Annotated in this window: 49 protein-coding genes and 8 pseudogenes (2 of these 57 cut by a window edge); 27 read left to right on the top strand and 30 right to left on the bottom strand. The window is 60.1% G+C overall.

Going from position 1 to position 57,671, the window contains the following annotated elements:
• From MU558_RS21025 to MU558_RS21010, 4 genes are all read right to left on the bottom strand, one after another.
• Positions 1 to 720, bottom strand: the 5' portion of a protein-coding gene (locus tag MU558_RS21025) for an ABC transporter ATP-binding protein (protein WP_246975256.1). 291 nt of this gene lie to the left of the window's left edge; the window shows 720 of its 1,011 coding nt (coding positions 1–720); its start codon is at positions 718 to 720; its stop codon lies off the left edge, out of view.
• 94 nt (positions 721 to 814) lie between these two features.
• Positions 815 to 1,771, bottom strand: coding sequence for an ABC transporter permease (locus MU558_RS21020; protein WP_246975254.1), 957 nt, complete (start codon positions 1,769 to 1,771; stop codon positions 815 to 817).
• Between the two features lies 1 nt (position 1,772).
• Entirely contained in the window at positions 1,773 to 2,696 is a 924-nt protein-coding gene (locus MU558_RS21015; RefSeq protein WP_246975252.1) for an ABC transporter permease, read from the bottom strand.
• 6 nt (positions 2,697 to 2,702) lie between these two features.
• Positions 2,703 to 3,878: an extracellular solute-binding protein gene (locus MU558_RS21010; RefSeq protein WP_246975251.1), complete on the bottom strand. Its 1,176-nt coding sequence runs from the start codon at positions 3,876 to 3,878 to the stop codon at positions 2,703 to 2,705.
• Between the two features lie 322 nt (positions 3,879 to 4,200).
• On the opposite strand from MU558_RS21010, the gene MU558_RS21005 reads away from it, so the two are divergent.
• The 3 genes from MU558_RS21005 to MU558_RS20995 are packed head-to-tail and all read left to right on the top strand — an operon-like array spanning position 4,201 to position 6,245.
• Positions 4,201 to 4,617, top strand: a complete 417-nt coding sequence (locus tag MU558_RS21005; RefSeq protein ID WP_246975249.1) for a DoxX family protein — start codon at positions 4,201 to 4,203, stop codon at positions 4,615 to 4,617.
• Positions 4,618 to 4,666: 49 nt separating this feature from the next.
• On the top strand, positions 4,667 to 5,605 hold the full coding sequence (locus MU558_RS21000) for a ring-cleaving dioxygenase (RefSeq protein WP_246975247.1): 939 nt from the start codon (positions 4,667 to 4,669) through the stop codon (positions 5,603 to 5,605).
• A 1-nt stretch (position 5,606) separates the two neighbouring features.
• Positions 5,607 to 6,245 (top strand): alpha/beta hydrolase, encoded by a 639-nt coding sequence (locus tag MU558_RS20995; RefSeq protein WP_246975245.1) that lies wholly within the window; start codon positions 5,607 to 5,609, stop codon positions 6,243 to 6,245.
• Between the two features lie 562 nt (positions 6,246 to 6,807).
• Here MU558_RS20995 and MU558_RS20990 read toward each other — a convergent pair.
• Positions 6,808 to 8,058: an RNA-guided endonuclease InsQ/TnpB family protein gene (locus MU558_RS20990; protein ID WP_246975243.1), complete on the bottom strand. Its 1,251-nt coding sequence runs from the start codon at positions 8,056 to 8,058 to the stop codon at positions 6,808 to 6,810.
• A gap of 216 nt (positions 8,059 to 8,274) precedes the next feature.
• Positions 8,275 to 9,144: a universal stress protein gene (locus MU558_RS20985; protein ID WP_246975240.1), complete on the bottom strand. Its 870-nt coding sequence runs from the start codon at positions 9,142 to 9,144 to the stop codon at positions 8,275 to 8,277.
• A 238-nt stretch (positions 9,145 to 9,382) separates the two neighbouring features.
• Here MU558_RS20985 and MU558_RS20980 point away from each other — a divergent pair, with 238 nt between their 5' ends.
• Positions 9,383 to 10,789, top strand: coding sequence for a hemolysin family protein (locus MU558_RS20980; RefSeq protein WP_246975238.1), 1,407 nt, complete (start codon positions 9,383 to 9,385; stop codon positions 10,787 to 10,789).
• A gap of 4 nt (positions 10,790 to 10,793) precedes the next feature.
• Positions 10,794 to 11,384, top strand: coding sequence for a YqaA family protein (locus MU558_RS20975; RefSeq protein ID WP_246975236.1), 591 nt, complete (start codon positions 10,794 to 10,796; stop codon positions 11,382 to 11,384).
• A gap of 801 nt (positions 11,385 to 12,185) precedes the next feature.
• Here the strand turns inward: MU558_RS20975 and MU558_RS20970 are convergent.
• The 3 genes and pseudogenes from MU558_RS20970 to MU558_RS20960 all read right to left on the bottom strand — a co-directional run bounded on the left by MU558_RS20970 (position 12,186) and on the right by MU558_RS20960 (position 15,744).
• A complete protein-coding gene (locus MU558_RS20970; RefSeq protein WP_246975234.1) occupies positions 12,186 to 13,460 on the bottom strand; it encodes an orc1/cdc6 family replication initiation protein in 1,275 nt (424 codons plus the stop codon).
• A 1,241-nt stretch (positions 13,461 to 14,701) separates the two neighbouring features.
• Positions 14,702 to 14,851: pseudogene (locus tag MU558_RS20965) on the bottom strand (IS4/Tn5 family transposase DNA-binding protein); the annotation flags it as partial.
• Between the two features lie 266 nt (positions 14,852 to 15,117).
• Positions 15,118 to 15,744: a VOC family protein gene (locus MU558_RS20960; protein ID WP_246975232.1), complete on the bottom strand. Its 627-nt coding sequence runs from the start codon at positions 15,742 to 15,744 to the stop codon at positions 15,118 to 15,120.
• A gap of 174 nt (positions 15,745 to 15,918) precedes the next feature.
• Between MU558_RS20960 and MU558_RS20955 the strand changes: the two genes are divergently transcribed.
• Positions 15,919 to 17,445 (top strand): stage II sporulation protein M, encoded by a 1,527-nt coding sequence (locus MU558_RS20955; RefSeq protein ID WP_246975230.1) that lies wholly within the window; start codon positions 15,919 to 15,921, stop codon positions 17,443 to 17,445.
• Positions 17,446 to 17,453: 8 nt separating this feature from the next.
• On the opposite strand, the gene MU558_RS20950 is transcribed toward MU558_RS20955, so the two are convergent.
• Both MU558_RS20950 and MU558_RS20945 read right to left on the bottom strand, forming a co-directional pair.
• The gene (locus MU558_RS20950; protein ID WP_246975228.1) at positions 17,454 to 17,927 is read right to left on the bottom strand and encodes a hypothetical protein; all 474 of its coding nucleotides are present in this window, start codon (positions 17,925 to 17,927) and stop codon (positions 17,454 to 17,456) included.
• 53 nt (positions 17,928 to 17,980) lie between these two features.
• On the bottom strand, positions 17,981 to 18,295 hold the full coding sequence (locus MU558_RS20945; RefSeq protein WP_246975226.1) for a YbjQ family protein: 315 nt from the start codon (positions 18,293 to 18,295) through the stop codon (positions 17,981 to 17,983).
• 92 nt (positions 18,296 to 18,387) lie between these two features.
• Between MU558_RS20945 and MU558_RS20940 the strand changes: the two are divergent.
• From MU558_RS20940 to MU558_RS20885, 12 genes and pseudogenes are all read left to right on the top strand, one after another.
• A pseudogene (locus MU558_RS20940) lies at positions 18,388 to 18,609 on the top strand (RNA-guided endonuclease TnpB family protein); the annotation flags it as partial.
• 52 nt (positions 18,610 to 18,661) lie between these two features.
• Positions 18,662 to 18,952, top strand: coding sequence for a UPF0175 family protein (locus tag MU558_RS20935; protein ID WP_246975224.1), 291 nt, complete (start codon positions 18,662 to 18,664; stop codon positions 18,950 to 18,952).
• 271 nt (positions 18,953 to 19,223) lie between these two features.
• Positions 19,224 to 19,850 (top strand): annotated as a pseudogene (locus MU558_RS20930) (nuclease/transposase family protein); the annotation flags it as partial.
• A gap of 165 nt (positions 19,851 to 20,015) precedes the next feature.
• Positions 20,016 to 21,449, top strand: a complete 1,434-nt coding sequence (gene tnpC, locus MU558_RS20925) for an IS66 family transposase (protein WP_246975222.1) — start codon at positions 20,016 to 20,018, stop codon at positions 21,447 to 21,449.
• A pseudogene (locus tag MU558_RS20920) lies at positions 21,415 to 22,218 on the top strand (IS5 family transposase); the annotation flags it as partial. The gene tnpC and the pseudogene MU558_RS20920, both read left to right, overlap by 35 nt.
• Positions 22,219 to 22,318: 100 nt before the next feature.
• Positions 22,319 to 23,140, top strand: a complete 822-nt coding sequence (locus MU558_RS20915) for a DUF6498-containing protein (protein ID WP_246975220.1) — start codon at positions 22,319 to 22,321, stop codon at positions 23,138 to 23,140.
• 176 nt (positions 23,141 to 23,316) lie between these two features.
• Positions 23,317 to 23,601, top strand: a pseudogene (locus MU558_RS20910) (PIN domain-containing protein); the annotation flags it as partial.
• A gap of 149 nt (positions 23,602 to 23,750) precedes the next feature.
• A complete protein-coding gene (locus MU558_RS20905; RefSeq protein ID WP_246975218.1) occupies positions 23,751 to 25,409 on the top strand; it encodes a hypothetical protein in 1,659 nt (552 codons plus the stop codon).
• A gap of 175 nt (positions 25,410 to 25,584) precedes the next feature.
• On the top strand, positions 25,585 to 26,118 hold the full coding sequence (locus MU558_RS20900; RefSeq protein WP_246975216.1) for a DUF7342 family protein: 534 nt from the start codon (positions 25,585 to 25,587) through the stop codon (positions 26,116 to 26,118).
• An 8-nt stretch (positions 26,119 to 26,126) separates the two neighbouring features.
• Positions 26,127 to 26,561 (top strand): toxin-antitoxin system TumE family protein, encoded by a 435-nt coding sequence (locus MU558_RS20895; protein ID WP_246975214.1) that lies wholly within the window; start codon positions 26,127 to 26,129, stop codon positions 26,559 to 26,561.
• A gap of 305 nt (positions 26,562 to 26,866) precedes the next feature.
• Positions 26,867 to 27,361: a universal stress protein gene (locus MU558_RS20890; protein ID WP_246975212.1), complete on the top strand. Its 495-nt coding sequence runs from the start codon at positions 26,867 to 26,869 to the stop codon at positions 27,359 to 27,361.
• A gap of 143 nt (positions 27,362 to 27,504) precedes the next feature.
• Entirely contained in the window at positions 27,505 to 27,645 is a 141-nt protein-coding gene (locus MU558_RS20885; protein ID WP_246975210.1) for a hypothetical protein, read from the top strand.
• A 79-nt stretch (positions 27,646 to 27,724) separates the two neighbouring features.
• Here the strand turns inward: MU558_RS20885 and MU558_RS20880 are convergent, their stop codons facing one another.
• The 5 genes and pseudogenes from MU558_RS20880 to MU558_RS20865 all read right to left on the bottom strand — a co-directional run bounded on the left by MU558_RS20880 (position 27,725) and on the right by MU558_RS20865 (position 32,534).
• Positions 27,725 to 28,729: a formate/nitrite transporter family protein gene (locus MU558_RS20880; RefSeq protein ID WP_246975209.1), complete on the bottom strand. Its 1,005-nt coding sequence runs from the start codon at positions 28,727 to 28,729 to the stop codon at positions 27,725 to 27,727.
• 172 nt (positions 28,730 to 28,901) lie between these two features.
• A complete protein-coding gene (locus tag MU558_RS20875; RefSeq protein WP_246975207.1) occupies positions 28,902 to 29,663 on the bottom strand; it encodes a LamB/YcsF family protein in 762 nt (253 codons plus the stop codon).
• Positions 29,664 to 30,528: 865 nt separating this feature from the next.
• A complete protein-coding gene (locus MU558_RS20870) occupies positions 30,529 to 31,533 on the bottom strand; it encodes a twin-arginine translocation signal domain-containing protein (RefSeq protein ID WP_246975205.1) in 1,005 nt (334 codons plus the stop codon).
• 89 nt (positions 31,534 to 31,622) lie between these two features.
• Positions 31,623 to 31,709: pseudogene (locus tag MU558_RS23465) on the bottom strand (IS6 family transposase); the annotation flags it as partial.
• 42 nt (positions 31,710 to 31,751) lie between these two features.
• Positions 31,752 to 32,534, bottom strand: a complete 783-nt coding sequence (locus MU558_RS20865; RefSeq protein WP_246975203.1) for a helix-turn-helix transcriptional regulator — start codon at positions 32,532 to 32,534, stop codon at positions 31,752 to 31,754.
• Positions 32,535 to 33,136: 602 nt separating this feature from the next.
• Here MU558_RS20865 and MU558_RS20860 point away from each other — a divergent pair.
• Positions 33,137 to 33,499 (top strand): hypothetical protein, encoded by a 363-nt coding sequence (locus MU558_RS20860; protein ID WP_246975201.1) that lies wholly within the window; start codon positions 33,137 to 33,139, stop codon positions 33,497 to 33,499.
• 206 nt (positions 33,500 to 33,705) lie between these two features.
• Here MU558_RS20860 and MU558_RS20855 read toward each other — a convergent pair whose 3' ends face one another.
• The 4 genes from MU558_RS20855 to MU558_RS20840 form a co-directional block, all read right to left on the bottom strand.
• Entirely contained in the window at positions 33,706 to 34,506 is an 801-nt protein-coding gene (locus MU558_RS20855; RefSeq protein WP_246975199.1) for a polyprenyl synthetase family protein, read from the bottom strand.
• A gap of 3 nt (positions 34,507 to 34,509) precedes the next feature.
• Complete coding sequence (locus MU558_RS20850) at positions 34,510 to 36,009, bottom strand: MATE family efflux transporter (protein ID WP_246975197.1); 1,500 nt, start codon at positions 36,007 to 36,009, stop codon at positions 34,510 to 34,512.
• Positions 36,009 to 36,608, bottom strand: a complete 600-nt coding sequence (locus MU558_RS20845) for a TetR/AcrR family transcriptional regulator (RefSeq protein WP_246975195.1) — start codon at positions 36,606 to 36,608, stop codon at positions 36,009 to 36,011. The genes MU558_RS20850 and MU558_RS20845 overlap by 1 nt, the downstream gene beginning before the upstream one ends.
• 229 nt (positions 36,609 to 36,837) lie before the next feature.
• Positions 36,838 to 37,995 (bottom strand): MFS transporter, encoded by a 1,158-nt coding sequence (locus tag MU558_RS20840; RefSeq protein WP_246975193.1) that lies wholly within the window; start codon positions 37,993 to 37,995, stop codon positions 36,838 to 36,840.
• Positions 37,996 to 38,223: 228 nt separating this feature from the next.
• Between MU558_RS20840 and MU558_RS20835 the strand changes: the two genes are divergently transcribed.
• Entirely contained in the window at positions 38,224 to 39,129 is a 906-nt protein-coding gene (locus tag MU558_RS20835; protein ID WP_246975191.1) for a ZIP family metal transporter, read from the top strand.
• A 75-nt stretch (positions 39,130 to 39,204) separates the two neighbouring features.
• Here MU558_RS20835 and MU558_RS20830 read toward each other — a convergent pair whose 3' ends face one another.
• From MU558_RS20830 to MU558_RS20805, 6 genes and pseudogenes are all read right to left on the bottom strand, one after another.
• Positions 39,205 to 40,188, bottom strand: a complete 984-nt coding sequence (locus tag MU558_RS20830; RefSeq protein ID WP_246975189.1) for an LLM class flavin-dependent oxidoreductase — start codon at positions 40,186 to 40,188, stop codon at positions 39,205 to 39,207.
• A gap of 225 nt (positions 40,189 to 40,413) precedes the next feature.
• Positions 40,414 to 43,194 carry a cation-translocating P-type ATPase gene (locus tag MU558_RS20825; RefSeq protein WP_246975187.1) on the bottom strand — a complete coding sequence of 927 codons (2,781 nt, stop codon included), beginning with the start codon at positions 43,192 to 43,194 and terminating at the stop codon, positions 40,414 to 40,416.
• 125 nt (positions 43,195 to 43,319) lie between these two features.
• Entirely contained in the window at positions 43,320 to 43,607 is a 288-nt protein-coding gene (locus MU558_RS20820; protein WP_246975185.1) for an amphi-Trp domain-containing protein, read from the bottom strand.
• A gap of 123 nt (positions 43,608 to 43,730) precedes the next feature.
• Positions 43,731 to 44,615 (bottom strand): universal stress protein, encoded by an 885-nt coding sequence (locus MU558_RS20815; protein WP_246975183.1) that lies wholly within the window; start codon positions 44,613 to 44,615, stop codon positions 43,731 to 43,733.
• A gap of 68 nt (positions 44,616 to 44,683) precedes the next feature.
• Positions 44,684 to 45,258: pseudogene (locus tag MU558_RS20810) on the bottom strand (CBS domain-containing protein); the annotation flags it as partial.
• A 348-nt stretch (positions 45,259 to 45,606) separates the two neighbouring features.
• The gene (locus tag MU558_RS20805; protein ID WP_246975181.1) at positions 45,607 to 46,629 is read right to left on the bottom strand and encodes a lysylphosphatidylglycerol synthase transmembrane domain-containing protein; all 1,023 of its coding nucleotides are present in this window, start codon (positions 46,627 to 46,629) and stop codon (positions 45,607 to 45,609) included.
• Positions 46,630 to 46,734: 105 nt separating this feature from the next.
• On the opposite strand from MU558_RS20805, the gene MU558_RS20800 reads away from it, so the two are divergent.
• Positions 46,735 to 47,079, top strand: a complete 345-nt coding sequence (locus MU558_RS20800; protein WP_246975179.1) for a carboxymuconolactone decarboxylase family protein — start codon at positions 46,735 to 46,737, stop codon at positions 47,077 to 47,079.
• A gap of 31 nt (positions 47,080 to 47,110) precedes the next feature.
• Positions 47,111 to 47,323, top strand: a complete 213-nt coding sequence (locus MU558_RS20795) for a hypothetical protein (RefSeq protein ID WP_246975177.1) — start codon at positions 47,111 to 47,113, stop codon at positions 47,321 to 47,323.
• A 24-nt stretch (positions 47,324 to 47,347) separates the two neighbouring features.
• Here the strand turns inward: MU558_RS20795 and MU558_RS20790 are convergent, their stop codons facing one another.
• Together MU558_RS20790 and MU558_RS20785 are read right to left on the bottom strand one after the other, a co-directional pair.
• Positions 47,348 to 47,821, bottom strand: coding sequence for a universal stress protein (locus tag MU558_RS20790; protein ID WP_246975175.1), 474 nt, complete (start codon positions 47,819 to 47,821; stop codon positions 47,348 to 47,350).
• A 168-nt stretch (positions 47,822 to 47,989) separates the two neighbouring features.
• A complete protein-coding gene (locus MU558_RS20785) occupies positions 47,990 to 48,145 on the bottom strand; it encodes a rubrerythrin-like domain-containing protein (RefSeq protein ID WP_246975173.1) in 156 nt (51 codons plus the stop codon).
• 1,635 nt (positions 48,146 to 49,780) lie between these two features.
• Between MU558_RS20785 and MU558_RS20780 the strand changes: the two genes are divergently transcribed.
• Together MU558_RS20780 and MU558_RS20775 are read left to right on the top strand one after the other, a co-directional pair.
• Complete coding sequence (locus MU558_RS20780) at positions 49,781 to 51,196, top strand: aspartate aminotransferase family protein (RefSeq protein WP_246975171.1); 1,416 nt, start codon at positions 49,781 to 49,783, stop codon at positions 51,194 to 51,196.
• A 28-nt stretch (positions 51,197 to 51,224) separates the two neighbouring features.
• Positions 51,225 to 51,305 (top strand): annotated as a pseudogene (locus MU558_RS20775) (IS6 family transposase); the annotation flags it as partial.
• Positions 51,306 to 51,488: 183 nt separating this feature from the next.
• Here the strand turns inward: MU558_RS20775 and MU558_RS20770 are convergent.
• Complete coding sequence (locus MU558_RS20770) at positions 51,489 to 52,694, bottom strand: MFS transporter (protein WP_246975169.1); 1,206 nt, start codon at positions 52,692 to 52,694, stop codon at positions 51,489 to 51,491.
• Between the two features lie 166 nt (positions 52,695 to 52,860).
• On the opposite strand from MU558_RS20770, the gene MU558_RS20765 reads away from it, so the two are divergent.
• Complete coding sequence (locus tag MU558_RS20765; RefSeq protein WP_246976668.1) at positions 52,861 to 53,010, top strand: DUF2080 family transposase-associated protein; 150 nt, start codon at positions 52,861 to 52,863, stop codon at positions 53,008 to 53,010.
• Positions 53,011 to 53,017: 7 nt separating this feature from the next.
• Entirely contained in the window at positions 53,018 to 54,295 is a 1,278-nt protein-coding gene (locus tag MU558_RS20760; RefSeq protein WP_246975167.1) for an RNA-guided endonuclease TnpB family protein, read from the top strand.
• Positions 54,296 to 54,795: 500 nt separating this feature from the next.
• On the opposite strand, the gene MU558_RS20755 is transcribed toward MU558_RS20760, so the two are convergent.
• Positions 54,796 to 55,932: an MSCRAMM family adhesin SdrC gene (locus MU558_RS20755; protein ID WP_246975164.1), complete on the bottom strand. Its 1,137-nt coding sequence runs from the start codon at positions 55,930 to 55,932 to the stop codon at positions 54,796 to 54,798.
• Positions 55,933 to 56,236: 304 nt separating this feature from the next.
• On the opposite strand from MU558_RS20755, the gene MU558_RS20750 reads away from it, so the two are divergent.
• Positions 56,237 to 57,671 carry the 5' portion of a CARDB domain-containing protein gene (locus tag MU558_RS20750; protein ID WP_246975162.1) on the top strand. It continues 482 nt past the right edge of the window, so the window shows 1,435 of its 1,917 coding nt (coding positions 1–1,435); it begins with the start codon at positions 56,237 to 56,239; the stop codon falls past the right edge of the window.

Raw genomic sequence — 57,671 nt, 5'->3', positions numbered from 1 at the left:
GAGAACGTTGGAGGTGCCGATGAAGTCGGCGACGAACGCGTTTTCGGGCCGTTCGTAGACCGCCGACGGCGTCCCGACTTGCTCGAGGCGGCCACCGTTGAGAACGGCGATGCGGTCGCACATCGCCATCGCCTCGGTCTGGTCGTGCGTGACGTACAGGGCAGTCACGCCGAGGTCCGCGAGCAGGTCGGCGATTTCGATCCGGAGTCTCTCTTTGAGCGCGGCGTCGAGTCCAGTCATCGGTTCGTCGAGCAAGAGGACGTGGGGTTCGATCGCCAGCGCTCGAGCGAGACCGACGCGCTGTTGCTGGCCGCCCGAGAGCGTCGCCGGCCGTCGATCGGCCAGGTCGGCAATGCCGAGCATCTCGAGCAGTTCGTCGGCGCGAGCACGACGTTGGTCGGCCGGCACGTCTCGCATCTTGAGGCCGAAGGCGACGTTCTCGCGGACGCTCATCGTGTCGAACAGGGCGTACGACTGAAAGACGAGCCCGACGTTCCGTTGCTCGGGCGGGACGTGCGTGACGACCTGATCGTCGAAACGGACGTCTCCCGCCGTCGGCGTCTCGAATCCGGCGATGGTACGCAGGGTCGTCGTCTTTCCACAGCCCGAGGGACCGACGATGCCGAGAATCTCGCCATCCCGGATCGTCAGATCGAGCCCGTCGACCGCGGTTTCCGAGCCGTATCGTTTCGTGATTGACTCGAGGGTGACGGTGCTCACCGACGATCACCCCCGAGAGATTCGGTGCTGCCGTCTCGAGTGTGGGTGTTCATTCGGTTTCGATACGCGACGTGTGCTGTGTGTCCGTCCATAGTCACTCTCGTACGGTCGTAAAGCCGCGGTTACCGATCGTTTGCAGGACCAGAATGGCCGCCACGACGATCAGAAAATAAATCGAGATGGCGGCCGCAGACTGGAGGTACGGGGCGTTCGAGATGTTCCGAAACAGAAACAGCGAGAACGGCTCCGGATCACCCGTATGAACCATGTAGGTGAAGTTGAACTCCGCCGCAGCGAGCGTCCACGTGATAATACAGCCGGCGAGGATTCCCCGCTTGGCGTGCGGAAAAATCACCGTCAGGAGCGCCCGCGGCCACGACGCCCCGAGCGATCGAGCGCTTTCCTCGAGGCGTCGTAAGTCCATCGACTGGAACGAACTCTGGACGGTGAGCACCATGTATGGCGATTTGAGCAGACAGTAACCGACGACGAGTCCGAGTGCCGACCCGCCGCGTTCGGGATAGGTCCGGAGAAACGCGATGCCGAGGATTACACCCGGGACGAGGGGCAGAATCGCCAGCGTATTCACCCAGTCGCGAGCGTAGAACTCGTATCGCGACAGCGCGTAGGCGACTGGCACGCCGATGAGGACGTTCAGGAGCATCCCAGCTGTCGCGATACCAACGCTGAAGGTGAGTCCGGGAATCGCGTTGGCACGTACGCCGTACTCGCCGAACCCAAGCACGTACCGCCAGTGCTCGAGCGTCACGAATCCGGTCGGTAGTGCGCCCGTCGCGGTGCGAGCGAACGACGAGACGAACGTCGTCACGATCGGCACGACCAGAACGAAAAGCGCCAGCAAGAGGACGCCGACGACGACGGGCCGACCGAGAAGCGTCGATAGTGGCCGCCGATTGGCCACCTGAAACGCCGTCTCCCGTTCGAGAGCGGCTCCTGTGTCGACATCGTCGTCTGCGGACGGCTCGACCTCCTGGCTCTCACCTCCCGTCGTCGAATCGTCCCTCGAGGGCGAGGTACGTGGTGTCGTCATGTTAGATCGCCACCTGCTCCGCCCGGACGAAGCGCAGGCCGATGAACGTGAACGCGATCAGGAACGCAACGTAGACGACCCCGATAGCACCCGCGATCTGACTGTTGAAGCCGACGGCGAGTTCGCGGTCGATTCGCAAGGTCACGACGACGAACCCGCCCTGGAGGATCAGCACAGTGCCGAAGATCGCCAGCGCGGACCGAAAGACCAGAATCGCGGCGGCAACGATTCCCGGACGTATCTCGGGGAGCGTCACGTGACGAAACGTCTCGAACGGGCTCGCGCCGAGTGACCGGGCGGCCTCCTCGGCGTCGGTGTTGACCTCGGCGTAGGTCCCGCGGAGGATCATCGTAGCACGCGGAATCAGGGAGTAGACGTACCCGAGAAAGAGGCCGCCGATCGTCGTGGCCGTCGCCAGGTCGATCGTGCTCTGCCCGCTGAAGAACGCGACCGTCTGGGTCAAAAGACCCTGTCTGCCCAGTAAGACGACGACCATAAACGCGACGACGATTCCCGGCAGCGCGATCGGGAACGACACTGCCGCGACGATCACGCGCTCGAACGGAAGCGAGTACTTCTCGAGGGCGTGAGCGACGGCGACGCCGATCGCCACGCTGACCAGCGTTGCGGCCGCCGCGAACCAGAGTGTGTTGAAGCCGATCCACCAGTAGGTCCGATCGGTCGCCAGCGTCTCCCAGGCGTCCACGGACCACCCCTCGTTGAACAGCCGTTCCTCCGAGAGACTCATCCGGAGCATCGTCGCCAGCGGCACGAATCCGGCGAAGATTGCCAGGGCGAAAAACGGAATCGTCATGATCGCGATCCGTCGCCGTTCGCGCTCTCGCTCGGTCGTCGGGAAGACGACGGTGTGAACGCTCGACAGCGCCTGACGGATCGAATCACCGATCGACAGTCGCACTGACATGAGCTTCTACTGGGCACCTGGTAGCGGCGTGCGATCCGTGAGTTCGTTCTGTATCGACGCCTGTTTGGAGACGAGTTCCTCCTGGTCGAGGGCAAACTCCGCGTCGTCGTAGGCCGACTGGTCGGGGAACTCGTCGGGTTGATCGAGCTCGCTCGCTCGAATCGGGCGAACGTACGCGTCGAAGAACTTTTTTTGCCCGTCGAGGCTGAGAACGTAATCCATGAACAGCTTTGCCGCCTCGGGGTTTGGCGCGCCCTCGAGCAGGGCGTAGCCGTAGGGGACGTTCATCGCACCCTCCTCGCCGTTCGGGCCAGTCAAGATAGCCACGTCGAGTTGATCCGCTCCGATTTCGTCGACGTTGTACTTCATGTTCAGCCCCGAGTAATCGTACTCGACGACGGTCGAAATCTCCCCGCTGGTCACGTCGCCCTCGATGTTTCGACGGAAGTCCGCCCCGTGCTCGGCGATTTCCTCGTGATACTCGATGACTGGGTCGAGGTTATCCAGATCGCCACCGTAGGCTCGGTTCACCGAGAGCGCCGAGGCCAGTCCGTTGGCTGTATGTGGTGGTGTGAACGCGAGATCCTGTGCGATGTCAGGATGCTTGAGATCGTCCCAGGTCTCCGGCGCGTCGAGTCCGCGTTCTTCGTACACGTCAGTTCGATACGTCACGGCCGTCGTCATCTGTCGGGTGGCGGTCACGTGCCCGTTATCGGTTTTGAGGGCATCCGGGACTGTATCCCAGTTTTTCGGCTTGTAATCAGTCGTGAGTCCGTCGTTCATCGCCTCGAGGTTGAACGAGTAGCCGCCGTTGAACGCCGAGTACGTTGGGTTTCGGGCGTTCGAGCGGGCGTCCTGTAGTGCCTCGCCGGAAGATCCCTGCGCATCGTACAGCGAGACGCCGTACTCCGATTCGAACTCCTCCATGACGGCGTCCCAGTTCGACCAACCAGTCTGGACGGCGTAGACGCGCAATTCCTCGGGAAAGTCAGCCGCGCTAACGGTCGTCTGATACTCACCGTAGCCGACCTCGTACTCGTCGCTGTCGCTAGTTCCACCGGTTCCATTCTCGCTGTTATTTTGATCGTCGCTCCCGAGGCATCCTGCCATCGCGCTGCCAAGCGCTGCACTACTTCCGAGAAGGACCTGTCGCCTGGTAGTCGACGAATTGTCGTTCGCCATCGGGTCAATAGTTTGAAAGAATTGGTAAAGATGTTGCTATGAAATCACTATCTAGATCTTAACTGAACATATCACTACATATTTCATCAAATATGTATGGCTGTTTACAGCCACGTTTTGAGACGGTATCCTTGTGACGGAAATCGCTAGTTGAATGAAAGGACTCGAACGCCTCCCGTAACATCGACATCACCTGGTAACACCAATGTCAGATAAATTATATACGGGTGTGGCCGCTACGTTCTATCGTGAAACGACCGACATCGAACGACCTCGAGCGTACCGCCGATCAGACGACCGTCGAAATCGAGGTGAGTGGGTGATGGCGATCGAGTCGACCGCCGGCATCGCGCTCCTCGTCGCCCGCATCGCCTTCGGCGGTGTGCTTGCGTTTACCGGTCTCAACCACTTCATGACGACCGAACAGATGGTCGGGTACGCGGATGCGAAAGGTGTACCGCTCCCGACCGTCTCCGTCCTCGGGTCGGGCGCGATGCTCGTCCTCGGCGGACTGGGAATCGCTCTCGGCGCCTTTGCCGCCGTTTCGGCCGCAGCGATCGCGGCGTTTCTCCTCGTCGCGACCCCGATGATGCACGACTTCTGGAACGTCCCCGAGGCGGAACAGCAGTCCGAGATGACGCAGTTCCTGAAGAACGCCGCCCTGTTCGGCGGGGCGATCGCCTTCGCCGTCCTGGCACTCGAGACGTGGCCCTACGCGATTGGCGTCGGACTCATCTGAGGCTGTCGGCCGACAGTATGAACATCTGCGTCTACATCCAGATCCAACGATGCACACACACGGACTCCACCACGTAACTGCCGTCGCAAGCGATCCTCAGCGGAACGTGGACTTCTACACGGAGGTCCTCGGACTTCGACTGGTGAAACAGACGGTGAACTTCGACGAGACGTCGACGTATCACCTCTACTACGGTAACGAAACCGGAACGCCAGGGACCGTCCTGACGTTCTTCCCCTTCGAGGGTGCACACCAGGGACGGCCGGGCAAGGGGCAAGCGACCGCCACGGGATTCGTCATTCCCGAATCTGCAGTCGACTACTGGGTCGACCGTCTAACGACACACGACGTCGCAGTCGACGAACCTATCGAACGGTTCGACGAGACGGTCGTCCGATTCGAAGATCCCGACGGCCAGCCACTCGAGCTCGTGACCGGCGAGACGGACGTCGAGCCGTGGGCCGACGGTCCCGTGCCCGTCGACGACGCGATCCGAGGGTTCCACGGCGTCACCCTCGAGCCGCTCGATTCCGAGGTAACGGGAACCGTTCTCGAGACCCTCGGATACGAACAGGTCAGAACGGAAGCGAACCGGGTACGGTACCGAGTGCCGGGTGAACGCGCGAGCGTGGTCGACCTGCGGACTGACGGCGGCGAACGTGGCCAGCCGGGCGCCGGGACGGTCCACCACGTCGCGTTCCGGACGCCCAACGACGAGACCCAGGACACGTGGCGCGAGCGACTCTCCGACGCAGGGCTGTTCGTCACACCCCAGAAGGACCGCCAGTACTTCCGCTCGATCTACTTCCGAGAGCCCGGCGGCGTCCTGTTCGAGATTGCGACCGACGGCCCCGGTTTCACTCGCGACGAGTCGGTTCCGGCCCTCGGGACGAACCTGAAGCTGCCGCCGTGGCTGGAAAGTGACCGAGAGCGACTCGAGGAACGCCTTCCCGAACTCGAACAGACGACCGTTTCGGAGGCGAACTGACGTGACTGGACCTCATCAGGATCAGCCTCTCGTGACGGCCGGAACGTCCATAGCAGACGCCGAGGCGGCGGTCGTCCTCGTCCATGGACGAGGCGCGACTGCACGAAGTATCGTCCAGATGGCCGACGAGTTCGACCAGTCCAGCGTCGCGTACCTCGCACCGCAGGCGGCTCGAAACACCTGGTATCCGAACGCGTTCACCGCGCCAGTCGAGGCGAACGAACCTGGCCGATCGTCGGGATTACAGGCGATCGACGACGCCGTAACCGAGGCGAACGATGCCGGTATCCCGACCGAGCAGATCCTGGTGCTGGGATTCTCCCAGGGTGCGTGTCTGGCCAGCGAATACGTCGCCTGCAATCCCACGCGTTACGGCGGTCTCGCCGTCCTGAGCGGCGGTCTCATCGGTGAAACGATCGATCCGGACGACTACGAAGGCGACCTCGAGGGAACGCCCGCGTTCCTCGGCTGTAGCGACGTCGATCCGCACATTCCAGAGAAGCGAGTCCACGACTCGGCAGCGATTCTCGCGCAGTTGAACGGCGACGTGACCAGACGTCTCTACGAGGGAATGGGCCACGGCATCAACCAAGACGAGATCGAGCACGTCTCGAGGATGGTCGCCAGCCTCGTCGAGTGAGACGGAAATCCACGCTGTCAACTGCCCCGCACACGGTGGGGGAATCCGCCTCGCTGTCTAGTTTTGAGCGCGTCGAAGTCGCCTGTACATCGCAGAGCGAGGGACGTTCTACGCCGTGCTCGGTATCGCCCTCGTCGTACTCGCCGTGGAACTCCTCTACTTCGAGCGCGAGGTCATCGAAGAGGAGATTTCCTACCTCGACTCGAGCCCGATTCAGAGAGCGCCGGCGACTGACGACGAGCGCAGCGGCGGTTCGAGCAGACCCGACGACTTTTCGAAGTCGATAACACCTAGTGAAGTACCACGGGGGAAGTGGCCCCTGGCTTCGCCGTGGTCTCTGGCACGGGGCCAGCGCAACGACAGATGGCGAACGTAATCCCGTCCGCGCTCGTCCCACCAGGTGGAACTCGCGTGGAACCAGTACATCGCTTGGCGAGGACACAGGTCTCCCGGTGACATCCTCCTCGCCGTAAACGGAGAGGGATCGAAGATCCCTCAGGCAGTCGGGCTACGCCCGACGACGGCGAGGCTTCCCGTACCGCAGGTTGGGATATTTGCTGGTCTACGATACGGCCTGTTCTCTCGTTTTGAACGTCCCGCTCTCGCGGTCGAACAGGTGTACCGATGGCTGTGCCACACAGCCGTTACTCCTATCCTCACCGTGAGGACTCGGAGTTATCTTCTGACGCATATTCTCCGCCCCGTTACAATCCGCGTTCCCGACCAACTCGCACGACGAGCAGACGTACAGCCCACGTTCGACCCGGTTTGATTTCGTGTCGTCTCCACACCGTGAGCAGGTCTTCGACGTCTCCCACTCGTTCTCTTTCAGCACCTCGACACCACGAATCTCGCCCTTGTATTCGAGGTACTGGTAGATACGGTCAAACGCCCACGAGTGCAACTTCTTGTTACCGGTCTTGCCCCAGTCGGACTCTCGCACGTCTTCGGGCCAACTCACCGCGAGCGTGCCAACACCGCGTTCGACACACTCCGTGATGATGGTGTCCGTGAGAACGTGGTAGAAGTGTGTCTCTCGGTCAGCGAGTTTCCGGCGTGCCCACCTCGACTTCTCCGAGGGGCCGTTCTCCCCTTCGGTGTCGTACTCGGCACGTTTGAAGTAGTGCTTGTCCTGTTTGAGCGAGTTGCCGGGGTACAGGACGTACTCGTCGGGGTACGCGACCGTGGCGATGTTCTTGATGCCGAGGTCGATCCCTGCCACGCCATCTCCTGATGAGTCGTTGGTTTCGAGTTCGACTTTGCAGACGAAGTGCAGTTCCCACTCGTCGCCGTTCCAGACGGCTCGAACGTTCTGCACGCTGTTGACTTCTGTGAGGTCAACGTCTGGGCGTGTCTGGTACTCGCAGAGGATGAAGTCCGACCAGTTCTCTTTCAGGTTCGAGCCTTTCGAGAGGCGGACGCGGTTGTTCTCTGGATCGTGTTTGAACCCGTCTGCCTTGAACGTGACCGTACTCCTGGGACGTGTGTCGCCATGTTTGCGGTAGCCGGGCGGATTCGCCTCGTCGTCCTTGTGTCGCAGGTCGAACCACGACTGAAAAGCGTCAGAAAGTTCTTCGATGACTTTCTGACTGGATTGTGCGTTCAGGTCTTTCCAGCAGGGTTGGTTCTTCATGTACGCTTTCAGCGTTCCGTCATCGGGGATTTCGCCGGTTACCTCCCAGATACGATCAGCTGTCCAGCGTGCGACGTTCCAGATCTTCGAGGCGGAGTCGCCGAGCGAATCGAGACCATCGCTGACCTGTTGGTGGTTCTGGATGGAACCAACGTAGGTGCGCGTGACCTCAATCGCCATATATAGCCCATGTAGGGAAATTTACTTAATGGTTTGGGTTAACGTGGAATATCCGGTCTGCTGTCGAGCGGTGGTTCGCGTAGTTGAGTGACGCGATTCACGCCCGGCGTAAACGCCGGGATTCTCTCGCTGTAAGAAGATAGTGGGCTGGCGCCGTTCTTCGAGCGCGTCTCACTGACGATCGTCGCCGCTGTTGTCGGGGATCGCGTCGACGTACTACTCTGCTCCGCCGATCGTGAGGACGGGCACTGGTGCAGATCGGACTGTCTTTTCGGCGATGCTTCCGAGGAGGATCCGATCCGTGTCGCGTCTTCCTGTCGTTCCCATCACGACAACGTCGATACTGTTGGCATCGATATAGTCGAGGATTGCATCGGCAGAATCACCATGCTCGATCTGTTGTACCGTATCGGTAACGCCGTGTGTCTCCGCTTCTGTGATGACTTCCTCTATGGCTTCGGTCGCTGCCTGTTCGTGATCCTGTTCGGAACCAGTCGACCGAACATCGAGGCCGGTCGATGCGTCGTCCACGACAGAGAGGACGTGAACGGTCGCTTCGAGCGACTCCGCGAACGCTACTCCATGTTGCGCGGCCTGGGTTGCGCCAGCACTGCCATCCGTTGGAACGAGAACGTTCTCGTAGGGGAACGCCAGCTGCTCGTCGGGCTGCATTCTCGCGGTGAGGACGGGCACCTTTGAGAGACGGACGACCTTCTCGCTGACGCTACCTTGGAGATACCGTGACAGCCCCTTTCGAGCGTGAGTGGACATCACGATCAAATCGTGCCCGTACCGATCGGCGTAGTCGACGATCGTGGGTGCTGGATTCCCCTGCACTACGTCAGTCTTGTGCTCGAGACCGAGGGTCTCCAGTGTCTTGCTCGCCTCCTCGACGACGTCCTCGCCTTCCTGGACGAGCGCGTCGACCACCCTGTTTTCGACGACAGTGACGCTATCGCGTGTCGTATCCGCAACGAACAAGAGGTCGATCGTTGCGTCTGCCCAGTGCGCGAGTTCCCCGACGTGGTGGAGAATATCGCTAGAGTCCTCGCTGTCGTCGACGGGAAACAGGATGTTCTGGTACATACTCCCAATACGACCCTATACGGGGGGTGTTTTCTAAGGTGTTTTCACGAGTGTGGTTTCTCCACCGCGTCTTCGAACATACGTGAGTTCCGAGACGTTGTGCGACGAGCAGCACCTCCTGTCGAACGACCGTTCGTACCAACACCGATCGATCGTTCACGCGAACGCTTCACCGGGAGCCAGCGTGATCCATCCAAAAGCCTATAGCAGCGTCTGAAACAGGAACGAATGTTAGGAAATGCACCTCACTACTCCGCTCGAGGCCGATTCAGTGAGCGCGATCCTCGCAATCAGCGTCGACGGGCTTTACTCGGAGACGTCGATTACCCTTATCGGGACTGCGGTTCTCCTCGTGCTCCTCGGTCTTTCCGCGTTCTTCTCATCGTCCGAAATTGCGTTGTTCTCACTCGCCAAACATCGTATCGACGCCCTCGTCGAGCAGGGAACAGCCAGTGCTGAAACGGTCGCCGACCTCAAGTCGAACCCACACCGGCTGCTCGTGACGATCCTCGTCGGGAACAATCTCGTCAACATCGCGATGTCCTCAATTTCGACTGCCATCGTCGGCTTCTATTTCGATCCCGGGGCCGCAGTACTCGTCTCAACGTTCGGTATTACGGCGATCGTCCTGCTCTTCGGTGAAAGTGCCCCGAAATCGTATGCCGTCGAGAACACGGAGTCGTGGGCGTTACGGGTTGCCAGACCGCTCAAACTCTCCGAATACGTACTGTTTCCACTGGTCGTCGTCTTCGATCATCTCACACGATTCATCAATCACTTGACTGGGGGAGGCGCTGCGATCGAGGACTCGTACGTGACGCGCGACGAAATTCAGGAGATGATCCGAACGGGAGAACGCGAGGGCGTCATCGACGAGGAGGAACGGGAGATGTTTCAGCGTATCTTCCGATTCCGAAACACGATCGCTAAAGAGGTGATGACGCCGCGATTGGACGTCGTCGGCATCGACAAAGAGGCAACGCTCAACGACGCAACCACTCGCTGTCTCGAAAGCGGGCACCGACGTCTTCCGGTGTATGCTGATTCCCTGGACAATATCGTCGGAACCGCGGATATTCACGCACTCATCGCAGCCCAACGGAGCGGTAGTGCTGAAGATACGCCTCTTGGCGAGCTCGAGCTCTTGGATCCGCCCCACCACGTTCCGGAAAGTAAACCTGTAGATGAACTGCTTGGCGAGATGCAGACCTCGCGAACCCAGATGGCGGTCGTCATCGACGAATTCGGAACGACGGAGGGACTCGTGACGGTCGAGGACCTCACCGAGGAGATTGTCGGCGAGATTCTCGAAGGGACAGAAGATGCACCAGTTACAGAACTTGACGAGACGACAGCGCTGGTTCGCGGTGATGTGGATATCGCCGCCGTGAACGAGCGACTCGGGCTAGATCTTCCGGACGGAGAGGAGTTCGAGACGATTGCAGGCCTCCTGTTCAACCGGGCTGGACGGCTCGTCGAGCAGGGCGAAACGTTCGACGTTGGCGCTGTCCAACTGCGGGTCGAGACGATCGACCAGACCCGCATAACGCAGGTTCGGATCCGCACCGACCGGTCGAAGAATTCCACAGAGTCAACCGTCGAGTCAGAGAGCGCAGACTCGGCTAACGTTCCCACCGTCGAGTAAGTAGATGTCTCTTGTCACGACTACTCTGGGCTTGCTGTATCACTGCGTAGTTGCGTTCGTGTCCAGTACTCACGCAACCAGCCTCCTCGAGTACGGACAGACGGCGGTTGATAGCGCGACTGGCTGGCCCGGTCTGGGAATCATCTTTGTCTACTCGTTTTTGATCGCGTTCGTGCTTCCTGGTCCTAGTGAGGTCGTACTTGCTGCTCCCCTCGACTTTGGGGTCCCACTCTGGGGACACCTTGGTCTCATTATGGGCGTCAGTGCGATGGGGAAAGCCGTTGGTAGTCTGGTGGCCTTCCATCTCGGACAAGAGGCGAAACAGGCTGGCCCGATCGTTCGGTGGTTGCGTCGGTCGCGGTTTGACGTCATCAAGTGGTCTGAACGACGGACCGTTTTGCTCGCTCGACGATATGGATACGGTGGACTGGCCCTCGCCCTGTGTGTCCCGTTCTTCCCGGATACGCTCTCGATTTACGCGTTCGCAATCCTCGAGGAGGACTATCTGAAGTTCGTGATCGCCACGTTTGTGGGGAGTCTGGGACGACTCGTCGTGACGCTCTTTCTCTTCAGTGGTGTCATCACCATCCTGTGAAGGCTATTCGTGGTCATGTTGACACCGGCCAACTGCCTCGGGGTCAAGTCGTTCGAGAATCTTCGATTCTCGTGATCACGGAAATCTTCGATTTCCGGACGACCCCGTGGCATCCGCCTCGCAAATCTGTGAATTACCACGGGTCGCCCGACCCGTGGCTTCCTGTTTCCACGACACACTTTATTGACCCGTCCCGTTGCTCAAGACGAGTTCTGGGTCCGAATCCGCAGGGAGCGCACTCTCCACAGGTATTGTCGAAACGAAAACGTTGATCGAAAAATTGAGCGCTTCGTCACCGTACAGTCTGTCAACCGGGCAATCGGACAAACACTTCGATAAAGGGGTGTCGACCGCATATCGCCGTACTGGAACACATCGATAGAGGGGTGGGCCGTTGTCGAAGACGGACTGAAAACACATCGATAGAGGGGTGTCCAGCGGTGCACATCCCAGCTCGCGGCCTACTTAACCAAGCTGTGGGTCGAGCGAGGACACGGGATACGAGAGGGCAAATCGAGCAATAGGGCCCCTAATACAGCCAATTACACTTCGATAGAGGTGTGTCGTGTCTCAGATTGTGAAACGAATCGGAAACGTACTCGAACGTCGAAAGCCAGCTCCTCACAGCGAAATCGATGCCACTGTACCGTTTCAGTGTGATACGATACCAGTCAAACGGTACACATCGATAGAGGGGTGCCACCAGTTCGATCGGAACACGATCTGGCAGCTTCTCATCGTATTCTACAGGAGGAGCAAGTCGAGTGCCTCGAGGCGTGACCCCTAGCGATTCGCGGCCAGTCACGTCGTATTGCGGAGTTGTGCTCTCACGACCGACTGGACTTCGGCGGGAGCGACGGCGTCGATGCGAGAGTCTTCACGAAGCGTCTCGAGGATCGTCTCGGGTCGCTCGCCGAACTGGAACTCGAGGAACATGCCCGAACTCGGACCGTGGCTCCGGCGTTCGAAGTCGACCAGCGAGTACGTCGTCAACTCTTTCATCTTGTTGACGTAGGTCTCCTGGTGATACTGATCGGCGTCGATCGCGTCGGTCATGAACTCGTAGACCCGGTAGCCCGTCGTACTGCGGGCCGTGCCGTCATCGGTTTCCGCGGCGACGGCAGCAGTTGCGTACAGACAGAGCTTCTTTTGCGTACTGATACCGCGAACGACCTCGAGGACGCGGTTCTTCTCGACTTTGTCCTGGGCGCGTCGGACGTGCGCTTCGCGAACGCGCTCGTCGCCCTCCCGCTCGGCAAGTTCGCCGGCGACGCGCATCAGGTCGATCGCCTTCCGCGCGTCACCGTGAGTCTGGGCGGCGAACGCGGCAGCGAGCGGGATGACGTCGTCGTCCAGGACGCCCTCGTAGAAGGCATCCTGTCGGCGACGGAGAATGGCCTGCAACTGGTTCGCGTCGTAGTCGTCGAAGTGGACGTCTTCGGGCGTAAACGAACTCAACGCCCGGCTGCCGACCGACTCCATCATCTTCGTGTCGTTCGAGATCGCGACGACCGAAATGTACGCGGCCAGGTCGTCGTTGGCACCGGCTCGCGACAGCTGGTAGAGCAGACGGGAAAACGCCGGCTCCTGTTTGTCGCGTCGGCCCACGAGCATGTCCAGTTCGTCGAGGACGAACACGACCGAATCGAAGTTCTCGTTGACGATCCGGTACAGTTCGTCCCACTTCTCTTTCGTCGCGACGCCGTGTTTCGGAACCTCGACGCTGACGCCGGCTTCCTCTGCAGCGCGACTGGCGAGTTCGTACACCGCGACGCCGAGCGTATCGAGGTCCTGGCAGTTGACCTCGATCGTCCCGAAGCGGATATCTCGAGATTTACAGATGCGACTGATGTTCTTGCAGACGGCTTTCGTGATGAGCGATTTGCCAGTCCCGGACGGTCCATAGAGGAAGAGGTTCGGCGGTCGATTGTCACCGAGTGCGACCCGGAGCATCTTCGTGACCTCCTGGAGCTGCTCGTCACGGCCGACGATCCGGTTCTCCTCGACGATGTAGTTCGGATCGAGGAGTGATCGCTCGCGGATCAATCCTTTCTGATCGTCGAACTCCAGTAGCATTTCCTCGATCGACCGGGAGTCATCATCCGGTTCAGTGCTCGACGGGCTCGAACTGGAGAGTGACCCATCCTCCGCTTCTGTGGCCAATTCTGTTCCCGTGGTCGGTTCTGTTTTCGCAGTCTGTTCTGTTCCCGTGGTCGGGTCGTCTTCAGGCTGTACGTTCTCGGTTCGAACGTCCGTTCGTTCTGCAGTGTCCGATCGATCGCCATCGGTCGACTGGAGAGCGTCGTCCGAGGGGAGAGCGTCGCCCGAGGGGAGAGTGTTGTCCGACTGGGGAGTGTCGGTCGAACGAATAGTATCGTCCAGCCGAAGAACATCGTTCGACTGTGAGGTGTCGGTCGACTGTGAGGGGTCGGTCGGCTGGTCAGCGTCACTCGTCTGGTCGGCAGTGTTCGATCGCTCGGTGATGTCCACTCTGTTCAGATCGTCAGATCGATTCGGCGGGTGCTCCGAACGGGACGAATTCGATGAGAACCTCGACTGCGTCGTGCTCTCGTCCTCCGAGGTTCCCTGTTCGGTACGAGAAGACTCGGAGTCGTCAGTACCCATGCTAGGTGGCCACTCAGTGAGGGGTCAAAAAAGTTGTCACCTGTATCGAAGTGTTATCTTCCGAGTCAGTTGTTGAATCGGCCTTCAGCGCCAGTATTAGTAAATTGTCGGCGTTTAATTCGGTAAGCGACGACGAAGTGTTGAGTATGGTGAACAATAGTGCGATTCGTGCAATTGGTGATGAGACACCCCTCTATCGAAGTGTTCGAAGTGTTGGAGGAGGGGGCAGGAAGTCGGGTGAACGAGGATCACAGATAGTCAGACGAGGTGAAAAGAGCGTTAGAATAGCTGAGGATGTAATACACACAGTTTTCTATAGTGAAAGGATCTGTCGAGAGAGTGTCTATCTGTCCTTTATAGAGGGACGAGATTCTGGCTTCGACAGAACACATCGAACACATCGATAGAGGTGTGTGTGAGTGTTCTAGCTAGAAAGCTAGAAGAAGAACAGGAAATCAGCCTTCAGCTATGCCGGCTCGGATCGCTTCTACTTCCGATCTACTGTCTCTACCCGGTGTTTGTGCCGACTCGAGCCGTTCTCCGTCACTCCCGTCGCGTCGAACGTCCCCTCTCTACCCCCTCCCTCGAAAGACATCGAACACATCGATAGAGGGGTGTACGTGTTGCACTTGTTAAACAACTTCTCCCACAGTTCCCAGGAATCACATCGATAGAGGGGTGTCCAGATCGATTATACGCTCGCTATCGCAAAATCGGTACGTAGCCTTTGTAGCCCAGTCTTCGCACGCGTCTGGGATCGACTCGGCAGGTGTCCTGCCGAGCCGATCTCCGACCTGAATCAATCGGTCAGTGAGACGCTCGTCACCTACATCAGATCGTCGTCTCTGAACCGCCCTGCATCTTTGTCTGGTTCTCGGCGAACTACAGCGAGAGGAGTTGTGGGTAAGAGACAGGGCGGAGGCCGTGGGGAGCGGTCGATGGTAACTGCTCGTGGTGACGAACCGACGCTGGGGCTCGTGTGGCGAGCAGGCATCAGATCCACGCGGAGGAAAGTCGGCTTGCGACTCATGCGGACTACTGGACGTCAGTTCCGGTGCAATCGCGACCGTCTTGCGGCTGCACCGGTACATCGGTACAGCAGACCGTATCAGTCGACGCCGCCGACGCCACTCGAGGCGTCTGGGAGGTCGTAGGCCTCGGCGTCGATGTCGAGTTCCTCGAGTGCGGCCTCGAGGTGGCTGTCGTGGGCGTAGTCGGCTCCGTCTTCCTCGCGGATGCGCTGGGCGGTCGCGAGCACCTCGCCGCGTCGATCGTCCGGAATGTCGTACTTGTCGGTCGAGAGTTCGACGATCAGACCGTTGTTGTCGTTCGTGTACAGCGAGTGGAAGATGCCGCGATCGAAGACGTTGTAGCCACGGCCGTCTTCCTCGAGTGCCGCCACGACGTCCTCGAAGTCCTCGGGGGCGACCGAAAACGAGAGGTGGTGGACGCCGCCGACTGGCGTTCGCAGTCGGCCCTGATTCGAGGGTCGGTCGTCGCTGACGAACACGGTGAGGATGCGTCCGTCGCCGGTGTCGAAAAACAGGTGCGTCTGCGAGGGGTCGTCGAGGTTGGGCTGGCGCAAGACGAGGGCCATCCCGAGAAGGTCGCGGTAGAACGCGATCGTATCCTCGGCGTTCGATCCCCAGATCGTAACGTGGTCGGTGCCGGTCGTCCGAAACGGACTCTCCGGGGGCGTTGCAGTTACGGGATGTTCGGTATCGTCGTCTGACATCGCTCCAGAGTAGTCGGCGGTGATGGATATACCTGGTCCACGGCTCGGACTGCTGTCCCGACGTCTGTCGATCGACTCGTTCCAGTGACACCGTCGGCAGCGTCGCCTGGCGAATTTCTCACAGGTGGCAAACTCATCAGGAACATAAAGTAAGTCGACCACTGACGTATCTGTATGAAACTCTCCGCGGCCGTAACCGCCGTCGCCACGACGTTACGTCGCCGTCCCGCCGATCTCCTCCCGTTCTACGTGCTCGGGATCGCCGTGCCCGCGATCACCCGCGTCGGCACCTTCCTGGGTCTCGTCGTCAGCTACCTCTACCTCGAGACCACCGGCCGACTCGAGATGGCCCGTGCGGAACTCGCGAGTCGCGACCTCTCCCCGCCGGACCCCGAGGCACAACCCGAGGCGTTCGCCGAGTGGGCGGCCGACCTCGACCCGGTGCTCGAGGCGTTGTTCCCGCCGGCCGTGGTCGGCATCCTCGCCGTTACGGCCGTCTTCACCGTCATCGCGGCTCTCGTCGCCCACACCGGCGTCGCTGCTGGCCAGCTGGCTGCCTGCGACGCTCGCCTCCGAGACGAACGTGGATTGTCGGCGGGGATCGCGGGCGTTCGCCGCCACTGGCTATCGTTTCTCGGGCTGTTCGTCCTCGAGGCGAGCCTGTGGATCGTGGCGGCGCTTGCGGCGGCACTGTTCGCAGGGGCAGTCGCACTGGGCACCGTCGTCGTCACGGGCGAGACGGCCATCGGCGTCCTCGCCGCACTGCTGGGGTTCGTTCTATGGATCGTCGTCGTCGCCGCCGTCCGGGGCGTGTTCGCGTTCGCCCCGGTCGCCGTCGTCGTCGACGATGGCGGGATCGCCGGGTCGCTCGCTGCGAGTCTCGGCTTCCTCCGGCGGCGACCCGTCGAGGCGGTCTTCTACTACGTGAGTGCGATCGCTGCTATCGTGGGATTCGCCGGCATCTTCTCGCTGCTTTCGGCCGGGAGCGCCGGGAGTCTCGGCTCGCTCGTCGTCGCACTGGTGGTGCTTCCGGCGCTCGACCTCCTGAAGACGACGCTGTACGGCGCATACCGGGGCTCGATCTCACCGCCGTCGTCACCGGATCGGACGTTCCGGACGCAACTCGCCGCAGGAGTCCGTCGCGGCTGGGCCGAACTGTCCACGTTCGTCCGTGACGCGCCCGGCGTTCACGTCGTCGCAGTCGCCGTCACAGTCGCTGGCTTCGCGACGGGATGGCTGCTCGCCGGACCGTTCGTCGGCGTCGTCGAAACGTCGATCGCCGCCCGACTCGAGGGGCATTTCCCGCCCACTGCGGCGATCCAGCTTTTCGTGAACAACTGGACCGTCGCCCTCACGACGGCCTACGCCGGCGTCGCACTCGCCGTTCCGGCGGCCGCCTCACTGGCGTTCAACGGCTTTGCTATCGGGATCTACGCCCGTCTCGAGGTCGACCTCCCCGAACTGATCGCGTTCATCATCCCCCACGGGATCCTCGAGATCCCGGCGATCGTCGTCGCCGGCGCACTCGGCATCCACCTGGGCGTCGTCGCCTGGCGGACGATACGCGGGCGACTCGAGCGGTCGGTGGCCGCAACGGAACTGGAACGGGCGTTCTGGGTGCTCGTCGGGATCGGGCTGGTGCTCGCAGTCGCCGCACTCGTCGAGGGATTCGTGAGTCCGTACTACTTCCGATTCGTCTAGTGGCTCGATCAGGAGTCGCCGAGTCGTCGAGGGCCCGATCGGACGTCGTTGGCGTCGTCGTCGGACAACCAGACGAACGCGGGCACGTAACAGAGCCAGGCGACGACGTACGCGCTTCCGATACCCACGCTGCGTGTGTCGATGCCGGCGAGGAACCCATCTACCACACCGACGACGAGTACCATCCCGACTAGCACCGGGAGGGACGGGCGATCGAGCCAGTCGTACACGACTCCGACGAGCGACCCGACCACGTACCCGACGACGTACCGAGCGGACGCCGCGATGGCGACGTTTCCCCAGAAGAGCGCCGATACCGAGAGGCTGGACTCGATCCCGAACGCATCGAGCAACGCCGTCGCGATCTCGTAGAACGACGCCTGGGTTTGCAAGAGACTCACGACTGCGAGTGTCGCAGTCAGCAGGCCGACGACACGGCCGGCGTTGACGCCGGTTCTGGCTGGATCACTCCGTTCGACCATACGACGGGGAAGTCACAGCAACGTCCTTCGAGGGCGATCGGTACTGACCCGACTCACTTCAGTCGGACGGCAGTCCCGTACGCGATGACTTCCGACCCGCCGTTTGCGATCTCGGAACTCTCGAGTCGAATGTTGACGACGGCGTCGGCGTTCATCGATCGGGCGTCGTCGGCCATGCGCTCGAGGGCCTCGTCGCGGGCGTCGCTTAACAGTTCGGAGTAGGCTTTCAACTCGCCGCCGGTGATGTTCCGGATACTCTGTGTGATGTCTCTGCCAACGTTGCGCGCTCTGACGGTGTTGCCTCGAGCGATACCGAGCGTCTCTTCGATCTCGTGACCGGGGACCGTTTCAGTGGTGACGAACTCCATATGAAAAATGTCTAAGTTAACAGTAGTTAAATTTTCCGCTCGAGTCGGACTATCACGGCGATCCATTCGTCTACGATCGATTTCGATCGGGAGAAGGTGTAGACTGGAACGACCGTTCTCCCCGCCTCGAAGACGAAGCCGATCCTGTGAAAAACACGACGCAGCACATCGTCGCTAGAGCACTGGAAGCGATGGAGAACTACTACGAGTACGGCGACTACAACCATCCTAGTCACGCCAAAGACGGCACGTACCCGCTTCGCGCCAACTCCACAGAAGGGGACAACCTCTCGCTCATCGGCGATGGTGACGTTCCGAATCAGAACGAGCAGAATACTTGTATACATTGTAAACATAGCAGACACCATGGGAACGATATCAACACGGGTTCCGGATGATCTCGAGGGGGAACTCGAAGAATACCTCGAGGAAGAACGTCTGGATCGGAGTACAGCAGTGCGAAAACTTCTCTCGGAGGGACTCCAGGAGTGGCGTCGTGAACAAGCCCTCGAACGACTCGCTGCCGATGAGATTACGCTTACGAAAGGCGCCCAGCTCGCAGAGATGTCTGTCTGGGAATTTGCCCAACTCGCGAAAGATCATGACATCACGTGGGTCTCGGACAATCACCTCGAAGACGATCTCGAGGACCTGTGAATGTGGGTTTTTGACGGTACACCGCTAATCTACCTCGCGAAGGCCGATCAACTCCAACTCGTCTCCGATCTTAACGGCGAATGTTATAGAGAATCGAGGCGAATACACCCGCCTTCCCGTGAAGGACGAGTGTTCCGACCGCTTGGGTCGGAACCGAGGACTGAACAGGCGGGTGATGAAGCCGACACTCCGACAAACAATCCACCAGTTACACCACGGCAGGATATGCCACAGCTATTAAATAACACGATTTCATAACAATAAGTACCGGATGTTGACGACACGCCGTACCTACGTCTGCCGCATCCAGAACCACTCGCAAGTGGCTGATGCGCTTGATAGACACGGATGGTCAGCATCCAAACTCTGGAACGTTGCGAACTACTACGCCCGCCAACAGTGGGACGAAACCGGCACAATCCCCGACGAAAACGAACTCAAACGCGAACTGAAAACCCACCCCAAATACAAGGGACTGCATAGCCAGTCCAGCCAGAACGTTTTAGAAGAACTTTCTGGAGCGTTCAGTTCGTGGTTCGGCTCCGACGACGACCGGGACAACCCACCGGGCTACCGCAAACAGAACTACGACGACGACGATGGCAACAGAGTCCACGAAGAACATCCGCGCTCGACGGTGACGTGGAAACAGAACGGCATCCGCCACGACACGAAACACGACCGAATCCGCCTGAGCAAAGGCAAAAACCACAAAGACGGACGCGACTTCATCCTCTGTGAGTACCAGGCTCCACCAGACGCCGAAGTGGAGAACATTCAACAAGTGCGTGCCGTCTACACCACTGGAAAAGGCCGGTGGGAGTTGCACGTCGTCTGTGAAGTGGAAATCAACGCAGCGTCACCCGGCGAGAACACGGCAGGTGTCGACCTTGGTATTTGGTACGTGTTTAGCCCCGGCTGATTTCGTCACTATCTCGTAGATAGCGACACGTGGGGGACACATGGTTCGTCAGCAGGGATCGAGTATGCCCTTTCAGGGATGGTCTCCGAGCAGCGGAGACCATCCCGTTGACCCTGCTGTCGTCGTTCCGAGGTGGAATCGATGAACTGGGACGATCTCACCAAGGACGAACTCCTCTCGCGGTTTCTCCAGATGGAGGAACGAATCGACGAGCTGGAGGAGAAACTTGACCAGAAGGACGAGCGGATCGAGGAACAGAACGAACGAATCGAAGAGCTCGAAACACGCCTACGGAAGTACGAGAATCCACACACTCCACCCAGCAAGCGACGGTCGGGGACCGACGAGTCCCCGACCTCGCAGGACGACGAAGACGACGATGTCCGAACTGACGGCGGCACTCCTGGCCGAAAGGACGGTCACGACCCAGAGTGGCGCTCTTCACCAGATCCTGACGAAGAGGTCGAGGTTACCTGTGAGTGCTGTCCTGAGTGTGGCGAGTACTTCGACGAGTCGGTGGGCGTTAGCCCCCGACTCGTCGAGGAGATTCCGGATCCACAGCCACCAGAAGTCACCCAGTACAACCACCACCGCTACCAGTGCGACTCCTGTGGAACGGAGACAGTTGCGACTCACCCCGACTGCCCCGATGAGGGGCAGTTCGGGGTGAACGTCATCGCGCAATCAGCACTGTCACGGTACGATCACCGCCTTCCCTACCGGAAGATCGCTGATCGCTTCGAGCAACTGCACGAGCTCGAACTCTCGGGCGCGTCCGCGTGGCACGCGACCGAGCGCGCTGCGCGCGCCGGTCGCTGTGAGTACGAGCAGATCCGTCGGAAGATCCAAGATGCCGATGTGGTTCACATCGATGAAACAGGGATCAAACGTGACGGTGAGCAGGCGTGGATTTGGACGTTCAAGACATCTCAGCATACGTTGTACGCGGTTAGGGAGAGTCGTGGAAGTGATGTTCCCGCAGAAGTCCTCAGCGAGGACTTCGCGGGAACGGTCATTTGTGACGGATGGACGGCCTATCCAGCCTTCAGCAGCAATCTCCAGCGGTGTTGGGCACACATTCTCCGAGAAGCTGAAGACGCGGCTGCAAAACAGGACGAAGCCATTCCGATCCACCGCGAACTCAAGCAGTTGTACGTCGGTCTCCAGGCGCGGCTGGAGACCGACTTGTCACAACGTGAACGTGCGGAAGTTCACCGAGTAGGGCAGAGAGGGCTAGAGATCATCGACCGGTCAGTGCCCGACGGACCAGTGGCAACACTTCTCGGGAAGTTGGAAGGTGGCCTCGACCACTGGCTCACCTTCGTCGGTGAGCCAGCGGTCTCACCGACGAATAATGCCGCAGAGAATGCACTTCGTGAACCGGTTGTGTTGCGGAAAATCATCGGAACCCTCCGGAACGACCGTGGAATGTTCGTTCACGAGACGATCTTGTCCCTGCTGGCGACGTGGCGCCAGCAGGGACGCAACCCATACGAGGAACTCACGCGGGTTGTCCACGACAACGAGATAATCTCACGAGATCAGGCTGCGCCGGTTGTTGAGCCCTCGGGGTAAACACGTACAGTTAGCACAACGTGCCGTAGCTCGGTACTCCTCGAAGTTCTCGAAACAACGCTATACGCTCCATCAGCACATCGTTCTCCTGGGCCTCAAAGTTCGGAAGAACACAACCTATCGAACACTTCTCGACGAACTCATCGAGATGCCCCGTATTCGGAACGCAATCAATCTCACTGAACTTCCTGCCCCATCAACACTGTGCAAAGCGTTCGATAGACTCGATATGGCTGTCTGGCGAGTGCTGCTCAATCTCTCTGTTTCACTGCTTCCGACCAACGGCGTTGCGGGGATCGATGCTTCGGGATTCGACCGCAGTCACGCCTCGAAACACTACACGAAACGCTCCGAACTCACGATTCAGCAACTCAAGGTAACACTGCTCGTCGATTCCAAAGTGAACGCAGTCCTTGATTTACATGTGACGACGACACGAAAACACGATAGCCAGATCGCTCCGTCGTTGATCAAACGCAACCCCGAGACTATCGACATCCTGCTCGGAGACAAGGGCTACGACGACCAGAAAATCAGACGGCTTGCCCGTCAACACGGGATTCGTCCACTAATCAAGCATCGTGAGTTCACACCGCTTCACAAGGCATGGAACGCACGCTTAGACGCCGACCTCTACGGCCAACGGAGTCAATCAGAGACAGTCAATTCAACGCTCAAGCGGAAGTACGGTGCATTCGTCCGTTCACGACGCTGGTGGAAGCAGTTCCGTGAACTCGCTCTTGCGTGTCTCGTCCACAATCTCGACCGAACCCCCAAACGATCAGAACAGGATCTCTTCCCACCGAATGCGTCGTCAGAAGGTACCGAAGTTCATAATAACATCATTAACTGATTGTATTATAGCCCGTATGGAGAACAAGCAACGAACTGAGGGCAACCCTTTTGAGTTCGGCGCGATAGCCCTTGCTAACCTGTTACCGATTATCGGGTACTTCGTACTTGACTGGGAGTTTACCGCCGTTTTCATGCTCTACTGGGTTGAAATCGTCGCATTGTGGCTCGTGTACTGTGGCTTCGCTCTGTTTGCTCAGCGACGGAGTAACTACGAGGACCGAGAGCAGCAGATCCTTATCGCGCCTCTTGGAGATAAGTTCTGGAGCGATAATCCTCGAAAGATTGGTCCGCTTCCTCCGGTCTATTCGAGGAATTTGCGAGTGATCATCCCGTCCTGTGTTTTTATGATGCTCGCAAGCTTCGTACTTGGGTCCGCTCTGCTGGAAGGAACTACGGACCGTGGGATGCCGGGAGCCACAGTGGGTGATCCTGCGGCATTCTTCGCGAATTTTTCAGTGCTTACCTCACTACCAATATTCGGGACTGCAGTATTGTTTGTGCTTATACATTTCGTTACTATATATAGAATCTACGTTCGCTCACGTCAATACGAGGAGACGTCAGCGTATAGTATGCTTGAGTTACCTGCGCGTTTTATCCTCGTCTATCTCGGTGGACTCATAATGTTGGTTTTTGTGTTCTTCATCGGACTACTGATTGCGGAATTCATTGCTTCTGACTCACTTGCGGGGGTGCTCCCTTACGTACTGTTCGTGACGCTAAAACTCGCTCTCGAACGAGGTCGGTTTCACGCAGAACGATCGGCACCCGACGATGGATTCCCGTCGTGGTTCGTCCCGAACGAACTTCGTTCGGAACAAACTCAGTCGAGCTGAAGCGATGTGATCGCTCCTTCGGCGTTCTGCAAAATATATATATATATATATATATACGCGTGATAGGTTCATGGCCCCTCTGCGGTCAGTGCATCCCCTGTACTGAATGATACGTGCTTCACTGTATTGGTCGTGGCCGGGAAAGATGTGTCAACTCCTGAGGATTTCAACAGAGCCAACAAAACCCTAACTTGAGCGACGCCGATGTGGCTGTACTTGGCTGTGCTGAATCACGTGATGCAGTCGCGGTAATGGACGAAGCCTATGGAAGAACAGCTGCAGAAATCGAGGGCATCGAAACTCGGGGGACGGCCTACATTATTCTCCTGTGCGCTAAGCAGGGGGACATCACTATTCGTGAAGCGCGTGAGACAGTTGATTCGATGATCGAAGAAGGCTGGTACTGCGCACCAGACTTGTATACAAAGCTGGTTCGGAAACTCGAGTCATTCGAACACTGACGACGCGATCGCTGGCTACAGTTCTTCTATCCAATCTCTTGTGCTATAGAAAATATAACAAAACGAACTATTTATACCCGCCGGCGCGGCAGTGAGATTATGATCTTTCTGTTTGCCACGACCTCGCCCTCCTCCGGCGGTGGTCGCCGGTGACTCGAGCACCGCTCGTCGTCGCTCGCACGGAGTTTCGGCGGACGGTTCGAGTCGTCGCCGGCGACCGGACGAAACTGCTGTTCATGCTTGCGATCGCGGTGGTAGCGCTGGGGCCGGTCACGGTGCTGGGCACGGTGTTGCTCTCGGCGGCTGGCGAACAGGTCGCCGCGGGCGGGATCGACTCGAGTGTCACTTCGACGGTGATGGAGGCGACGGCCGGCATCGCCGCGCTCGCGTGGCTCGTTCTCACTGCGATGGCGACGATCCGAACGGTCACGACCGTCGCCGACGTCGACGAGCCGGCGTTTCTGCTGCTCTCGACGTCCCATCGGAACGTCGTCCTCGGCGTGACCGGTGCCGAACTGCTGACGTTTGCGACCTGGACGATTCCCCCGACGCTGGCACTCTCGAGTGCGTTCGCGTACGGTGCAGGGACGATCCTGCCCGTCGTACTCGCGCCCGCGTTCGTCGTGCTCCTGTTGTTCACTGCGGTTCCGATCGGGTTCGTCGTCGGCGTCTGGATTCGCCACCTGATCACGGTCTACGAACCGATCGCCCGGTATCGAACGCCGATTCTCGTCTCGGTCGGCGTCGCGTACTTCGCTGCGATCGCGATGGGCTGGCTGGAGACGATCACGTCGGTCCTGTTCGATCTCCTCGGAAACAGCCCGCTCGGCTGGCCGGGCTCCCTGCTGTTGCTCGCCGTCCCCGGACTCGAGCCGTCCGTCGGACCGCTCGTGGGCACCGTCGTCGGGTTCGCCGTCGTCGTCCCGCTGGCCGTCGGGGTGGGCGTCGTCTCCACACGGATCCACTGGTACTCCGATCCGGTGCGTTCCGACGACGAACCGGCGGAGACCCAGTCGTCCGATCGCCTCGGTGGACTGCTCTCCGGCCTCGATCGGCCGACTCGGACGGTGACGGTCACCGCGATCCGGCGGACGAAACGCGCCCCGGTCACACTCCTGTACGTGGTCTACCCGCTGTTCGGCGCAGTCGCCTTCCTCCAGGACGTCGTCAGAACCGGGACGCTACCGCCGCCACTGGCGGTGCTGTTCTGTCTCTACGTGGTCTGGGGCGCTGGCGTGTTGTTCACGCTCAACCCGCTCGGCGACCTCGGGCCGGGCCTTCCCGCCGTGTTGACGTCGACGATCTCGGGCCGGCAGGCGATCGTGGGACGGATCCTCGCCGGCGTCCTCGTCGCCGTCCCGGTTGGGATCGTCGTCAGCCTCGTCGCGGGTGCGGTGAGTCCGCTTTCGCTCGAGCAGACCGCCCTGTTGCTCGTCGCGACTGTCGTCGGTGCCGTCGTCGGCCCGGCGCTCGCAGCGGGCGTCGGATCGCTGTTTCCCCGCTTTGGAAGCGTCAAGGTGACGAACAACCGCGAGGCGGTGATGCCGAGCAAGACGGCGTTTCTCGTCTACACGCTCGCGATCGCGCTGCCGGCCGCGGCTGCGGCCGTCCTGTCCGTCGACGCCGCTCCAGCAGTGCTCGCCGGCGTCCTCACGACACTTCTCTCGCTCGCCCCGTGGTTCGAACTGACGATCTCCGCACGTGCGATCACCGTCGTCGCGTCGATCGTGCTGCCACTCGGACTGCTCGCACCGCCGCTGTCGTATCGCTACGCCATCCGACGGTTCGATCGGTACACGCTCGAGTGATCGGCGCGTAGTCGACGTGAACTCGAGGCCCGTCGGGAGTGGGACGATCAGTATCTCGGTGAGCTACCCTCGAGTTCGGAGTGAGACGGTCGCGGCCGCCGAACGTGCGTGTCGGACGGGTCGGGAAACTATTCCTCGAAGTAAGAATTATATCGGTGGCCACGCAAAACCGAGTATGTCCAATACAGAGTCTCCAGATGGTCCTCCATCCTTTGAGGATGCGTTTCGTGACGATGACGTCGAACAGCGCATCTACGGGACAATCCTTCAGACCCGCGAGCCTGCAACGGCGAGCGCTATCGCAGAGCAGGCCGATTGCGACCCAAAGACAGCCCGAAAATATCTGGGCTGGTTCAGTGACCTCGGGATCGTCACGCGTCACGACGGCCATCCGACGACCTACGAACGCAATGATGCATACTTCCAGTGGCGACGCATCAACCAGCTTGCTGCCGAGCACACCGTCGACGAACTCCAAGAGCACGTCCGCAACCTCACGACACGGATTACCGATTACGAAGACACGTACGATGCCACAACGCCGGCAGCCGTCGACGCCGTCGATGCTGCAGAGACGAGCGACGAACGGACGATCGACGATGTGTATAGCGACCTCGCCGACTGGGCGACCGCTCGAGACGAGCGCAAGCGCTACGAACGCGCCCGTCAGCAACGCGCTGGAGCTGAGACCGACCAAGCGTCCGGGTAATCCCATCGATGACGCCGCCTGCAGGAGATGGACGTAGCCCCGCGCCTATCGACCGCCCAGTTCTCGAGTTTCTCCAGACACGCCTCCAAGCCACAGCGCAGGTCGCTCGGGCGGCGATCACGGATGCGAGTGGACATCTCGAGCTCCGTGTGACACTCGCACCATCGTACTATCCCGAAACCGTAGAGGAGGCGAGTCTCACCGTTCGCTGGTACACGAACGACGACTTCAAAATTCATTACCGAGAGGTGCATCCGGACCACGCCTGGGAGTGCCGGTGGGACCGGCATCCGAACCCACACAATACGCGAAACCACTTTCATCCACCACCTACAGCCCCGACACCCGGCGAGGACAGTTCGTGGCCAAGCGATCATCGGGATGTACTGCAGCTCGTTCTCGATACCATCGAAGAACGAATTACCAGCTTGTGGGGCGAGTAAGCCATCAGTGATGGCAGTTTTTCTGCGCCAAAGTAGATGCCCTCGCCCGTTTCCAACGTGACCTGCTGTACGTCATCGCCGGCCAGGACGACCCCCATGGCCTCGCGATCAAAGACGAACTCGAGACCCCACCCGACGCTCGTAGAGCTAACTCGAGATCGAAGACACAGACGGTGCACGCTCTCGGCTGCCGGGGGCTGCTCGAACGACGGCGCTACCCGGTTCGTGGTGTGTCCCGGATGGACGTGACATCAGGTCGACACAGACCCGAAGTTACTATTCCGTCACGCCAAGAGTATCGGGATATGACGTTCGTTGTTCCATTCGACGGGTCCGACCTGGCCGAAGCCGCCCTCGTCAGGGCCGTCGAGTACGGCACTGCCCTCGACGAGGACGTCGTCGCCGTAAGCGTCGTCCCCGAACGAAAGCGGTACGCTCGAGAGAAAGGCTGGATCGACGACGACGAGTCGTTCGACCCCGACGCAGTCGTCGACACGCTGCAGGCGCAGGTGCACGCGCTCGCTCCGGAGGCGACGTTCGACGCCGAACAGATCCGGGAGTTTCCGCCCGCCGAGGGGATCGCCGATCGCATCGAACGACTCGCGGAAGAACACGACCCGTCCGTCCTGTTTCTCGGTAGTGACAACGTCGGGCGGGTCGTGACGCCGCTGGCGAGCGTCGCCGTCAACGTCGCCGCCGACGAACCGTACGACGTCCACGTCGTCCGCCACGCCGCACCGCCGAAGGTCGCCGAACTCGAGCCACACCCGGAATTCTACTCGGACGACGAGCAGGAGTAGACGAGGTCCCCTGCCCCTGCCCCTCGAGTCGTCACAACACTCGAGCGGGGACGACCACTGCGGAGACAGCGTCACTCGCTAGCGTATCCCCGACGGCATCCGAATTCGAGATGTTGATGAGACGGTGCTGCCGAGTGTGACGTATGTCTCCGCCGCCGGCGCTCGCGGTCGTGCTCCTCGTTTCCTGGATCGTGATGGTGTTCGCCGTGACGAACGCGGCTGGCTACCACCAGTGGCTCGCGGAAAACCTCTCGACCGACGCCGCCGACGAAAACCGGGGCTGACCGTCTCGAGTCCGCCTGAGAGGACACGAGCAACCTCGTTCGGAAGATTCGACCGGCTTCTTGTGCATCGATCCGGTCATCACTGGCGACCCGAATCGGCGGTCTCGGATCGAGGTGGAACGCGAGAGCGGCCTGCGATCCGTCCGAAGAGCCACTCGGCGTTGCTGAGGTCGGGACCGCGAGTTTCTCGCATCGGGAAGCGCCGTTCTTTCGTCTGAGCGTAGTTCAGCAACGCCACGAGCACCACGCCGCCGACGGTGTTCCCGAGCAGGACGGGCAGGAAGAAGTCGACGAACACGGTCGACAGGGCGACCCCACCGTAGAATACGAGGTACAACCCGTCGCACGCGGTGACGACGACGTGGTAGAGTCCAGTCGCCGGAATGAGGTAGATCACGACGTAGATCAACAGGAGTCGAGCGGTCGAATCGCGGGTGGCGTGATCGAGCCAGACCATGCCCGCGACGAGCCAGCCGGCGAAGATCGCCTTGAAGAACAGGTCCCACCACGGGGTGTGTAGTCCCTCCATTCCCAGGTCAGCGGCCAGCTGGGCCGATTCCGGCGTGAACACCCCGGTGTTCGCCAGTACCAGCGCCCCCGTCGCGGCGCCGAGGACGTTACCCGTCAGGACGATCGTCCACAGCCGTAACAGGAGCGGAATACTCGCCAGCCTCGTGAGGACTAGCGTGACCGGCGGGAGCGTATTCTCGGTGAACAGCTGGTATCGTCCCATCACGATGAACAGGAATCCAATCGGGTACAGCGTCGCGGCCAGCAGTCCTGTCGGCTCTCCGGGTACGGCCGCCGCGACGGCCGAGTGGCCGAGAAACGTCAGCGTGATCGCGAACCCGGCCGCCAGGCCGCTGAAGAACAACTCACGAGTGCTCGCGTCGATTTCTTCCTCGGCAGTGGCGACGACGCGCTGGAAAATTTCGTCCGTCGAGAACCGATCTCGGACCGCCTCACCGGCCGCCGGCGCTCCACTCTGGGCTCGATCGATGGCGTCGCGAACCTCCGCCTCGACGTCGCCTTCCTCGAGACTCCGCTCGATCTCGCTCTCTTCCGGCTCCTCCGAATCACCCATGCGGGCCGTACCTCGCGGACGGATATGTGCTGAGTGCTGGCACGTCCCCGTCGTAGATTAGGATTAGGGTCGAGTTCACAACGAGCCGGCACTTTCGGCGCTCTTCGCGCGGACTCGTACACCGATCGATCGAAGCGCACTCGAGTGTCGACGTCGACCTCGCCGTGACCTGTTACGCGAGGTCGTCGAGACGCGTCAGTTCGATCTCCTCGCTCTCGAGTCGGTCGTGGATGGTCTCGAGGACCTCGACGGCGTTTGGCGCGTCGCCGTGGATACAGATGCTGTCGGCCGGCACGTCGATCGTCGTCCCGTCGACGGCCTCGACCTCGCCGCGCGTGGCGATGCTGACGACCCTGTCGGCGACGAGGTCGGGGTCGGCGGCGGCCTTCTCCTTTTCGACGATCAGCGTCCGGTCGGGGCGATAGTCGAGGTCGACGTACCCCTCGAACACGGCGTCGAGGTCGTCGTACTCCTGGGCGACCTCGTAGATGTTCATGTCCGTCGCGAGGTAGATCAGGTCCGGGTCGACCTCGAGGACGGCTTCCATGACGGCGCGGGCGTGCTCGTCGCTCTCCGAGAGCATCGAGTACATCGCGCCGTGGGGTTTGACGTGCTGGACGTCGACGTCAGCCCACTCGGCAAATCCCATCAGCGCGCCGAGCTGGTAGACCACGTAGTCGCGTACCTCATCGGGCGTGGCGTCCATCGTCCGGCGGCCAAAGCCCATCATGTCCGGCAGTCCGGGGTGGATTCCGACGCCGACGTCGTGCTCTTCGGCGAGCGTGACCGTCTCACGCATCACGTGCGGATCGCCCGCGTGGAAGCCACCGGCGACGTTCGCCGAGGTGATGTAGGGCATCACCTCCTCGTCTCGTCCCATGGTGTAGTTGCCGAAACTCTCCCCCATGTCGCAGTTGATGTCGATTGCTACCATACCGAAACCGTCGACAGGCGTCGGCTTGTATCTTGTGTGGCCGGACATGACTCGAGGCGTCGTGTGGACCTGACGGAACGTGAAAAGCGGAGACAGCGCTGTGAACGAAAGCTAATGGAGATACCTCTATGACAAGCACGGTTTTGTTCCAGTGATAGAGCGACTGAACCGGATTTTAGACCAACTTATACGTTGTCTGATACTGGTAGCTACTAGATCCTAGAAAGAATCGAGGCTTCGTTGATCGTCCGTGACGACCTTTCGACCGCTGCCACGTACCGATCTTGAATCGATGATCTCCCCAGATTCGAGGCAGCGTTCGATCCACTCGGCCCACTGATCGACGTTCGCAAGATGATCGCACGGGTAGTGAGTGGCTGTCACCTTCAGTCAACCAGTCAGTGACGGGGTGAAGGTTTTCCACGAAACATACATAGATGAAAAAGTAGGGGTTTAGGGAGCTGAGAAAGCTTCTCCGTAAATAGGGATCATGGTCAGTAAAAGAAGTATTGCAATAATCCATGCAAATAGGAAGACAACTGAAACTGGTTCTGAGTCATTTCGAACTACAGCGTAAGCTGATACAACGAGTATGAGAATCTGACTCAATTGTTCTACATACGAGATCATCTGCCCGCCCCAACTACTGAGTAACAAGACAGTCACAATTGTAGAGAAAGCAATCAAACCCCCTAGCACAGCAGTATACCCTGATCGAAATTCAGTGACATGAATCACAGACCATAGAATAGTGATGTTAAATATAACACGAAAGGCGAAAATCGCCGCTATCAATTCGGGGTTAGTCCAATTTGAGAGGAAAGAGTCAAACATACTATATCTTAACAAGCCTATGACTTATTCTTTATTCATCTATCGGGAAGATCGGGATTCCACCATCGTCATCTTCCTCATATTCTCCCTCGATATAATCGTATTCCCCATCGCTTGAATCGTATTCATCACCATTGTCTGCATCCAATGTGGAAACATCGTTCCACTGATCAGAGAACGTTTCTCGGGAATCGAAGAACTGCCAATTGGTGTCACCTGGGAGGTGGCCATGATCCGGCGGGTCGCGGTGGGCTTGACCGACAGCATCAATATCGATGTTTCCATCGATTGTGTAGACTCGTGCGTGCCATTGACTCGGTAGTTGTATTGGAGCGATATTCCAACCAATGTCTTCATCTTGTTCTTTTACGGAGTACGTGTCAGTAGCTATATACCGCGTTCCCGACAGTGCGATTGAAGAGTGGCCATTATACTGCCAATCATCATCGATATCGTCCGCATCGTCCCCATTGTTCCAGACGAGGTTGATTGGTCCAGTATTTTCAGTAAGATCTCCTTCCCACGATGGATCATCAGCATTATACACATGAAGTGAAATGCTCGAATCCGGCAACGGACCTTCCGCCATCGGGGTGACTTCAATTAGATCTCGTTCGTATTCGTAGTGCTGTTGGAATGTCCCCAAGACAGCAGTATCTTTGAATCTTTCTGTTCCCTCCTCGAGCAGATCGTCGATTTCCGATTTGGTCTCCGAATCGAGGTTAGTCGTTGAAATCGTTTCTGTGCCGAAGTCCACCTCTCTATCGAACTCTGGGAGATCGTTTTCAACCTCAGCTGTTGTAGTCACCCGATCCTGACGAGAAACTCGAAATTCTTCTTCAACAGTATCGATCAAAAACTTCCGGCTAATTTCCCAGCCACGGCTTGTCTGTTCAATTTCGGCAATCCGAGTACCAGAAGCGATTACAGGTCGACGCTTCTGTGTTTCTGAACCAGCAGCATTCCCTGCCAAAAACGTACCAGCTGTTACAGCACCGATTCCTTTCAGAAACTTCCGCCTATTTTTTGATGTCATAATACAAGCTATCATTAGTTTCAGTCATAAAAGAAATCAATGCCTGAGATACTATTCAATGTATGAATATATTCTCATATCATGGAGAGCTACACAAGCACCTCCTCGGCTGGTGTTCGGCTATTCAGCACTTGATTCGGTCGATCGTGGTTGTAGTGGGGGAAACGGAAGGGCCTATGATTCAGATCTCCCGCGACATTTTGCACTTCAGAAGGTATTCAAGAGAGTGTTAGTGGCGTACTCTCGGCTTCATGTTTTGAATACCAATCTATTGCCCACGTAACTGCGGCCTTGTCCTTAGAATCAATGACGCCGCGAACAACACCAATATCGTCGTGAATGACGACAAGAACATGTTTGACAGGTTCTGTGATCACGACGACTCCCATCGGGAGTTCACCAGAGTACGAATAAGCATCAAAATTCCCAGTGTTGATGAGGGTTTTGAATTCGTCACTGAGGTTCGTTTTCACGTGTTCAGTCGCCTCCCTCCCGAAGACAAATTCGGCATCCAGTTGGTTTGCTGTCGTCTGAGTCAAATACGTCTCTACCATAGCCGAAAAAATAGTCGGTACGACACCGCTAATCTTGGCCGCCTCAGAGACTTGTTCTTCAAGATATTCGTACACAAGATCTAGTCTTGTCTCCCCGGTTACAAGCGTCGTTGCATCACGAGCGACGGACGGGTCAAGAACCGTTCCAATCTCCTGTCTTGTTTCGAGTAATCGCTTTGATTCTGCAAACGTCCGGACGATTTCGTCGGTTCGTTCATACTGTGTATAGACGATTTCGCCGAACGTCGTCGGTGCATACATACCATCCTGTTTTTTGACTAGATTGTAATCTTCGAGTTGTTTGAGTGCACGGTAAATTGTCGACTGTGAAGCGTCTACTTCGTCGACCAGTTGGTTTTGATAAGCCGGGCTATTGATGAGTCGCTTGAATATAGACAATCGTTTGTAGAGGACCATGTAGGCGGCGTGCGCTTTCTCCGTATCCATGATTCTATGTGTTCTGAAAAATTACTTATATCTAATGGTGGTAACTATAAGGACCAACTAACATAGTGGTATTCAATATGGTATAGTCAAGTCAGATAACGTGTGACATTGGAGCTCTGTATTCATCATCAATATGATATAGAACCGGAAGAGAAGCCACGTATTGTCGAATATCCCGATCAACGGCAACGAGTTACACAGTCACTCCTGTAGTGTACGCTTTTTATTCGAACCGATGAAAGTACGGGATAGTGACAAACAGGTTCCCCGAACAAAACGCCTCTCTTTCTACGGAATCCGTCTCTGCTGATGCTAATTCGCGGGAGGAATGGAACCGTAATCTTCTCGACTCGATTGAAATCGAAAACGTCTCTCGAGAGTTCACAACCAGTTCCACTACGGACATGGGTTCAGGACCGCCGACCGGTTCGACATTGAGTACGTCGCGAAGATCGAAGAGCAAAAGCGTGTGAAACGAGAGGTGCTCGAGGAGCGGTACAAGATCGACTGCCGATTCGAAGGGGGCCACACCTCTGAGCATCAAGCAAAACTATGGGTTCGGCGATCACCACAGCGGCAGCGGAAACGTTCACACGACGCTCGTGGCGATCGGGAAGTGGGACAGAGCCGATCTCGAGGACGAGGTGACTGATCGGGTCGTCTTCGCGACGAACCACCAGGGCGATAATCCGGCGGATCTACGGCGATTCATCAACAGCTATCGTGACCGATGGATCATCGAGAACGGCTTCAAAGAGGCCAAGAAGTTCCTTGCCGAGACTCGGAGTTCCAACCACCGACCCCGGTTGTTCTACTTCCTCTTTGCGATCTTGCTGTTTAACACCTGGATGCTCGTCGATCGGCTCGCGAAAAAGCGTCTTGGGATGGAGTTCACTGGTGAGCCGCACATCCAGTTCGAGATGTTCGTCGCTGCCGTAGCAAACTTCGTGCGACCAGTCGACTAAGTTGACCGCCGTTCCGGGTTCGAAACTCGAGAGTGGCGACACTATTCTGAGAGTCAGTTTTCGCCGTTTTCCTATCAGGTTCGACTAGATAGCTGATTCTAGTTTTCACCCAGATTGGGTCACGACGTTACTTTTGTTCACTGGTAGCTGTGCTTGGAGGAATACGTTTCTCGATTAGCTGGAACGAAGCCACGTCGAGAGATCGCCTAGGATCGATCCGTCGTCGAGTCGATCTTCGAAGCGAGCGTTCGCAGATCGCTCACGTCTGCGGTCGTCGAGAGATCCTCGAGCGTCCGATCCGCTTCGTCTCGTCGCCGGTTCGCATACGCTCGGAGTCGCGATTCGTCGAGGGCAAGCGGGGCGACTGCGGCCGTCTCGCACTCCGAATCGAGGACGCGGTGGACAGCCCGCGCCGTGCTGAACCCCCGTCCGACACTCGCAACGCAATCACGGCGAACGCCGCCGACGCCGGCCAGTATCGCCCCGAGGACGGCAGCGCCCTCGCCGATCGCGCCAGCCGTCTCGTCGAAAAACGCCGTCTGAGACGGTTTCGAGGGTGCAGACGGCGCATAGGTGCTCGCGAACGTTTCGGCGATCGTCTCGAGAACGGTCGTCAGCACCTCGAAACACTCACGGGTCGCGCGTGGACTCGCGCTCAGCGAGGAGTACGCCGACGTATACAGGTAGTCTCCGGCGAGCAACGCCGACGAGGGATCGAGCGTGGGCGCTCGAGTGCGTTCGTCGGCGCGCTGGACGAGCAGTCGACTGCGAAGGCGGGCGTACCCACGGAGCAGTTCGATCGCTATGGCGACGGGAAACACGGCGTCAGGCTCTCGCGTGTCCGCCAGCGACGAGTAGGTGCTGACCGCGAGCTGCCCGTACCACCGGTCGTCCGGGGTTTCGATCGCCTCGCGAACGAGCGGTACGTCGACGTCGTCTGCGTCATCGAGGACGCACTCGAGCTGTGTATCGATTTTCGATCGCGGGGGTAGCGCTCGGCGCGTCATCGTTCAGTCTCCGTCTGCCGGTGTCTCGATGCTGGGTTCGTCCGCGCTGACTCTGGACTCGGTGAGATCGCCCCCTCGCCACGTGCCACGTCGATACCACGCGTAGGCGATAATCGCCCCTGCGACGTTCGAAATCGCGAACGACAGCCAGACGCCGGTTTCGCCGAGCGGGCCGGCGGTGACCCACGCGATCGGGAAGCGGATGACACCGAGCATCAGCACGGAGATCGCCGCGGCAGTGAGGGTCTTCCCGGCTCCGCGGAAGCTACCGGTGTAGGCCCGCATGATGCCGATGAACCCGAAGCTCAATGCGACGTAGCGGAGGAACTGGGTCGCGATCTCGACGACCTCGGGGTTCGTCGTGAACACGTCCGCGATCGGAGCGGCGGTGAACCAGACGATGACGCCAGCGATAGAGAGCACGCCGAAGAGCGTCTTCGCTGCGAGTCCGGCCGCCCGTTCGGCACGGTCCGGTTTGCCTGCGCCCATGTTCTGACCGGTCATCGTCTCGACGCCGCGAGCGACCGCGATGGCCGGCAGGAAGACGACCGAGAACACGCGCGTCCCGATGCCGTAGGCGGCGACGACCGTATCCGGAAAGAGCGCGACGATGACCAACAGCAGGTTCATCGACAGCGCACGCCCCGTTCCCTCGATCGACGCGGGCAGTCCGATGCGAACGAGACGGCGCAGATACGAGAGGTCGGGAGTCATATCGCGGAGGTGAATCTGCACGCCGCGGTTCCCACGGAACATGATCGCCAGTCCGACGAGCAGGGCGAGCGCACGCGAGAACACGGTCGCGATCGCCGCACCCTCGATGCCCGACCCGGTGTAGCCCGTGAACTCGAGGAGTCGCGCCTCGAGTCCGCTTGCACCGAGAAAGCCGAACAGGGGGTTGGCCTGGAACCCGAAGATGAGGAGCGGATCGATGACGATGTTGAGGACGACCGATCCGAACATCACGAGCATCGGGGTGATCGTGTCGCCGTAGCCACGCATGAGCGCGACGAAGACGAAGAACCCGAACATGAACACGAGGCCAAGCGAGATGACCTCCATGTAACTCGAGGCCATCGGCAAGACGTCCCGGGAGGCGCCCATGAGCTCGAGGAACGTATTGACGCCTGCGTAGCCGACGACGCCGAAGATGGCCGATGCGATGACGGCGAACGTGACCGTCTGCGAAGCGGCGTACTCTGCCTCGCGTTCCGAATCTGCACCGGTGAACTGTGCGACGAGGACGCTCCCGGCGACCGAAATACCCATCCCGAGCGAGATGAGCAGAAACACCATCGGGAACGCGAAGCTGATCGCCGCCAGCGCGTCCGTGTTATACTGGCCGAGCCAGAACGTGTCCGCGAGGTTGTACGCGGTCTGAAAGAGGTTCGTGACGACGATCGGCATCGACAGGAAAAACAGCGGCTTCCCGATGCTTCCCGACGTGAGGTCGAACTCTTCGGGTCCCTTGAACAGCGAGCGAATGCGACGTCGAAGCCCCATCAGTGCGTCGCCTCCGTCGGTTCGTCGGCGATGAGATGGTCCTCGGCGTACCGCGTGATCGTCTCGGAGAGTCGTGCCGTCGAGTAATCGACCGCGACTCGTCGCGTGTGTGCTCCCGTAATCGTCGTCACGAGAAAGTCGGAAACGGCGGCCGGATCGACGTCGTCGTCGAACTCACCCGCTTCCACGCCTGCTGCGATGATATCCTGGATTCGCTCGAAGAGAAACTCGTCGAACCTGGTGAGTCGCGTCTGGATGGCGTCGTCGTACGGTGCCTGCGCTTTCACCTCGAGCATCGCGGTCCGGAACTCTTGGTCGGGATTCGCCTGCTCGTCAGCGAGAACGAGTTCGAAAAGTGCGTCGAGGCGGTCACGCGGTGTGTCTCCCCCGATCGTCGCCAACTGTTCGGTATGTTGTTCATACAAGAAATCGAGAAATTCGGTAAAGAGGTTCTCTTTGCTATCGTAGTAATAATGAACGGTTGCTTTGCTCCGGTTTGCCTCGTCAGCGATGTCCTTGATCGTGAGGTCGGCGTACCCGTGCTGGCAGAGGGCACGATACGTCGCCTCGAGAATATCGGTGGCTGGGTCGTCATCCATGACGGTCGTTACAGTAACTTACTAACCAGTTAGACAAAAGCCTTCGGAAGGACGGAAATCGATCCCGAAAATTGGCCATAGATAACGGTTGTCGGTCTAGATACCGACTGACCGATCGGTAGTATTCGCAGTTTGAGTGGTAGCTACGGCTGCCATCTAGTCTGCAGTAAAGACAGTACGAACGGTCGCTCGATCGGCCCGACCGCTCTCGTCGATAGTGGCCGGACGATCAGTTCGGCAGCCGCCCCGCTCGCTCGAGGCCGACGAGAACGAGGACTAACGCACCGAGGAACAGGGCGGCCCCACCGAACACCGCATCGTAGGTGTATCCACGTTCGACGAACAGACCCACTGCGGACGACCCGAGTGCCTGCGTGAACATCCAGGCGGAACTGAACACGGCGTAGGCGCTGCCTCGCGTCGAGTCCGGGAGCGTATCCAGGAGGTAGGTGTCGACGGCTGGGAACACTGCGTGGGCGACGAAGCCGACGACCGCGGTCACTGCGATCAGCGCGAACAGACCCTCCACGACCGTCAACGCGAACAGACTCACGGCGAACGCGCCGACGATCCCGAGCAGGTACTGGACGTGGGGGAGTCTATCGGCCAGGTCACCACCGAAATAAAACGCAGGGACGCCAGCGGCGAAGACGATCGTGAGCATCGTTTTCGACGTCCGACTCGAGAGGTCTTTCGACTGCATGTACAGATCGTAGAAGTTGAACACACCTTGCCAGACGAACACCGCTGCGCCGACGATGGCCAGCGCCGTCACGATGAGCCGCCACTCCGAGAGCGCGCCGGCGACGAAGTCGCGATCGGCCCGCCCCGCAGTCGGCATCTCGGTCCCGCTGGCGGCGAACCACGTGTACGCCGTCACCACTGCCGCCCCGCCAGCGATCGCCCACAGTGAGAGCCGCCAGTCGACGAGGAGCGTGAGCGCGACGAACGGGGCGGCGATCACCGCGGCGACCTGACTCGCGGTGCCGTGGATGCCCATGACGCGTCCGACGCGCTCCGGGTACAGTTCGCTCAATAGCGGGTTCGCCGAGACGAAGTACACGCCGGATGCGATCCCCATCAGGAAGGCACCGGCCATGAGATGTCGGACCGTCGTCGCGGTCGCAGCCATGCCGGAAGAGACCGCGAGGATCACCCCGGCCACGAGCACGATGTAGTGTCTCGGCACTCTCGTGAGTACCCAGCCGGTGGGCAGTCGGAGCGATGCGCTCCCGATCCACGCGAGCGTGACGATGAGCCCGGCAGTCCCTTCGCCGATCGCGAACTCGGTGATGAACACGTCCAGAAGCGGCGCGAAGACGATCCTGGCGAGGTTGACGAGAAAGACGAGTCCACAGAGGGAACCGAAGAGTCGAGCACGGGCCACGGTCACCATTTCTGACAGCGGATCTCAAGCGTTCCGATACCGGCATTTGACACGTTGTTCAGACGACAGCTTTGACCTGCCTGCCGTCGGTTCGTTTCCACCCGCAGGACGTTCCGGCCACTCGAAAACGGGTGATGGAGTACCACGACGAGCACTATTTATTTAGGTTAGCCAAAAGAATTTTGCTATATTAGAAAGAGTTTTTACCGTCACGTCCATACTCCGGGTATGGAACTCATAGAAAACCTCGTACTCGTGTTCGTCGCGGGGCTCGTCACCGCGCTGGCGACCGGCATCGGGGCGCTTCCGTTCTTTTTCGTCGACGAGTTCAGCGATCGGTGGAACGTCGGCCTGTGGGGGATCGCGTCGGGAATCATGGTAACGGTATCATTGTTCGGACTCGTCGACGAGGGGTTGGCCTACGCTTCGGGCGGATTCCCGACGTTGATGGTCGGTGGGCTGCTCGCGGGCGTCGCGCTGGTCACCGTCTCTGACAGGGTGCTCGACGGCGTCGACCTCGGCGACGTGGGCCACCACGATCACGACCACGACCACGACCACGACGCGACCGACGTGCAGACCGACGGCGCAGGCCACGACCACGGCGAAGTCGCACTGGAGGCGAAAGCGTTCGCCGAGGGCGACCTGAAGAAACTCGTCCTCATCCTCGGCATTCTCACGGTGCACAGCTTCCCCGAAGGCGTGGCCGTCGGCGTCTCGTTCGCCGAACTCGGGCTGGACGGCGGCCTCTCGATACTCGGGTTCTCCGTCCCGCTGCTGGCGGTGTTCATGACCATCGCCATCTCCATCCACAACGTCCCCGAGGGCACCGCCATCGCCATCCCGATGCAGGCGATGGGGCTGTCCAACTGGCGGATGGTCGGCGCGGCGGTCTTCTCGAGTCTGCCCCAGCCGATCGGCGCCGTCATCGCGTTCGCGTTCGTCTCGTGGGCCGAGGCGTTCTTGCCCTTTGGCTTCGGCTTCGCTGCCGGTGCGATGGTGTATCTGGTCGCTACCGAGTTCATCCCCGAGGCGCTCGAAACCGGCGCGGACCTGCCGAATCGGGGCTACCCCCAGTTGCTGGCCGGTCTCGCTGCGGGCGTGATCTCGATGATTCCGGTGCTATACGTGTGAATCTCGCTTTCGTTCGTCCGTAGCCCATCCTCGAGCGTCTCGAGCTGTTTCTCGCCGTTTGGGAGCCGACCTGTTTCAATAGCTGGCCGGTGCCAACTCCTCGATGGTTCGCTCGACCGTCTCCTCGTCGGCGTTGCTCGGAATCGTCACCATCGGTCGGGTCACGCAATCGATGTCGGCGATCTCCTGGAACTGTTCGCGGGCCTGCTCGGGCGTCCCCGCGACGCCGAGCGCCCGGACCATCTCGTCGGTGACGTTCTCGGCGGCGGCCGTGCGATCGCCGGTTCGCCACGCGTCGGCGACAGCCGAAGCACCGTCGGGGAACCGCTGGGCGACCGCCCGCTCGTAGCCCTTCCCGTTGCCGACGTAGTAGGCGACGTGACCCCGGACGACGTCTTTCGCCTCCTCCGGGTCGTCGCTGACTGCTGCGGGGACGTACGGTGCGACGTCGATGGTGACGTCTCGACCCGCCTCCTCGGCCTGGTCGGTGATGTAGGCGAAGGCGTCCTCGAGGTCCGGGAACGGGACGTTGTGTGGGATCCAGCCGTCACACAGCCGGGCGACGACGCGCCGATTCGCTTTTCCCAGAGCGGCGTGGTAGATCGGGACGTCGGCACCCAGGGACGGAAAGTCCTGGACGTCGAAGATCTCTCCCTCGTAGTCGACGCGTCCGTCACCGCTGAGATACTCCCTGGTGAGTTCGATGGTTTCGTGCGCCCGTCGGACCGGATTGGGATCGTTCCAGTCCATCCCGTGGAGATCCTCGATGGACTTTCGCGTCGACGTCCCCACGCCGAGGCAGAACCGGCCGTCGGAGACGCGATCGAGCGTCGCGGCGGTCATCGCCAGCACTGCAGGTGTCCTCGAGAAGACGTTGACGATCGCCGTCCCGATGTCGACCTCGTCGGTGTGGGCGGCGATGTCAGTGAGTTGGACGACCGAACTCGTTCCCCAGAGTTCGCCGAGCCAGAGCCCGTCGTAGCCGAGTTCCTCGGCGCGAACGGCGAGTTCTGTCGTGTCGGTGTCCGATACCATCGGAAGCAAAAGATCGGTCTGCATAGACATTCCCTCACTGTGAGGGATAGTGAATGTTACCCCACACACGGTGGGTCGGGGTATTCGCCTTGCTGTAGCCAGTTGGTCGCGCTCGATCGGTGGCCGGGCTCCGAATGTGCACGGCTCGCTCGAGATTCGCCGTACGGCCACGGATTCGGGACGAACGGACGTCGAACTCACACTCTGGAGACGGAGACAACGCCGAACAGCTGGCCGGTCGTGGCGCTTCTAGCGCCGCCCGTCGTCCCGGACCCGCTCGGACTCGCTTCGCACTCGTTCGCTCGGCGTCGACGACTGGAAAATTCGGTCGTAGAGGGTCGATGTGAGGACGTTGAGAAGAAAAAACGTGACGAAGGCGACGGCGATCCAGCCCCACTCGTGAGTGGCCAGTGGAACGACGCGGAAGAAGTCGTGTAACGGTGTGTACAGAACCGTGAGGTGGAGGAAAAACGAGAACCCAATAGCGCCCAGGAGCCACAGATTCGACCACAGGGACAGACCATACCGGGAGCGAATGACGTAGATCCGGATCAACTCTCCGACCACGATGAACGTAAACAGAAGCGTCTGGGCGCGGACGAGCGAACCGGTCGCGTCGAGGCCGTAAAAGAAGAGCCCGAGACCGATGATCGCCAGTAGCACCGCAATCGTGATTATCGACACGAGCACACGCGTGTTGATCACGCCCTCGTCTACAGGTCTCGGGGGGCGCTCCATGAGCCCGGCGGCGTGTGGATCCGCGCCGAGGGCTAACGCAGGTAGCGTATCGGCGACGAGATTGATCCAGAGAATCAGGACGGGAGTCAGAATCAGCGCCTGAGAAGTCCCCGTGAACCGCTCGGGGAACAGAACACTCCCGACGAGGACGCCGAGAAACACCACCAGCACCTCGCCGGTGTTGGTCGAAACGAGGTAGTTGACGAACTTCCGAACGTTCTCGAAGATTCCCCGTCCCTCCTCGATCGCGTCCCGTATCGTCGCGAAGTTGTCGTCCCGGAGGATCATATCCGACGCCTGCCGTGCGACGTCGGTCCCGCGACTCCCCATGGCGACCCCGACGTCGGCCTGCGTGAGCGCGGGTGCGTCGTTGACGCCGTCGCCAGTCATCGCGACGTTGTGGCCGTTCGCCTGCAACGCGGTCAGTATCCTGACCTTGTGGTCCGGCGTGACTCGAGCGAAGACGTCGACCTCCTCGACAGTGTCGCGCAACGTTTCGTCCGACTGCGCATCGACGTCGGTGCCGGTGAGAGCACCCTCCGGGTCGAAGCCGATCTGCTCGCCGATCGCCCTGGCGGTGGTGCGGTTGTCGCCGGTCGCCAGGACGGGACGAATGCCGGCGGTTCGACAGTCGGCGATCGCCTGTTCGACCTCTGCACGCGGTGGATCGAGCATCCCCTGGAGCCCGAGAAACACCATCCCGTCCTCGATCCGATCTGCATCCGCTTCTGGATCGGCGACCGTCTTCGATGCGAACCCCAGGACTCGGAGCGCGTCCGCCGCGAACGACCGGTTTTGCTCGAGGACGGCTCGTCGTTTCGCGTCGGTGAGTTCACGCACGCCTCCCTCCTCGAGGATGCGGTCGCATCGGTCGAGTACGACTTCCGGCGCACCCTTCGTGTAGGCGGTCGGTTCCTCGTCGTCGACGAGTACCGTCATCCGTTTGCGTTCCGACGAAAACTGGATCTCGCGTATCCGCTCGCCGGGCGGATCGACGCCGGCGTCGTCTGCAATTCGCTGGATCGCGACTTCGGTCGGTTCGCCCCTGTACTCGTTTTCCGCCGTTCGTTCCACGTTGTTGCACGCCGCACCACACTGCAGGAGCCGCTCGACCGCCTGGTCGACGTCTCGAGTGCGAGCGTCTGTCTGTCGACTCGCGCCGTCTCCGTCGGTCGAGATCGAGTCGGGTTCGGATGGGTCGACGGCGGTTCCTGCGGTGTAGAGGCGCGTGACCGTCATCCGTTCTTCGGTGAGCGTTCCGGTTTTGTCGGTGACGATGACGTCTGTCGAGCCGAGGCTCTCGACGACCGGAAGCCGTCTGACGAGGGCGTTCCGATCGACCATCTCTCGGGCACCGAGCGCGAGCGTAAACGTCACCACTGCAGGCAATCCCTCCGGAACTCCCGCGACGGCCAGGGTGATACTGACGAGGAGAATCGAGACGACGTCCGTCGCGGTAAAGAAAAACTGGACGACGGTGACGAGGACGATGAGGACGGCGACGAGAGCGCCGATCTGCGTTCCGAGCTGTTTGACCTCCTCCTCGAACGGGGTCTGTCGGTCCTCGGACTCGCCGAGTCGGGTCGCGATCCCTCCGACCTCCGTCTCCATGCCCGTCTCGACGACGACGGCTTTCCCCCTCCCTTTCACGACGGTCGTGTTCATGTAGACTACGTCGCGCCGGTCGGCCAGCGGTGTGTCTTCGTCGACGGACGCCGGATCTTTTTTGACCGGCGTACTCTCCCCCGTGAGCGCGGATTCGTTCGTCCGTAACTCGTCGGCTTCGAGGAGGCGTGCGTCCGCCGGAACCGCGTCCCCCTGTTCTAGGTGGATCACGTCACCGGGAACGAGTCGTTCTGCATCGATAGATTGCTTGTCCCCATCGCGAACGACGATCGCGTCCGGGCTCGCGAGTTCACGGAGTGCTTCGATCGATCTCGTGGCCTGGTAGTCCTGTACGAACCCGAACAGCCCGTTCACACACAGGATCAGTGTGATGAACGCGGCTTCGGCGTAGTTCGGGTCACTCTCTGGAAAGAGTCCAACGCCGAGCGAGAGGAGTGCCGCCACGGCGAGCAGGTACATGAGTGGATTCCGGAACTGCGAGAGGAGGAGTTCGACACTCGACGTCCGTTCTGACTCGCGGATGTCGTTCTTCCCATATTCCTCGAGCCGTCGCGTCGCCTCGTCGGACGACAGCCCCCCGTCACCGGTTTCGAGCGTGTCGAGGACGTCGTTCGTCGACAGGGCGTGCCACGGCTCTGCGCGATCGGTCTGGCCGTCACCTGGCATGTTGTCGGTGTCGCCTCGTCGATACCGCTCGCTCGGTTACGCTCACGTCCCGGGTCGTGGGCCAGCAAGTCATCTCCGGAGCGTTCGCCGGTCTCGAACGTGTTTCGAAGAACGCTGGACCGCCGTCACTCCGACCCCTGCTCGACGTCCAACGTTCCTTCTTCGGCCGTCGTCGCGTCGCGCCACCAGACCAGCTCGAATTCGATGCTCTGTTTCGCTTCCGAATCGCCTTCGGCCCAGTCCGATTCGCCCTCGAGTTTGAACGTGATCGGACCGACGGGATCGAGCGTCACCCGCCGCCCCCCGAGTTCGAGCGTGACGGGATCGTCTTCCTCGAGTTGATCGGCCAGTCGATGGAGGTACGTGGCAACCTCCGCTCGCGTTCTTCGTTCTTCGGTTTCGAGTTCTCCCATAACCGAACTGACGTCGGTTGAGTGCATAAATGGAGGCGGCACCTGCTACGATCCGAAAACCGTTGTCGAATCGCCCGAACCGCTGGAGACGCCTCTGCAGCCGACGCCTGGAAGAGTACCAGGTCACTGCACGCTGTCGGCAGGCTCCCGGACCGTCAACACGGGAATCGGAGACGTCCGAACGAGCGATTCCGTGACGCTCCCCAGCATGTATCGGTCGAAGCCCGTTCGGCCGTGCGTCCCGACGACGACGAGACCGACGTCGTGGTCGCCGATGTACGAGAGGATGGCCTCGTGGATCGACGACCCGTGCTCGATCGTCTTTGAAACTGGCTCGATCCCTGCGTCTGCTGCGAACTCCGCCGCATCCTCGAGGAGATCGGTCGCGCTTTCCTCGAGCATCGACAGCTGGAGGTCGCTTCGGACGTCGACGCCGAGACTCGTGACGGTGATGACGGAGAGCAGATGAAGCGCAGCGTCCTCGGCGGTCGCGACGTCGACACCCATCGCGAGCGCCTGACTCGCACAGTTGCTTCCGTCAGTCGGGACGAGGACGTCTTCGTAGGGGTACTGGAGGTCGTCGGCAGTACCCGGTCGAATCGTGAGGACCGGTACGTCTGACCGTCGAACGACTCGCTCGGTGGTACTCCCGAGGAGCAGGCGCTCGAGACCTTGACGACCGTGAGTGGGCATGACGACGAGATCGACGTCGCGCGCGTCAGCGTAGTCGACGATGGTCCCGTACGGTTCGCCCTGTCGGACGTCCGTAACGGTGCTCACACCTCGCTGCTCTGCCCGCTCGGCCGCATCTCGAACGATCTGCTCGCCTTCCTGTTCGAGGGTATCGATGACTGTTCCCTGAATCCGCGTCACGCTATCGCGCATCGTATCCGCCACGTTGAGGACGTGGACCGTCGAATCGTGCGCGGCTGCGACGTCGAGGACGTGCTCGAACACGTCTGCCGCGCCATCGCTTCCATCGGTAGGGAAGAGGAGAGCGTCGAACATACCGAGTGTCTCGAGGCGAGGACACAAAACAGGAGGGGCAGCGACGGCAGCCAGTACGGCCCTCGAGACTACGGTCTGTTGGCTGCGACGTCGAGTGGATCTTCGATTTCCCCATGACGGCCTCGAGGGCGTCCGTCGCCGTCAGCAAGCCGACGACGTCGCCACCCTCGAGGACGAGCGCCAGTTCCTGGTGTTCGGCCTGGAACTGGTCGATCGCTTCACTGATGTGCGTCTCCGCCGAGAGCGTCATTTGTGGTGCGGCGAGGTCCTGCAGCGTGACCGCTCCGCTTCGGAGGTCGTCGACCCGATCGACGACGGTCGGGACGTACACGATGCCACGGAAGTCTCCGAGTTCGTCGCCGACGAGCGGGAAGCGGGTGTGTGGACTCGAACCGATCCGATCGAGATTGGCTTCGATCGAGTCGTTCGTCGAGAGCGAGACGATCTCGTCACGCGGCGTCACGACCTCACTGACGGGTCGTTCGCCCACGATGAGGGCATTGAGAACCTCTTCGCGGCGTTCCTCGGAGAGGTCGCCACGGTCGAGCAGCGACCCCAGCTAGTTTCGGAGGTCGGCCCGCGATTCGATGACGTCAGTTTCGGTCTCGAGCCACGCGCCGGTCATTTCACAAGTAAGTAATTGCTGGATGGAACTCGAGCAAAGCGAACGCCATCTCTGGCACTCCGCGGTCGATCCGTCGATGGGAACGAGAAATCAACGGTTACGGTAACTGAGGTACCTATTCTACCTTAGCTAACTATTGTTTCTATCATGCCTAGCACGGTGTGCGCCTACCAAACTCCTGGCATAGAGATGGTTTTCGGATCTGCACGCCGTGACGTCGAAACGGGACGTCACCACCTCGAGGATCCCGAGGTGGCGGCAAGGATACTACGCTCCCGTTTTCGACGAGCAAGCGAAGCCTGCGAGTAGGCCAGAGAGTTGACCAGGCGAGGACACCGGATCTGTACGGAAGCCGCCGACCAGCGGTCATCTCGAGACGACTCGCACGCCGAGGGCCGCCATCGATCCGCCGCCGATGAGGACCGGCATCCAGTAGATCGCACCGCGGAAGATGAGGACCGCAGCGGTGACGACGGGTGCCGCGATGCCGGTCGTCGGCACGAGGAGTGCGACGAACGCGGCTTCGATCCCGCCGAGGCCACCCGGCAGCGGAGCGGCTCCCGCGAGATTACCCAGCGGGATCACGAACAGGACGACGACCGGCGAAACGCTGTGCCCCAGGGCGGCAAAGGCAGTCAGCAGTGCGATCGACTGAAAGAGCCAGCCGACCAGCGATAGTCCGATCACGGCCGTTAGCCGCTTTCGGTCCGTCGCTACGTGCCCGATGTTGTCGAAGAACCGGCCGAGTCGCTCTGCGAGGTTGCGTTCGATCGATCTGGGGCTGAACTGTCCGCGCCCGAGGCGAGCAACGAAACCAGAGACGGCGGACGGCAGTCGGTCGACGATCACGTTCTGGAATCGCCACACGAGGAGCATGATCGCGACGACGACGGCGATCAGGGCGACTGCCGCACCGACGGCGTCCTCGAGGCGCTCGCCGACGGTCGTCGTCGTCGCGTAGTACGAGACGCTGATCAGGACGAGCGAGATGGATGGAACGACGTTACAGACGTCGACGCTCGCGATTCCGACGAGGCCGGTTTCGTACCGGGCGTCGGAGACTTTCGAGATGAGCAACGCTGCGATGGGTTCGCCGCCGGCCTGGCCGAACGGCGTGACGTTGTTCGCGAAGACGGCACCGGCGTAGACGAGAAACGACTTCCCGAACGGAATGTCGACGCCCAGTGCAGCGAGGGCGGTCCGGAGCATGAGGCTCCAGGCGACGAGCCAGCACAGAGCGAGCACGAACGTCGCCGCCACCAGCGACGGTCTGGCCGTCAGCAGCGATTCGACGACGCGGCGCGCGCCGACGAGGACGAACAGCACGACGAAGACGGCGATTGCCCCGACGGCGCCGATGAGAAGTGCGCGCCGACTTCGACCGTTCATACTCGAGATAGAGTCTCGCTCAACTTGAAACATCTGATATGCTCTCTTTCATCCCGCCTGACCGACCCCGTCACGTTTTATCCTCAGTCGTCGAGCGGCTACGTGATGTCGCGCTCACAGGAGTTAGACGAGTTCAAGCAGACGCTCGGTGACCTGGTGGAGGAAGCCCCGGAACTGGAGCAGTTTTCCGGGTTCGTCGAATCGGCAGAGAAGACGACGGTACTCGATCGCAAAACCAAGGAGTTGCTGTCGCTTGCGATCGGCGTTGTCACCCGCTGTGACCACTGTATCCTCTGGCACACGGACGCAGCACTCGAGGCCGGGGCAACCCACGACGAGATCGTCGACGCACTGAAAATCGCCGTCGTGATGGGTGGTGGGCCAGCGATGACGTACGCCGTCGATGCCTACGACACACTTCGTGCCCTCGAAGCAGAACGAAACGAATGAACCCGACTCGCTCCCACAAGCCGAGGTCGGAGTGCTGGACGCTGCCATCGTCGTCCGGCAAGACGAGGTCAGTGGCGAAGTGATGGACGCTGCCATCGTCGTCCGGCAAGACGAGGTCAGTGGCGAAGTGATGGACGACCACCTCGAGGTGTCCGACCGACCGTCGGGTCTGGCCGCTGCGTCGGTAGACGAATCGTCGCCACGTATCCGATCGGCCTTCGCTCACGACTGCGGTCGCGGGTAGCCTCGACGGCTGCTGTTCAGGAGTTCAGGCTGTGAACACGGGAATGTCGAGCGAGCCGATGACCCGATTCGTGATCGAGCCGATGAGTGGCTTGTCCGGGTCGGAGCGCCCTCGTTTGCCCATGACGACCAGATCGATGTCGTGTTCGTCGACGTACTCGAGGATGGCCTCGACGGGCGTGTTCGCCGTGACCGTCGTCACACAAGTGACGCCGGCGTCGTCGGCGAGTTCTTCGATCTCCGCGACGTACTTCTGCCCTTTTTTCTCCATGCGGGTTCGCGTCTCCTCGATGTTGCTCGGGACGGCCACGTAGTCGGCGTCGCCCATGTCCATCGCGTAGAGCACGTGCAAGGTCGCGTCGTTTCGCTGTGCGAACTTGATCGCCTGCATCGACCCATTGCGAGCGGTTTTGCTCCCGTCGGTCGGCACGAGAATGTCGTCGAAGTCGGCTGCGTCGCTCAGGTCGACCGTCTCGTCCACGTCGGTTGTGTCGTCCATACGTCCCGAACTATCCCAGAGCAGGTAATTCTTGCCCAGACCTCCGTGCCACGAACGACTCGTTGGTTGCCTGTCTCCTCGAGCAGTTCGCTGGACGGGTTTCGAGTGCCGGCGGCGAATTCGCACATCGAACACGAACGGCAGTGCGTCAGACTGCCGTCCAGGTGACTACTCGAGGGACTTTGCCCGATTCTGGAACTCGCCACCACAGTCGCACTCACCGGGATGGGTCTTCGATTCGACGACGTTGCCACACTGGAGGCACTCGTACGTCGATACCGAGTCCGGATCGTTCGCACCTTCGACGTCCTGGTCGTGAGGCATACCACTAGCTTGTAGTGCCACTTGCATAACTGCTTCTGCGGCAGATCGACCAGTGGCGATCGATCGACCTCCTCGGTCAATCTTCGGCGGCCGTTTCGCGATACGCTACTCCTTCGGCGCGACTCGAGAGCGTCGACGGCCGGTTTGAACGTTCGATCCATCCACTGGCGTCCTCGAGTCGTCGACGCCGTCCGTACAGGTCCGGGAGTCCGTTCTCTCGAGGCTGTCTGCGCGTCGTCGAATCGAACACTGGCTACGTCCTGGCGTTTCGCTCACTGCGACGTGGTGTCCGGCCGTCAAACCACAGCCTCCACCCAGTCTGCAGTGACGAACTTGTACCGACACCCCTCACAGAGCTCGAGTTCGACGACCTGGTCAGTCGAGAGGTGAACGTGGTACCGTTCGACCGAATACTCTTTCGCCCTGCAATTGGCACATGTCACGGGTAACCCCCTCCACCGAATATCCAAACTACGAGTGCAACCATAATAACTCTCACGTGGGCACGTTCGTTAGCAGGAGACCTCATCGAGCGCTCGACGGAACGATACCTTTGCAACATCTCCGAGGGTGTCATAGAACGTTTCCCGCGGTGTTGATTACACGATATACAGGCGAAAGCCCATGAGTTTACTCGTGGGATGAAGCCGTCACTACTGCATCAAACCACGCGACACGACTCCCCCGAATCACCCACGCAATCTGAAAGGTTTAAGACGAATCTCCACGTTATTCGATATAGGCATGCGGCATGCTGCTGCGGGGAACCCGCTCACGCTCACCATGGCTACGAGTAGGTCTCACACTCCTACACACAAACACACCCTTCGCAGCCCAACCAGCAGTGTGGTTGGCATGCCACTCGACGACCCTCACTCGTGGTTTGAATCGAGGGTCAGGCCGATGGCGCGGCCCACTGCCCAGTGCGCTGGACGCCGCTGGGAGCCACTCCCTCCTCGGGAGGGCTACGCCGAGCAGATACCCAAGACCACCACAACCCTCCGTGTGAGGGCTGAAGGCGCGTCAGTGAACCCGCAAGTTCACAGCCGGGGTGGAGCCCGCGTATGCGGGCCGTGATACCCACGGAGGAATCCCACGGCGTTAGCCGTGCGGAGGACGTCAAACCCACTCCCACGGTGAATTAGCCGATAAGTAGGTATGCGCACTGAACATAGACACTCCGCCGTTTTATATCGATAAACTTGGGCTGAACGCTGCAGCAACCCACACGTCAGCAAACAACAGAAGCAAAGCAAAACCTCCATTGAACTCGTGCTCAGGCGTCTGAACCGATGCATAGACGTATGCAGCCAACGCAAGGACCATATCTTGGTTTTTAAACAGTTGCTGAAATAGTTTCCGAATAGATGAGGTTTTCATCCAACCAAATAGTCACCACGGCCGGCAACTGTATTGTCTGTACTTATTGAATCTGGGTACCCACGTAGTGGGTGTGTGACCCTTTCTATGACGCCTACACACCTCCCGGAAGCAGAAGAGCTCGTGTAACTCCAGCAGTCGACGAGCGAACGAGACGATTCGTGCCCATTTTCGTGTCCGTGCGAATCTGCTGACATTGTTTGCTGGCACCAATTAACAAAGCATATTTCCCGCTTCTCGCCGTCTAGATAGCGCATGACGGCTGGACCTCCCATTCACGACCTCCACTTCGACGAGGCCCCCAACGTCGAGACGAAGATCCCGGGTCCGCGCTCTCGGAGGCTGCTCGAGCGACAGGAGGCCATCGACAGCGGCGCAGTCGCCTATCCGAAGGTCGTCCCTATCGCGCTCGAGGAGGGACGCGGGTCGACGTTGAAAGACGTCGATGGAAACGTCTTCCTCGACTTCTTCGCCGGCATCGGCGTGATGAACGTCGGTCACTCGAACCCCTACGTGCTCGAGGCGGTGAACGACCAGACGAGCAAACTCGTCCACACCATCGACTTTCCGACGGAGGCCCGCCTGGAGTTCATCGAGGCGGTAAACGACGTCGCACCGCCAGGGCTGCGCGATCAGTGCAAGATGGTGTTCGGCGGGCCGTCGGGCAGCGACGCCAACGAGGCGTCGATCAAACTGGCCAAACAGTACACCGGTCGCCACGGCCTGCTGGCGTTCGAGGGATCGTACCACGGTGGCACGGCAGGCGCGCTGAGCCTCACCGGCGGCGTCAAGTACAAGGCGGGCTACGAGCCGCTGTTGCCCGACGCGATCCACGTCCGCTATCCGTACCCGTACCGCGAGTCCCTGAGCGACGACGACGCCGAGGCGGTGTGTCCCCGTGGTGACTGCTGTGGTCGGATGTCCTGCGCTCGCTCGCTCGAGGCGGTCAAAGAGAAGTTCGAGGGGCCCTACAGCGGCCACGAGCCGCCGGCGGCGATCTGGGTCGAGCCGATCCAGGGCGAAGGCGGCGTCGTCGTGCCGCCGAAGGGCTTCCTGCAGGGGTTGCGCGACATCGCCGACGACAACGACGCCCTGCTCGTCGCCGACGAGATCCAGTCGGGGTTCGGTCGCACCGGGAAGTGGTGGGCCTGCGAACACTACGACGTGACGCCCGACGTGATCACGATGGCGAAGGGCATCGGCGGTGCGGGACTCCCGCTCGGGGCGACGCTGTACCACGAGCAGTTCGACACGTGGGGGCCGGGCGGCCACATCGGCACTTTCCGGGGTAACGTTCCCGCGATGCGGGGTGGAACCGCCGCGATCGAGTACGTCCAGGAACACGACCTGCTCGAGCACGCGACCGAACTCGGCGAGTACATCCGCAGTCGCTTGCAGGACGTCGACAGCCACCTCGTGGGTGAGGTACGTGGCGAGGGACTGTTCGTCGGTGTCGAGTTGATCGACGAAGACGGCGAGCCGAGTGCGGATCTTGTCAAGGCGGTCCAGACCCGGTGTTACGAAAACGGCGTGCTCATCTGGAAGGCCGGACGGGAGGGCAACGTTCTCCGGCTCCTGCCACCGCTGGTCACGACGCACGAGCAAGCCGAGATCGGCCTCGACATCGTCACGGACGCGCTCCGGGCGGCCACCAGCGGCGACCTGCCGTAGCTCGAGCAGTCACAGCGGGTTTCGATCACTAGCGGCTGCATTGCAACGAGCGGGACTCCGATTTCGGACCGGACGCCATGGAAATCGGAACGCTGTCGAACGTATCTTTATACTGCCGGACAAAACGGTTCATAAGAACTGGGACGGAACGCGACAACCGTCGGCTGCTACGAAACTCGTCGAAACGGGTAACGTCACACCGACTGGTCAGCACGAATGGTGCAACGTGCCAGAACCGGCGGACAGTCACGTAGAGCAAGTGCAATACCTGACCTGGTGGCCGTGGCGGCCGTCACTCAGCGTGTGGCATCCGAAGCGTGAGAAGAATGACCGCAGCCATAATCGCGGCCAGAACGACGTACCCCGCATCGAAGTAGCCGTTGTCTGCGATCACGCCGAAGAGAACCGGACCGCCGGCACCGAGCGTCGCGGTCGTCGTTCGAATTACCCCCAGTCCCGTTCCTTGCATCTCCTCGGAAAACGAGTCGGCCAGGTACGACTGTGTGATCGCACCCGACCCGAGCATCGTACTGATCAGGGCGGTAATGGCGCCGAGAACCCAGACGCTCTCGACGATCGGCAGCAGCGAGAATCCAGCGACAGGCGGCAGAAGAACGCCGACGAGCGAGCTGCGCATCCCGATGCGATCGTAGGCGGCACCGGCGACCGGTTTGACGACGACGCCGACCGCAAAGAAGAGGCCGAACAGCACGCTCGAGACGGTCGACGAGAGCCCCTTCACCGTCGTCAGGTACGTCGGATAGAAGGCTGTGAACGACTGCCAGATGAAAATGTACAGAAACAGGATGAGAGTCATGAATCCCATCGACGGATTGCGTAGCTCTGCGAACACGCCTACCATGTCTCGTATCGATCGCGTCTCGGCTGGCTGGTCGGCCGGCCGCCGGGCCGGAACGGTAATGAAGATGACGAGCCCGCCGAGAAGCAAGAGTGGTGCCACGTACCCGAGACCGACCTGCCAGGCGAACGTGGCGGCGAGGAAGGCCGCAACCGGCGGTAGTATCGTCTGGCCGACGTCGCCCGTGGCCATCGTCACGCCGAGTGCACTACCGAGTCGTTCGGAGTAGAGCGTCGAGAGGAGCGTGATGCGAGCGATCGGATACAGCGACTGTCCCAGTCCCCAGAACGCCGTTGCGGCGAACAGCACGACCGGCGTGGGTGCCGTGACGACGAAGCCAAGCGCCACTGCGACGACGATAGCGCTCGTGGCCATGAGCGTGCGTTCGTTGTACCGGTCTGCGAGCACGCCGCCCGGAAGTTGGCCGATCGAGGCGAAGAGCCAGAGAACGGTCACGAGCAGGCCGGAAACTGTCAGGCTGAGGCCGTAGGTGCTCTGGAGCGACGGCAGTACGACGGGGTAGATCATCCGCGTCCCGACCAGCAGTCCCCACGTGGTTGCGATCGCGACGAGAGAGGTTCCCTTTCCGCCACCCCACAGTGCCTTCAGTTCGCGTCCAAGAACGGTTCGAACGTCCATTGCAGAAGTCGTTAGCAGTGACTCTATTCTGATAGAGATTGTTAGCGCATACCTCCGACTTTAGGCGGCGGTCGAGCGATAGGCCCAGCCACACGAACCATGCGTATCAGAGGTCTGGATTTCCCTCAGTCGAAACATTAGGTTTAAACAATATATAAATACTATCATTACTGGTAGATTCGAAATCAACGGTCACGAAGTCATCGAAGGTGAGGTCAAACCCACTGGGAACAGCGCGCACGTCCTCGTCCCCAAAAACTGGCGCGGCGCAGCCGTCAACATCGTCCGCACCAGCGACCCACCCACCGACGAATAACGCCCCCATGCTCGACGAACTCACGGAGACGCTGCAACTCAAGCTTGTCAACCCGAACGCGCACAAACAGCGCAAGCTCCGTGAGACAGTCGACGAGTACCAACTCGCCCTCCACGACGCGTTCGACCAAGACTGCGACACCCAAACCAAAACCAACGACGTGGTCGTCGACTACGACCTCTCCGGCTACGCGAAGAACGCCCTCAAACAGTACGTTCCGAACCTACTCGACGAGGACACGTACGACGCAGACGAACTCAGAGAGGAAACCCATCCCGTCCGCTTCACGAACGAAGGACCAAGTCTCGACCACAAGCCACAGAATGCCATCGAGTGGTACGTGAAAATCCCACACCACGACGACTACCACCTGTGGCTGCCCGCTCAACCACCAGCGCACAAGCACGACTGGCTCGAAGCATTGTACCACGGCGATGCAGAGATGGGCGAATGTCAACTCATCGAACGGGATGGTGAGTGGTACGTCCACATGCCCGTGACGCGAGGTGTCGAGCAGTCCAGGTCGGCGTCTGCCAGTGAGCCGACGCCGATTGGGGTGGATATCGGGGAGGCTGCCTTGGCCACGGTGTGTCACCGTGACGAGCGCGGCACCCCGACCACACCCACTATCTGGAGCGACGAATCCCGCGAAGTCAGACGCCTGCGGAAAACCTACTTCACGGCCACACGCCGCCTCCAACAGCGTGAGGCAGCCCGCCTCGACGAGGAGTACAGTGACGAACTCTGGGCGCGGATCGACCAGCTCATCGACACCGTGTCGAGCGACGTGGTCGCCCATGCGCAGACCGTCGAGAATCCCGTCGTAGTGTTAGAAGACCTCCAGCACCTCCGTGAGAACATGGACTACGGCAGGTTCATGAACCGCCGATTACACGGCTGGGCGTTCGCCACGCTCCACGCCCAAATCGAGTACAAAGCGACCGAACACGGGATTCCCGTGGCGACCGTCGAACCAGCGTACACGTCGAAGACGTGCCACGCGTGTGGCGAGAAAGGCTATCGCCCGCGACAGGGCACGTTCAAATGTACGAACGAAGAGTGTTGGGTGTCTGAGTATCAGGCGGATATCAACGCCGCGCTCAATATTGCGGATAGATACGACCCCGCTGGAGAGAGCCAGCCCCAAACGCACTCGGATTCGAGTGAGAAGGTGGCTGGCGATGACTCTGGCGGGGATGGGGCCTGTTTGACCGGGCCACAAGACACGCTCGCAGATACTGAGTCTAGCAACCAGAGCGAAACTGGCACTGCGGGGGCGAGGTAGATGACGCGAGCGCGTATGCGTCTTGAAACCGTGAAGGCCTCCCCGCGAGAGGCCGAAATCCCATGGTGGGATTCCACGCCCTGAAGGGCGTGGAGGAGGTCAATGCCTATAGCAACTGACTTTCCCTCCACTATTTTCCGATTCGACGATCGCAGCGGTGTGGCGTCCCCGGTCAGAATCTCTGTACGCGTTCTCTTCTGTTTCTGTCCAGTCAACTGCCTCGGGGTCAAGTGGTTCGAGACGCCGGAGGCGTCTCGTCATCACGGAAGATCGAAGATCTTCCGAACGACCCCGAGGCTTGTCAGTGGACTCCCGTTCTAACCGCGTAACTCGGCAGGCGTGTACTCGCCGTTCACGTTCACCGTCCCTGACTTGAGGGCCAGTTGACTGGTGACCAATCCACTGCGAGACATCTGCCCGCGATGGATATCGCAAATGGACTGCAGAGAGTGATCTCTGCGACCGACAAAAGAACAGCGGGGACAGCTGCGACGATCAATCTACCGCCGTGTCACCCGAGTACTGACACCGACGATGACGAGCGCGAAGACGAGTATCGGAACGGCCTCGAGCGGGACTGAATCGGATCCTGCTCCGGGGTCGTCCTCGGTTCCAGCGTCCGTCTCGTTCGTCTCGTTCGTCGGCATGACGACCTCGCTGGTCTCGTTCGACTCGCTCGAACTGTCGTTGTCCGCTCCGTCGTCGCTGTCTGTGGTTTCGTTGCCCTCGTCGCCATCGACCGGATCGTCGATCACGTCTGTCTCGTTATCGCTGCCGTTGTCCGGCTCACCGTCGCTGACGTTCTCCGACTCGCCGTCACTGACGTTGTCCGCATCGCCGTCGTCGACCGGGTCTGATTCGTTGTCACTGTCGTCGTCTTCGGATCCATCGTCGCCGTCGTCCGGCGGTGTCGGTTCCGAGGTCGATTCGGCGACCTCGAGTGAGCCGCCGTCGCTTACCCCGAGGATTTCGTGTTCGCCGTCGATCTCGTCACCACCCTGTGCGATGGCGTAGACGTCGTAGGTTCCTTCCTCGAGGTCCGACACGGTCGCCTCGTACGTGCCGTCGTCGGTCTGTTCTGCGGATTCGCGAATCGTCGTCTCGTCGTTCCAGACGACCAGTTCGACGCCCTCTGGATCTCCGTCGGCTGCCGTCGGCGTCACCGAGATGGTCGCGTTCAGCGTCTCGTCGGGTTCGATCTCGTCGGCGTGATCGGTCTCGACGTCGTAGCCGCTGATGACGACGGGGTGGATCTCGACGTAGTCGTCGTCGATCTGGAGCATGAGGAGATAGGTACCAGGATCTAACGCGTCAGTGTCGAACGTCACGCGCTCGGAGCCGGTACCGTATTGCGAGTTTTCTCGCTGTTCGTCGCTGTTGTAGAGGTCGACCCGGAAATCAGTGCTGTCAGACGCGCTCACGTCGACGGGGAGCGACTGACCCGGCTCGCGCACGGCAACGCTACTCACCTCGTACTCGGTTCCTTCGATCGAGACCGTTTTCGTCGGCGTATCGATCGAACCGGGTACGGACAGGCTGGCTTCGTCACTGGCGGCGACACCAGTGAGCGCACACGCCGAGAGGACGAGAGTGAGGGCGAGGATCGTCGAGGCGACTCGAGTATATCGTTCGGTCATAGTGGATGTCTCATGTGAGTATCACCATCGTGATCGACAACCAACCACGACGGTGTTCGATCCGACCTATCGGTCGGTGATGATGCGTTCGATTAGGTCTTTAGATCGAAATATAATACTTTCGATACGATAAATCAAGACTGAACTGGAGACCGATATCGATCCATAACAACTTGCTTTCATCCGAATGGGGAAAATGCGATCAGGCGCCAGAGGCGTGCGTGTTCCAGGCAGGAATGATCTTATACTCTCTGGCTAGAAACAAAGGGAAAAAAATAACTTGTGTTGATTAGACTTTCAGGTGATGACTAGAACTGCTGTTACGGTGGGGATAATCCTCATGCTTGCACTCGCACCCATTGTGGGTGTAGTCGGTGCGGAACCGACGCAAGATGGGGAAAACGACGGTTCGTCGTACGGGACGGAATACGAGATAGGCAACGACGTTTCGGTGTGGGATCGGTCGATCTTCCCGCTTCGAGCGAACACAAGTGATGGACAGACGGTCGTTAGCAATCAAGATCTGTTCATCAGTACCTCCGAAAACAGGGAGTTTGACCTTCGGCGCGGCGAATTAGCGGTGTTCGGAGCCGAGGAAGAGGTCGAACTCGAGTTCGACCCGGTTTCGCCGGAAGCAGACACGACCCAGTACGATGGCGACGACGTCAGAGTGATCGTCGGCACGCTGGACGAGGGAACGGCACTGTCCACGTTCGACCAGATGCCGTCCGTCTCCGACCTGAACGAGAACGCCAGCTTCACTCAGGCGGCCGAGACGACGATCGCAGACGGTAAGTTCGCAGACGACGTTACGTACACGCCTGACGCACCCGGCGCACACGTCGTACTCGTCACGACGTACGACGAGGACGGCGGGCTGGCAGTCGACGGGGACGGCAACCTCGAGCCCCAGGGTCCCTCGACGATCATCGGCGTCGAGAGTCTGTTCGTCCAGGATAGTGCCTCGAGCGTCGACGCACCCTCGTCCGTCGAACCCGGTAACAACGCGACGTTCGAGAACGTCGACGACGGACTTGAGACCGACGGCGATGTCGCACACACGATCGTCCTCTACGACGAGTCGACGATCGAAACGACCCCGGTGACGATCAACCTGACCGATTCCCTCGACGCGGACTTCACGATGGGCGACGTCGTCGTCGAACAGCCGATTGGCACCGTCGAGGGCGTCGTCACGGTCGGTGAAACCATCACTGGGGACGAGACGAACCGCACTCCGTTCGACGAGGTGGTCGACCTCGTCGTCGGTGATCTGAACGAATCGGATTCCGTCGACCTCGGTGACGACGTCCTGAACGCGTCGACGACGATGGTCGTCGCGAACGACAGCGACGAGACGATCGACGTCGCCACGCTCGAGGAGTGGCCCGAAAAGGAGTACCGCTGGATCCACGTCGCGTCGACGACCGATCAGGTCGCGACCTCGACGGGGACGCTCGATGTGGAAGAAGAAGAGACGTCGCCGCCGGGCGGTGGAATCCCGATTGCGCCGCCGAGCCCGGTCCCCGAACCGGAACCGGAGCCCGAACCTGAGCCTGGAGAGAACGCTACGTTCGACGTGAAGAAGACGACGCTGAGCGACACGAAGATCGAAGCCGGCGAGTCGGTCGACGTCAAGGCGATCGTCGAGAACGTCGGCGACGTCTCCGGGACGTTCACGGCCGAGCTGATCGTCGACGGCGAGGTCGTCGACGAACAAGACGTCGACGTCGACGCCG

The organism is Natribaculum luteum (assembly GCF_023008545.1).
GTDB classification, from domain to species: Archaea; Halobacteriota; Halobacteria; order Halobacteriales; family Natrialbaceae; genus Natribaculum; species Natribaculum luteum.
Note: the sequence above shows the minus strand (reverse complement) of the source record. Positions and strands in the feature narration are given on the sequence as shown.

Coding starts and splice junctions, on each gene's coding strand:
- MU558_RS21020 (WP_246975254.1), bottom strand. CDS start 1,771: ATGACGACACCACGTACCTCGCCCTCGAGGGACGATTCGACGACGGGA.
- MU558_RS21015 (WP_246975252.1), bottom strand. CDS start 2,696: ATGTCAGTGCGACTGTCGATCGGTGATTCGATCCGTCAGGCGCTGTCG.
- MU558_RS21010 (WP_246975251.1), bottom strand. CDS start 3,878: ATGGCGAACGACAATTCGTCGACTACCAGGCGACAGGTCCTTCTCGGA.
- MU558_RS21005 (WP_246975249.1), top strand. CDS start 4,201: ATGGCGATCGAGTCGACCGCCGGCATCGCGCTCCTCGTCGCCCGCATC.
- MU558_RS21000 (WP_246975247.1), top strand. CDS start 4,667: ATGCACACACACGGACTCCACCACGTAACTGCCGTCGCAAGCGATCCT.
- MU558_RS20990 (WP_246975243.1), bottom strand. CDS start 8,058: ATGGCGATTGAGGTCACGCGCACCTACGTTGGTTCCATCCAGAACCAC.
- MU558_RS20985 (WP_246975240.1), bottom strand. CDS start 9,144: ATGTACCAGAACATCCTGTTTCCCGTCGACGACAGCGAGGACTCTAGC.
- MU558_RS20980 (WP_246975238.1), top strand. CDS start 9,383: ATGCACCTCACTACTCCGCTCGAGGCCGATTCAGTGAGCGCGATCCTC.
- MU558_RS20975 (WP_246975236.1), top strand. CDS start 10,794: ATGTCTCTTGTCACGACTACTCTGGGCTTGCTGTATCACTGCGTAGTT.
- MU558_RS20970 (WP_246975234.1), bottom strand. CDS start 13,460: ATGCTACTGGAGTTCGACGATCAGAAAGGATTGATCCGCGAGCGATCA.
- MU558_RS20960 (WP_246975232.1), bottom strand. CDS start 15,744: ATGTCAGACGACGATACCGAACATCCCGTAACTGCAACGCCCCCGGAG.
- MU558_RS20955 (WP_246975230.1), top strand. CDS start 15,919: ATGAAACTCTCCGCGGCCGTAACCGCCGTCGCCACGACGTTACGTCGC.
- MU558_RS20950 (WP_246975228.1), bottom strand. CDS start 17,927: ATGGTCGAACGGAGTGATCCAGCCAGAACCGGCGTCAACGCCGGCCGT.
- MU558_RS20945 (WP_246975226.1), bottom strand. CDS start 18,295: ATGGAGTTCGTCACCACTGAAACGGTCCCCGGTCACGAGATCGAAGAG.
- MU558_RS20935 (WP_246975224.1), top strand. CDS start 18,662: ATGGGAACGATATCAACACGGGTTCCGGATGATCTCGAGGGGGAACTC.
- tnpC (WP_246975222.1), top strand. CDS start 20,016: ATGAACTGGGACGATCTCACCAAGGACGAACTCCTCTCGCGGTTTCTC.
- MU558_RS20915 (WP_246975220.1), top strand. CDS start 22,319: ATGGAGAACAAGCAACGAACTGAGGGCAACCCTTTTGAGTTCGGCGCG.
- MU558_RS20900 (WP_246975216.1), top strand. CDS start 25,585: ATGTCCAATACAGAGTCTCCAGATGGTCCTCCATCCTTTGAGGATGCG.
- MU558_RS20895 (WP_246975214.1), top strand. CDS start 26,127: ATGACGCCGCCTGCAGGAGATGGACGTAGCCCCGCGCCTATCGACCGC.
- MU558_RS20890 (WP_246975212.1), top strand. CDS start 26,867: ATGACGTTCGTTGTTCCATTCGACGGGTCCGACCTGGCCGAAGCCGCC.
- MU558_RS20885 (WP_246975210.1), top strand. CDS start 27,505: ATGTCTCCGCCGCCGGCGCTCGCGGTCGTGCTCCTCGTTTCCTGGATC.
- MU558_RS20880 (WP_246975209.1), bottom strand. CDS start 28,729: ATGGGTGATTCGGAGGAGCCGGAAGAGAGCGAGATCGAGCGGAGTCTC.
- MU558_RS20875 (WP_246975207.1), bottom strand. CDS start 29,663: ATGGTAGCAATCGACATCAACTGCGACATGGGGGAGAGTTTCGGCAAC.
- MU558_RS20870 (WP_246975205.1), bottom strand. CDS start 31,533: ATGACATCAAAAAATAGGCGGAAGTTTCTGAAAGGAATCGGTGCTGTA.
- MU558_RS20865 (WP_246975203.1), bottom strand. CDS start 32,534: ATGGATACGGAGAAAGCGCACGCCGCCTACATGGTCCTCTACAAACGA.
- MU558_RS20855 (WP_246975199.1), bottom strand. CDS start 34,506: ATGACGCGCCGAGCGCTACCCCCGCGATCGAAAATCGATACACAGCTC.
- MU558_RS20850 (WP_246975197.1), bottom strand. CDS start 36,009: ATGGGGCTTCGACGTCGCATTCGCTCGCTGTTCAAGGGACCCGAAGAG.
- MU558_RS20845 (WP_246975195.1), bottom strand. CDS start 36,608: ATGGATGACGACCCAGCCACCGATATTCTCGAGGCGACGTATCGTGCC.
- MU558_RS20835 (WP_246975191.1), top strand. CDS start 38,224: ATGGAACTCATAGAAAACCTCGTACTCGTGTTCGTCGCGGGGCTCGTC.
- MU558_RS20830 (WP_246975189.1), bottom strand. CDS start 40,188: ATGCAGACCGATCTTTTGCTTCCGATGGTATCGGACACCGACACGACA.
- MU558_RS20825 (WP_246975187.1), bottom strand. CDS start 43,194: ATGCCAGGTGACGGCCAGACCGATCGCGCAGAGCCGTGGCACGCCCTG.
- MU558_RS20820 (WP_246975185.1), bottom strand. CDS start 43,607: ATGGGAGAACTCGAAACCGAAGAACGAAGAACGCGAGCGGAGGTTGCC.
- MU558_RS20815 (WP_246975183.1), bottom strand. CDS start 44,615: ATGTTCGACGCTCTCCTCTTCCCTACCGATGGAAGCGATGGCGCGGCA.
- MU558_RS20805 (WP_246975181.1), bottom strand. CDS start 46,629: ATGAACGGTCGAAGTCGGCGCGCACTTCTCATCGGCGCCGTCGGGGCA.
- MU558_RS20800 (WP_246975179.1), top strand. CDS start 46,735: ATGTCGCGCTCACAGGAGTTAGACGAGTTCAAGCAGACGCTCGGTGAC.
- MU558_RS20790 (WP_246975175.1), bottom strand. CDS start 47,821: ATGGACGACACAACCGACGTGGACGAGACGGTCGACCTGAGCGACGCA.
- MU558_RS20785 (WP_246975173.1), bottom strand. CDS start 48,145: ATGCCTCACGACCAGGACGTCGAAGGTGCGAACGATCCGGACTCGGTA.
- MU558_RS20780 (WP_246975171.1), top strand. CDS start 49,781: ATGACGGCTGGACCTCCCATTCACGACCTCCACTTCGACGAGGCCCCC.
- MU558_RS20770 (WP_246975169.1), bottom strand. CDS start 52,694: ATGGACGTTCGAACCGTTCTTGGACGCGAACTGAAGGCACTGTGGGGT.
- MU558_RS20760 (WP_246975167.1), top strand. CDS start 53,018: ATGCTCGACGAACTCACGGAGACGCTGCAACTCAAGCTTGTCAACCCG.
- MU558_RS20755 (WP_246975164.1), bottom strand. CDS start 55,932: ATGACCGAACGATATACTCGAGTCGCCTCGACGATCCTCGCCCTCACT.